At 35.3% G+C, this 57,671-nt stretch carries 48 protein-coding genes, 1 tRNA gene and 1 pseudogene (2 of these 50 cut by a window edge); 33 read left to right on the top strand and 17 right to left on the bottom strand.

The window, feature by feature from the left end; translation table 11 throughout:
- The 7 genes from idi to E0I61_RS12960 form a co-directional block, all read left to right on the top strand.
- Positions 1 to 223, top strand: partial view of an isopentenyl-diphosphate Delta-isomerase gene (gene idi / locus E0I61_RS12990; RefSeq protein WP_131993397.1) — the 3' end only. 305 nt of this gene lie to the left of the window's left edge; only the last 223 of its 528 coding nucleotides appear in the window; its start codon lies beyond the left edge, outside the window; its stop codon occupies positions 221 to 223.
- A gap of 90 nt (positions 224 to 313) precedes the next feature.
- A complete protein-coding gene (locus tag E0I61_RS12985; RefSeq protein WP_131993394.1) occupies positions 314 to 724 on the top strand; it encodes a 6-pyruvoyl trahydropterin synthase family protein in 411 nt (136 codons plus the stop codon).
- On the top strand, positions 724 to 1,182 hold the full coding sequence (locus tag E0I61_RS12980) for a peroxiredoxin (protein WP_132071905.1): 459 nt from the start codon (positions 724 to 726) through the stop codon (positions 1,180 to 1,182). The genes E0I61_RS12985 and E0I61_RS12980 overlap by 1 nt, the downstream gene beginning before the upstream one ends.
- A 153-nt stretch (positions 1,183 to 1,335) precedes the next feature.
- Entirely contained in the window at positions 1,336 to 2,298 is a 963-nt protein-coding gene (locus E0I61_RS12975) for a type I phosphomannose isomerase catalytic subunit (RefSeq protein WP_132071903.1), read from the top strand.
- A gap of 68 nt (positions 2,299 to 2,366) precedes the next feature.
- Positions 2,367 to 2,633 carry a hypothetical protein gene (locus E0I61_RS12970; RefSeq protein ID WP_099713324.1) on the top strand — a complete coding sequence of 89 codons (267 nt, stop codon included), beginning with the start codon at positions 2,367 to 2,369 and terminating at the stop codon, positions 2,631 to 2,633.
- A 78-nt stretch (positions 2,634 to 2,711) separates the two neighbouring features.
- Positions 2,712 to 2,785 (top strand) — tRNA-Thr (locus E0I61_RS12965).
- 128 nt (positions 2,786 to 2,913) lie between these two features.
- The gene (locus E0I61_RS12960) at positions 2,914 to 3,378 is read left to right on the top strand and encodes a DUF5362 family protein (RefSeq protein WP_131993385.1); all 465 of its coding nucleotides are present in this window, start codon (positions 2,914 to 2,916) and stop codon (positions 3,376 to 3,378) included.
- A 150-nt stretch (positions 3,379 to 3,528) separates the two neighbouring features.
- On the opposite strand, the gene E0I61_RS12955 is transcribed toward E0I61_RS12960, so the two are convergent.
- From E0I61_RS12955 to E0I61_RS12910, 10 genes are all read right to left on the bottom strand, one after another.
- Complete coding sequence (locus tag E0I61_RS12955) at positions 3,529 to 4,239, bottom strand: DUF4369 domain-containing protein (protein ID WP_131993382.1); 711 nt, start codon at positions 4,237 to 4,239, stop codon at positions 3,529 to 3,531.
- Positions 4,240 to 4,457: 218 nt separating this feature from the next.
- Positions 4,458 to 6,326 carry a M61 family metallopeptidase gene (locus tag E0I61_RS12950; protein WP_132071901.1) on the bottom strand — a complete coding sequence of 623 codons (1,869 nt, stop codon included), beginning with the start codon at positions 6,324 to 6,326 and terminating at the stop codon, positions 4,458 to 4,460.
- Between the two features lie 55 nt (positions 6,327 to 6,381).
- The gene (locus E0I61_RS12945) at positions 6,382 to 7,329 is read right to left on the bottom strand and encodes an alpha/beta hydrolase (protein WP_132071899.1); all 948 of its coding nucleotides are present in this window, start codon (positions 7,327 to 7,329) and stop codon (positions 6,382 to 6,384) included.
- A gap of 1 nt (position 7,330) precedes the next feature.
- Positions 7,331 to 7,675 carry a hypothetical protein gene (locus E0I61_RS12940; RefSeq protein ID WP_132071897.1) on the bottom strand — a complete coding sequence of 115 codons (345 nt, stop codon included), beginning with the start codon at positions 7,673 to 7,675 and terminating at the stop codon, positions 7,331 to 7,333.
- Between the two features lie 64 nt (positions 7,676 to 7,739).
- Positions 7,740 to 8,018: a DUF2805 domain-containing protein gene (locus E0I61_RS12935; protein WP_066081282.1), complete on the bottom strand. Its 279-nt coding sequence runs from the start codon at positions 8,016 to 8,018 to the stop codon at positions 7,740 to 7,742.
- A 119-nt stretch (positions 8,019 to 8,137) separates the two neighbouring features.
- Entirely contained in the window at positions 8,138 to 8,965 is an 828-nt protein-coding gene (locus E0I61_RS12930; RefSeq protein ID WP_132071895.1) for a sterol desaturase family protein, read from the bottom strand.
- A gap of 45 nt (positions 8,966 to 9,010) precedes the next feature.
- The gene (locus E0I61_RS12925) at positions 9,011 to 9,619 is read right to left on the bottom strand and encodes an alpha-ketoglutarate-dependent dioxygenase AlkB family protein (protein ID WP_132071893.1); all 609 of its coding nucleotides are present in this window, start codon (positions 9,617 to 9,619) and stop codon (positions 9,011 to 9,013) included.
- A gap of 4 nt (positions 9,620 to 9,623) precedes the next feature.
- On the bottom strand, positions 9,624 to 9,977 hold the full coding sequence (locus E0I61_RS12920; RefSeq protein ID WP_131993364.1) for a DoxX family protein: 354 nt from the start codon (positions 9,975 to 9,977) through the stop codon (positions 9,624 to 9,626).
- A 68-nt stretch (positions 9,978 to 10,045) separates the two neighbouring features.
- Entirely contained in the window at positions 10,046 to 10,942 is an 897-nt protein-coding gene (locus tag E0I61_RS12915; RefSeq protein WP_132071891.1) for an EamA family transporter, read from the bottom strand.
- Positions 10,943 to 11,025: 83 nt separating this feature from the next.
- Positions 11,026 to 11,427: a DUF2721 domain-containing protein gene (locus E0I61_RS12910; protein ID WP_132071889.1), complete on the bottom strand. Its 402-nt coding sequence runs from the start codon at positions 11,425 to 11,427 to the stop codon at positions 11,026 to 11,028.
- 262 nt (positions 11,428 to 11,689) lie between these two features.
- On the opposite strand from E0I61_RS12910, the gene E0I61_RS12905 reads away from it, so the two are divergent.
- Positions 11,690 to 12,157 carry a hypothetical protein gene (locus E0I61_RS12905; RefSeq protein ID WP_132071887.1) on the top strand — a complete coding sequence of 156 codons (468 nt, stop codon included), beginning with the start codon at positions 11,690 to 11,692 and terminating at the stop codon, positions 12,155 to 12,157.
- A 154-nt stretch (positions 12,158 to 12,311) separates the two neighbouring features.
- On the opposite strand, the gene E0I61_RS12900 is transcribed toward E0I61_RS12905, so the two are convergent.
- From E0I61_RS12900 to E0I61_RS12885, 4 genes and pseudogenes are all read right to left on the bottom strand, one after another.
- The gene (locus tag E0I61_RS12900; RefSeq protein ID WP_131993353.1) at positions 12,312 to 12,824 is read right to left on the bottom strand and encodes a TlpA family protein disulfide reductase; all 513 of its coding nucleotides are present in this window, start codon (positions 12,822 to 12,824) and stop codon (positions 12,312 to 12,314) included.
- Between the two features lie 109 nt (positions 12,825 to 12,933).
- Positions 12,934 to 13,449, bottom strand: coding sequence for a YybH family protein (locus tag E0I61_RS12895; protein ID WP_131993350.1), 516 nt, complete (start codon positions 13,447 to 13,449; stop codon positions 12,934 to 12,936).
- Between the two features lie 241 nt (positions 13,450 to 13,690).
- Positions 13,691 to 13,981, bottom strand: a pseudogene (locus E0I61_RS12890) (molecular chaperone HtpG); the annotation flags it as partial.
- Positions 13,980 to 14,897, bottom strand: coding sequence for a LysR family transcriptional regulator (locus E0I61_RS12885; RefSeq protein ID WP_132071885.1), 918 nt, complete (start codon positions 14,895 to 14,897; stop codon positions 13,980 to 13,982). The pseudogene E0I61_RS12890 and the gene E0I61_RS12885, both read right to left, overlap by 2 nt.
- Before the next feature lie 274 nt (positions 14,898 to 15,171).
- Between E0I61_RS12885 and E0I61_RS12875 the strand changes: the two genes are divergently transcribed.
- From E0I61_RS12875 to E0I61_RS12855, 5 genes are read left to right on the top strand one after another with little or no spacing between them, the layout of a single operon-like run.
- Positions 15,172 to 15,474 carry a hypothetical protein gene (locus E0I61_RS12875; protein WP_132071881.1) on the top strand — a complete coding sequence of 101 codons (303 nt, stop codon included), beginning with the start codon at positions 15,172 to 15,174 and terminating at the stop codon, positions 15,472 to 15,474.
- Positions 15,467 to 16,303, top strand: coding sequence for a DUF6671 family protein (locus E0I61_RS12870; RefSeq protein ID WP_132071879.1), 837 nt, complete (start codon positions 15,467 to 15,469; stop codon positions 16,301 to 16,303). The genes E0I61_RS12875 and E0I61_RS12870 overlap by 8 nt, the downstream gene beginning before the upstream one ends.
- A gap of 3 nt (positions 16,304 to 16,306) precedes the next feature.
- Positions 16,307 to 17,266 (top strand): L-threonylcarbamoyladenylate synthase, encoded by a 960-nt coding sequence (locus E0I61_RS12865; protein ID WP_132071877.1) that lies wholly within the window; start codon positions 16,307 to 16,309, stop codon positions 17,264 to 17,266.
- 3 nt (positions 17,267 to 17,269) lie between these two features.
- Positions 17,270 to 18,622: a dihydroorotase gene (locus tag E0I61_RS12860; protein WP_132071875.1), complete on the top strand. Its 1,353-nt coding sequence runs from the start codon at positions 17,270 to 17,272 to the stop codon at positions 18,620 to 18,622.
- Between the two features lie 36 nt (positions 18,623 to 18,658).
- The gene (locus E0I61_RS12855) at positions 18,659 to 19,624 is read left to right on the top strand and encodes a sodium-dependent bicarbonate transport family permease (protein ID WP_132071873.1); all 966 of its coding nucleotides are present in this window, start codon (positions 18,659 to 18,661) and stop codon (positions 19,622 to 19,624) included.
- Between the two features lie 173 nt (positions 19,625 to 19,797).
- Here the strand turns inward: E0I61_RS12855 and htpG are convergent, their stop codons facing one another.
- A complete protein-coding gene (gene htpG / locus E0I61_RS12850; RefSeq protein ID WP_132071871.1) occupies positions 19,798 to 21,699 on the bottom strand; it encodes a molecular chaperone HtpG in 1,902 nt (633 codons plus the stop codon).
- Between the two features lie 179 nt (positions 21,700 to 21,878).
- Between htpG and E0I61_RS12845 the strand changes: the two genes are divergently transcribed.
- From E0I61_RS12845 to E0I61_RS12835, 3 genes are all read left to right on the top strand, one after another.
- A complete protein-coding gene (locus E0I61_RS12845; RefSeq protein WP_131993326.1) occupies positions 21,879 to 22,355 on the top strand; it encodes a lipocalin family protein in 477 nt (158 codons plus the stop codon).
- Between the two features lie 18 nt (positions 22,356 to 22,373).
- The gene (locus E0I61_RS12840) at positions 22,374 to 23,069 is read left to right on the top strand and encodes an OmpA family protein (RefSeq protein ID WP_131993322.1); all 696 of its coding nucleotides are present in this window, start codon (positions 22,374 to 22,376) and stop codon (positions 23,067 to 23,069) included.
- A 103-nt stretch (positions 23,070 to 23,172) separates the two neighbouring features.
- Entirely contained in the window at positions 23,173 to 24,120 is a 948-nt protein-coding gene (locus tag E0I61_RS12835; RefSeq protein ID WP_132071869.1) for an ABC transporter ATP-binding protein, read from the top strand.
- A 61-nt stretch (positions 24,121 to 24,181) separates the two neighbouring features.
- Here the strand turns inward: E0I61_RS12835 and E0I61_RS12830 are convergent, their stop codons facing one another.
- Positions 24,182 to 26,593, bottom strand: coding sequence for a S9 family peptidase (locus tag E0I61_RS12830; RefSeq protein WP_131993316.1), 2,412 nt, complete (start codon positions 26,591 to 26,593; stop codon positions 24,182 to 24,184).
- Between the two features lie 296 nt (positions 26,594 to 26,889).
- Here E0I61_RS12830 and E0I61_RS12825 point away from each other — a divergent pair, with 296 nt between their 5' ends.
- From E0I61_RS12825 to E0I61_RS12760, 14 genes are all read left to right on the top strand, one after another.
- Positions 26,890 to 27,897 carry a 3-oxoacyl-ACP synthase III family protein gene (locus E0I61_RS12825; protein WP_131993313.1) on the top strand — a complete coding sequence of 336 codons (1,008 nt, stop codon included), beginning with the start codon at positions 26,890 to 26,892 and terminating at the stop codon, positions 27,895 to 27,897.
- 413 nt (positions 27,898 to 28,310) lie between these two features.
- The gene (locus E0I61_RS12820; RefSeq protein WP_132071867.1) at positions 28,311 to 29,321 is read left to right on the top strand and encodes a LacI family DNA-binding transcriptional regulator; all 1,011 of its coding nucleotides are present in this window, start codon (positions 28,311 to 28,313) and stop codon (positions 29,319 to 29,321) included.
- Between the two features lie 606 nt (positions 29,322 to 29,927).
- Complete coding sequence (locus E0I61_RS12815) at positions 29,928 to 33,044, top strand: SusC/RagA family TonB-linked outer membrane protein (RefSeq protein WP_235832123.1); 3,117 nt, start codon at positions 29,928 to 29,930, stop codon at positions 33,042 to 33,044.
- A gap of 20 nt (positions 33,045 to 33,064) precedes the next feature.
- Positions 33,065 to 34,969 (top strand): SusD/RagB family nutrient-binding outer membrane lipoprotein, encoded by a 1,905-nt coding sequence (locus tag E0I61_RS12810; protein WP_132071863.1) that lies wholly within the window; start codon positions 33,065 to 33,067, stop codon positions 34,967 to 34,969.
- Positions 34,970 to 35,402: 433 nt separating this feature from the next.
- The gene (locus E0I61_RS12805) at positions 35,403 to 37,400 is read left to right on the top strand and encodes a beta-mannosidase (RefSeq protein WP_132071861.1); all 1,998 of its coding nucleotides are present in this window, start codon (positions 35,403 to 35,405) and stop codon (positions 37,398 to 37,400) included.
- Positions 37,401 to 37,685: 285 nt separating this feature from the next.
- A complete protein-coding gene (locus E0I61_RS12800) occupies positions 37,686 to 39,962 on the top strand; it encodes a GH92 family glycosyl hydrolase (RefSeq protein WP_132071859.1) in 2,277 nt (758 codons plus the stop codon).
- A 116-nt stretch (positions 39,963 to 40,078) separates the two neighbouring features.
- Positions 40,079 to 42,364 (top strand): GH92 family glycosyl hydrolase, encoded by a 2,286-nt coding sequence (locus E0I61_RS12795; RefSeq protein ID WP_132071857.1) that lies wholly within the window; start codon positions 40,079 to 40,081, stop codon positions 42,362 to 42,364.
- A gap of 4 nt (positions 42,365 to 42,368) precedes the next feature.
- On the top strand, positions 42,369 to 43,829 hold the full coding sequence (locus tag E0I61_RS12790; RefSeq protein ID WP_132071855.1) for a glycoside hydrolase family 125 protein: 1,461 nt from the start codon (positions 42,369 to 42,371) through the stop codon (positions 43,827 to 43,829).
- A 42-nt stretch (positions 43,830 to 43,871) separates the two neighbouring features.
- Positions 43,872 to 44,960, top strand: a complete 1,089-nt coding sequence (locus tag E0I61_RS12785; RefSeq protein WP_132071853.1) for a glycoside hydrolase family 18 protein — start codon at positions 43,872 to 43,874, stop codon at positions 44,958 to 44,960.
- A gap of 119 nt (positions 44,961 to 45,079) precedes the next feature.
- Positions 45,080 to 46,162, top strand: a complete 1,083-nt coding sequence (locus E0I61_RS12780) for a phosphoglyceromutase (protein WP_132071851.1) — start codon at positions 45,080 to 45,082, stop codon at positions 46,160 to 46,162.
- Positions 46,163 to 46,230: 68 nt separating this feature from the next.
- Positions 46,231 to 48,552 carry a glycoside hydrolase family 20 protein gene (locus tag E0I61_RS12775; RefSeq protein ID WP_205728758.1) on the top strand — a complete coding sequence of 774 codons (2,322 nt, stop codon included), beginning with the start codon at positions 46,231 to 46,233 and terminating at the stop codon, positions 48,550 to 48,552.
- A 68-nt stretch (positions 48,553 to 48,620) separates the two neighbouring features.
- The gene (locus E0I61_RS12770; protein WP_132071849.1) at positions 48,621 to 49,523 is read left to right on the top strand and encodes an ROK family protein; all 903 of its coding nucleotides are present in this window, start codon (positions 48,621 to 48,623) and stop codon (positions 49,521 to 49,523) included.
- A 78-nt stretch (positions 49,524 to 49,601) separates the two neighbouring features.
- Positions 49,602 to 50,597 (top strand): isoaspartyl peptidase/L-asparaginase family protein, encoded by a 996-nt coding sequence (locus E0I61_RS12765; RefSeq protein ID WP_131993280.1) that lies wholly within the window; start codon positions 49,602 to 49,604, stop codon positions 50,595 to 50,597.
- Positions 50,598 to 50,683: 86 nt separating this feature from the next.
- Entirely contained in the window at positions 50,684 to 51,361 is a 678-nt protein-coding gene (locus E0I61_RS12760) for a copper homeostasis protein CutC (RefSeq protein ID WP_132071847.1), read from the top strand.
- 85 nt (positions 51,362 to 51,446) lie between these two features.
- Here the strand turns inward: E0I61_RS12760 and E0I61_RS12755 are convergent, their stop codons facing one another.
- On the bottom strand, positions 51,447 to 53,858 hold the full coding sequence (locus E0I61_RS12755; RefSeq protein WP_132071845.1) for a TonB-dependent receptor domain-containing protein: 2,412 nt from the start codon (positions 53,856 to 53,858) through the stop codon (positions 51,447 to 51,449).
- Between the two features lie 292 nt (positions 53,859 to 54,150).
- On the opposite strand from E0I61_RS12755, the gene argS reads away from it, so the two are divergent.
- From argS to ffh, 3 genes are all read left to right on the top strand, one after another.
- A complete protein-coding gene (argS, locus tag E0I61_RS12750) occupies positions 54,151 to 55,929 on the top strand; it encodes an arginine--tRNA ligase (RefSeq protein WP_132071992.1) in 1,779 nt (592 codons plus the stop codon).
- 71 nt (positions 55,930 to 56,000) lie between these two features.
- A complete protein-coding gene (locus tag E0I61_RS12745) occupies positions 56,001 to 56,471 on the top strand; it encodes a hypothetical protein (protein WP_132071843.1) in 471 nt (156 codons plus the stop codon).
- Positions 56,472 to 56,599: 128 nt separating this feature from the next.
- Positions 56,600 to 57,671 carry the 5' portion of a signal recognition particle protein gene (gene ffh, locus E0I61_RS12740; protein WP_131993265.1) on the top strand. The gene runs 278 nt beyond the window's last position, so 1,072 of the gene's 1,350 nt are visible here — the first part of the coding sequence; it begins with the start codon at positions 56,600 to 56,602; the stop codon falls past the right edge of the window.

The raw sequence follows: 57,671 nt of genomic DNA, 5'->3' as shown, positions 1-57,671 counted from the left end.
AGCTCCTTTTGATAATGGTTTGACGGAGCACGAACTCGATCATGTCATGATTGGTTATTATGATGAAGCGCCTGAAATAAACACTGAGGAAGTAGAGGACTGGAAGTGGATGAAAATTGAGGATGTGAAAAATGATATGGAAGTTCATCCTGAGCTGTATACCGTTTGGTTCAAAATTATCTTCGATGAGTTTTATCATTTCCTTGAGGAACATAAAATATAAGATTGCAAATAGCAGTTCAAAAATGTATTAACATAAAAAAGATTTTAGATTTCACAACTTTGAGAAATCTGAAATCTGAAATCTGAAATTATGAAAGTTACTATTTCACGAAAAGCCCATTTTAATGCGGCACACAGATTATACCGGAAAGATTGGACTTTCGAACAAAACGATGCTATTTTCGGGAAGTGTAACAATCCTAATTTTCACGGGCATAACTATGAATTGACAGTGAGTGTAACCGGTGAAATTGACCCGGAAACAGGTTATGTAATGGATGTGAAATTCCTGAGTGATATCATTAAAGAGGATGTTGAGGATCAGTTTGATCATAAAAATTTGAATATTGACGTGCCTGAATTTCAGGATTTGAATCCAACAGCCGAAAATATTGTTGTGGTCATTTGGAATAAAATCAGAAAAAGAATCAAACCTGAATTTGAATTAGAAGTTGTTCTTTACGAAACACCACGAAATTTTGTAACCTACAAAGGCGAGTAATGAAACTAAAAGTAGGCGATATCATCCCCGATTTTAAAGCGAAAGATGCGAACGGCAATGATTTTGACAGTCAAAAGATTGTGGGACACAAGCCTCTCGTTATTTATTTTTATCCAAAAGACAATACTCCGGGTTGTACCACTGAGGCATGCAGTTTTAGAGATCAATATGAAGACTTTACGGCCTTAGGCGCTGAAGTAATAGGGATCAGCAGTGATAGCGTCAGTTCACATCAACAGTTCAGTAAACAGTTTAAATTGCCTTTTATTCTTTTGTCAGATAATGACAATAAAATTAGAAAACTTTTTGGGGTTCCCTCCGGATTGTTTGGATTACTTCCTGGACGAGTAACGTATGTTACGGATAAAAATGGAGTCATTCAAATGATATTTGATAGTATGCGGGCTGCCAAACACATTCCTAAAGCACTTCAAGCCATCATAAAATTAGTATCATAGATTTAAAATTGTATTGTACATTTGTTTTCTCTTAATTTGCATTCAGTTGCTATTTACTGCCAGAAATCTTCTCAAAGGTTTAAACAGTATAGTAGTTTGGCAAAAAAAGAATATTGATTTTATACATTTGCAATCCGAAAAAAACATACTTAAATGAAACTTTATCCATTACAATTTGAGCCCATTTTAAAAGAAAGAATTTGGGGAGGTGAAAAACTAAAAACACTACTTAATAAACCAATTACATCTACAATTACAGGAGAAAGTTGGGAGTTGTCTACCGTCGAAGGTGATGTAAGTGTTGTTGCAAACGGAGAATGGAAAGGGAAATCATTAACAGCTATTATTAATGATTCTCCGGATGAAATATTAGGCACGGAAGTTCATGCCAGATTCGGAAAACAATTTCCGTTGCTTTTCAAATATTTAGATGCTAGCGAAGACTTGTCCATACAAGTGCATCCAAATGATGAGTTGGCTAAAAAACGACATAATTCTTTTGGAAAAACCGAAATGTGGTACATCATGCAAGCTGATGATGAAGCCAGAATTATTGTGGGTTTCAAAGAAAAATCGAATGCTAACGAATATTTAGAAAATCTAAAAAACAAGACTTTACTTTCTATTCTTGATACTGTAAAAGTAAAATCAGGTGATGTTTTCTTTTTAGAAACTGGAACGGTTCATGCGATTGGTGCTGGATTAGTGGTTGCCGAGATTCAACAAACTTCGGATATTACCTACCGTCTCTATGATTTTGATAGAGTAGATGCTAATGGGAACACAAGAGAATTACATGTTGATTTGGCTTTGGATGCCATTAATTATAATAAGGTAGAAACTAAGAAAGCGTATACTAAGAACATAAACGATTCAAACAAAATTGTTGACTGTCCTTATTTTACAACGAATTTTATTCCGTTAGAAGGAGAAATTTCAGTTTCTAAATCTGGAAAAACCTTTACGGTATATATGTGTACAGAAGGAACATTTGAACTGGAATACAACAATTCAAAATTACAATATAAAAAAGGAGATACTGTTTTGATTCCTGCGGCAATGAATGCATTCATTCTCAATGGAAAAGCTTCAATTTTAGAAATTTACATTTCATAGTCGGTAATAGAAAGATTATGTGTACTTTTGCAGACGCAAATTAAAATTCAAATTTTAAAAAAATAAAAATGGCAAACGTTAAGAATTTAAAAAAAGACATCAACTACGTTTTAGGAGATATTATTGAAGCAGTTTACTTGTTCGAAATTTCTACAACAGGAAAACCAACAACTGAAACTAATGATTTAATTGATGAAGCTATTGCTGCTTTTGACGCTTTAATCACTAAAGTGAATGCAAAAAAAGTAGAAAATAAAAAAGCACACTTCAAACAAATCAATGTTGAATTGGAACAAACTGCAAATCAATTGATTGCTAAAATCAACGAATTGTAGTCAAAAAAAAAGCGAAAAAAGTTTGAATTTGTTTTGGAAAATAGAAATTCAGACTTATATTTGCACCCGTAATGAGTCGCCAGCGTAGCTCAGTTGGCTAGAGCAGCTGATTTGTAATCAGCAGGTCGTGGGTTCGAGTCCCTCCGCCGGCTCTTTAATAAAACCACTTAACTTTTGTTAAGTGGTTTTTTGTTTTTGGTAAAAATCAGAATTGAATTCCGTTTTAATTGAATGTCATAATTTTTTTGTTAAATTTGGTATCTAACCTAAAAATTAAATTATGGAAGAGCATTCAGTTATTGAGAATTTTGAAATGAAACTAAATGAGTCTGCGAAAGACTTTTTGAAAGAAACAGCAAAGTGGGCCTATTTTTTATCAATTCTGGGTTACATAGGAATTGGTTTTATTGTTTTTGCAGCTTTATTTGCCGGTACATTATTCTCAGCGATGGGGAAAATGAATCCAGCAATGGGAATGATGGGTTCCTCTTTTGGAATAGTGATGGCTGTTGTTTATTTGCTTATTGCGGCACTTTATTTCTTTCCGGTATATTACTTGAACAAATTTGCATCTAATGCCAAAGCAGCGTTTAATAACAACGATCCCGAAACACTGACTACTTCTTTTAGATATCTAAAATCACATTACAAATTTATTGGAATTATGACTCTGGTTATTTTCTCTCTGTACCTTTTAATGTTTGTAGGGATGATCGTTGGCGGAATGGCTTTTAATAACGCTTAGACAGTTTTTATATATAGTTACGATGAGGTTTTGTTCAGTCAGGCTTCAGCGTTACTATACTTCTTCATAAAACAAAAAAATCATCTTGTTATAAAGCAAGATGATTTTTTTTATTCTAATTATGGAATAGAATGTAGCTTTTAGAACTGTTTACTTTTGGTTCTTGATGCTGGTAATATATTCCGTTAATTTTTTACCATAAAGCGATTGCGCTACTTTAGGTGACATTGATTTTTGAATTGTATCTAAATATTTGATATTGATATCATAGATTTCAGATAATGCTATATAAGGTGCAACTTCGAATTTTCTGTTGTTAAGTGCAAAATTAGTGGCAAATAAGTATTTTCTTTTTATGTTTGAATCTTGTTTTGCGCTTAAACTATCTGCTTTTTGTATGTTTTGACTTTTGATAGCATTAAACTTTTGTTCAATCAAAGTAAGATTCTCATCTGTAAAACGGGTGTTAATCTTTTTATACTCTTCAAATATTTCCTGATTTTTTGATCCTTTAATTTTGGCGTCAGACAAATAGTGATCTAAACTTGTTTCAATAGTTATGTTTCCTGGTTCAGCAAAGAATGATAAATTATTGTCTAAGGAATTGCTCACGCCTCTGTCTAAAAATAAATAAAGCATTTCAGGCGATTTTAGGTCCAGATTGCTTTCAAATGAGGAACTTCCATCGATGTTTATAGTGTCAATGGCTACCAGCGTGGTATCGACAATTCGCTGGATATACAAAGTTCCTTTTTTTAATCCTTTAATATTTCCAGTAATATGTAAATTAGTTTTTGATTCATTCTTGTTACAAGATGCTAATAGGATAAGCGTAACGAATGCAATAATAGATTTTTTCATGTGAAGTTAAAATTTGTTTTTTTGAAACATAGTATCGCCATTCTTTATCCTGATTTGTCTCGAGACTTCGGGATTGAATCAAGGCGATTTGATTGGTGTTTATATTTTGGCGCAAAATAAAGAAAATTGTTGGAATGATTTTACTAACGCATTCAAATTTCACAAAAAAAATCCCAATCTATATTTCTAAATTGGGATTTTCTGAATTATTTTTGGGATTATGATTTTAACCAAGCTTCTTTCAAAGTTGTTTTGGTTGCATCTGTAGCCTTAAGACCTCCTTTTTCTTCATAAGGAAATTTTACCTTTCCTTTGATTACTTGTTCCTTACCGTCACGTTTTATTTTTACGGTAATGGCGTCATTTTCTTTCCAGTTTTGACTCTCCGTAATCATATCATAAATGTTGTCTAATGAATACGGTTTTTCATTAATAGACACCAAAATGTCTCCTCCTTTAAGCCCTAAATTTGTATAAAAAACGTTCAATTCCATGTTTGGAATCACGATGATTTCTTTAGTTTGTTGGTTCACGGTAATATATGGCGATTGTCCTTTTAAGAACACATTTCCGGGTACTTTTTCCATGGATTTAGTAACGCCAACTTTAGCCAAATAAGTCTCATAAGGAATTGGAGTTGGACCAGAAACATAAGTAGTCAAAAAAGCTCCTACTTCAGGATAGGTAAATGAAGTTATTTTGGCAAAAAGCTCATTATCATTAAATGGTTTTGAAACTCCATATTCATTAGATAATTTTTGCATTAAATCAAGAATTCCTCTTTCGCCATTACTTTTTTCTCTAATGATGATATCCAAACACATTCCAATAAGAGCTCCTTTTTCATATACGTTCAAGTATTGGGCTTTGTAAGGTTCTGCCAATACATTGGCACTCATCATAGTGAAAGGCATCGTGTCATTCATAGCATTTGCATGCTCAATTTTTTCTGCCATACGCGTATAAAACTCCTCTTCAGTAATTAACCCTTGGTTGATCTGAAAAAGATTCGCAAAATATTCTGTCACCCCTTCATACATCCATAAATGTTCTGACATTTTAGGCGTGTTGTAATCAAAATAATGAATCTCTTTAGAATGAATCGTTAAGGGTGTTACAATATGAAAAAATTCATGCGAAACCACATCTTTCATCGATTTAACCAATTCTTCCTTTGGCATCATTTCAGGTAAAACAACGGTGGTTGCAGTAGGGTGTTCTAATGCTCCGAATCCTTTAGCATCAGTAGGTGTCATACTTGATAAATACAACAATACGCTGTATTTTTTTGTAGCATTGATTTTTCCTAAAAATGTTTTTTGAGCAGTCATCATCGTTTTCATCTCAGGAGTGATGCTTTCTGCAGTCACTTTTCCAGTAGGAGAATAAACGCCAATCAGTATTTCCATGCCGTCTACCGTAAAAGTAGTATAGTCCGGTTTTGCATACATAATAGGATTTTCAACTAATTCAGCATATCGAGGTGTTGTAAACACATCGTTAGTTGCGCTTGCATCTTGATCTGTCATTGAGGTTGCTCCCCAAAGCATTTCTGGGTGCGAAATACTTACAGTGTACGGAAGGTCTTTTTTGTCTTGAAAATAACCTGCAAAACCGTGCATGTTCAGCATAAAGTTTTTTCCTGCATCAATGTTTGTCCCGGCTGGTGAAAAAATATCATTTTGACCAAAACCGCCACCTTTTTCAGTATCAAATGTGTCGTTTACCAAATAAGTTATTTTAACTAACGTTTTTGCATTTTTAATATTCCAGGTGTTGTCATCTGTTTTAGTAACGGGCAATACACTTCCTTTGCTGTCAAATGCTTTAAAATCCTCGATGTATTTTCCGTAATCATCTACAGAATAGGTTCCGGGAACAATTTTAGGAATGCTGTAGGTTACTTCATCCGTGCTAATTTTTGGGGAAGTAATGGTGACAAGTACTTTGTCATCCTTTATGTCATTCAAATTAACAGCGACTTTTACTACATCAATAATAGATTTCGAGTCATTAGCTGAAGTACTGGCAGTTTTACAGCTCCAAAGAACAGAAGCAAATGCTAGTGCAAAAAATATTCTTTTCATTTTCGTTGATTTTTATTTTAAATATTAGTCTCTATAGTTGCACAATTGTTACATCTTAAAGTGATTTTACAAACGTTGTTATTGTGCTTGTTAATTTTGAAGTTATTGGTAAATCAGGATTGGTATAGGATTTCATGTTTTCTGAGTTATCCCCTTTGATTTCTTTAAAAACATGATTCATATTTTCAATCAAAACGAGTTCAGCCCCTGGTTTTGCTTTTTTTAGTAGTTCTGCTTCTTGAACTGACACTTGTAAATCCTTGGTTCCGTTTACAATCAATACAGGCATTTGTAATTTAGTGATTTCAATTTGTGGATTGTATTTTATCCATGAAATCATATACGGCTGAACGCTTTCTCTAAAAATGGATGCCAACATGGGATTTTTTAATTCGAAAGTTTTCCCGGTTTTAAGAATGCCAAAATTCTTTTCCACTTCCTCTTTTAAAGAAGGGGCTTGTTTTGTTATCTGTTCTACAATAACGTCATCAATAGTTCTTCCGGCTCCAGCTAATGAAATGAAAGCATCTGCTTTGTCACTTGCGGCTATCATTCCTATTAATGAACCTTCGCTGTGTCCGGCAATTATTATTTTGTTGTATTTTTTTTGATTTTTAAAAAATGATAAAACTGATTTTGCATCGGTAATGAAATCATCAAAAGTTAGCGTTGCCTCATTTACAGTTCCAGTCTTCATTTGAGCAATGATTCTTTTATCATAGCTAAAAACGGCAATGTCATTTTTAGTTAATTCTTCTGATAGGTATTTTAAGGAATTATTGGTTAAACCTTTTTGATTTCCATCTCTATCTGTAGGTCCTGAACCTGCAATGAGAATAACAAGATTTGTCTTTTTGGTTTGTTTTAAAGGAGAATACAACGAACCATTTATCAATGGATTTATAGAAATTTCTTCTTTGTTAAAAGATTTAATTGCTGTTTCTGCTTGAGAATAACAAAGTGTTGAAAACAGTGTAAGAAATACAAGTAGTAGTTTTTTCATTTTATTTAGTGTTTAATAAGCTCATTGTCTCTTCCGGATTTTCAACTTCGATAATTAGTTTATTATAATAGGAATCTTTGAGTTCGACAATAACTGCATTTTTTTTATTGCAAACATCCCAAAAATTGCGTTTTCCCTTTTTTATATAAGCTCCAGCAGTAATAACCCATGGTAATTGGGTGCCTGGCATTTTCCAACCAATCCAAAAGGTAAATTCATCGTTGCTTTGATACGCTTGGATTATTTTATCTTTCGGTACTCTAATCTTATTTTCGAAAGCCCAAAATTTATGACTTCTGAGAATGTCAAAAATAAATTCGTTTTCGTTTGATGTTACTGAAACCATTATTGAGTTTGTAAAAGTGACATGGTATAAAAACAAAAACTCCTGAATATCAGGAGTTTTATTTTTAGTCTAATTTGTTTTTTATATAATATTTTCCATCCAAATCTTCATCAAAATCATCAATTTTAACGGGTTTTGGTTTTGGTTTATTTGCTGTCGCTTTCTTTTTCCACATTTCAAATTTCTCTGCTGGCATCTTCTTTTTCATGATTTCAAGAATCTCTTTTTCTGCCAGACCAAATTCTTTTTTTATGATTTCAAAAGGATTTTTTTCTTCTAAAGCCATTGTAACAAGTTTTTCTGTTTGCTCCCAGTTCAATTCTTTTCGGTTACTCTTTTTCATCACGTGAAAATTAATTCAAATAAGTTGTTAATGATTAATAAATTACATTTCTAATTTGATACCAATATTAAGAAAAAAAATAATTAGATTTTCTCAAAAGATCATTTTTTTTATACTTTTCACTTATTTTCTTTTATTGGCGGTTTTTGAAAGGGTATTTTCAATAAGTTTTTTAATTCATTGTGTTCTTCAGGCCTCGGATGTGTGTCGATTCCGTAAATGATTTCTTCTTTTGGAAGCGTCATAAAGGTTCCAAAAAGCCGGTCCCAAATAGAAAATATATTGCCGTAATTACTATCCGTATACGGTAAAACATAGTGATGGTGCACTTTATGCATATCCGGAGAAACGATAAAGTAACTCAGAATAATATCTACTTTTTTTGGAAGAGAAATGTTAGCATGATTGAATTGTGTTGCCACAACGGATAACGTTTGGTAAAGGAAAACCATCCACATGGGACTTCCAATAATTAAAACTCCCATAGCCGTAAATGTAAAACGGATTACACTTTCTCCGGGATGATGTCTGTTAGCAGTTGTAGTGTCAATCCACGTATCGGTGTGATGAATCAAATGGAAACGCCATAAAAATTTAGTTTTATGTTCTACTAAATGTACCAGATACGCGCCAATTAAATCCAGTAAAAGCAATCCGATAAGCGCGTAAAGCCATAATGGCATTTCAGGCAGCCATTGTAAAATTCCAAAATTATTGGCAATTGTCCAATCGGCTGATTTTAGCAATATAAACGCCAAACAAAAATTGATCACAATAGTAGTAAAAGTCATAAAGATATTAATACCTGCATGATGCCATTTTTTGTACGTGAAGTTAAAAAGCGGAAAAGCATTTTCTATCAACCAAAAAAAAGTGATTCCCCCAACAAGAATTAAGCTTCGGTGTGAAGATGGAATGGTAGAAAAATAAGCAATAATATCATTCATAATTGGAGTATTTATTCCAAATTTAATGATTTTTATTGAAAATAATTATTTGATTACTCGAAAGGTACCATTTATTCTGGGGCCAATGGGTTTTGCGGTTTTTGGAATCTGGTGTTTCCAGTAATGCTGCGTTGTTCCTTTCATCAGTAATAAACTGCCGTGTTCCAAAACGATACTTTTTTTCTGGTCTTTGTAGAGCTTATGTTTCAGTTGAAACGTACGTTCCGCACCAAAACTTACAGAAGCAATTATTGGGTTTATTCCTAATTCTTTTTCGTTATCGGCGTGCCAGCCGTTACTGTCTTTTCCGTCGCGATAGTAGTTGAGTAAAACGGTTGTGAAATTGGCATCGGAGACATTTTCGATTTCTGTTTTTAACTTTTGCAAAAGCAAATTCCAAGGATGCGGTTGCATTTTTATATTCGAATAAGAGTAGGGTTTTCCTTCGTTTCCAAACAAAGCCGTCAAACGAGGTTGCGGATGAGTTTTTCCATACACCTGAATTTCATCTTGTTGCCAAGGGATTTCTTGTATCAATTCGGCAAAAATAATATCAGCTGCCGGCTTGTCAAAAAACTGAGGATAATAGATAATCTCAGCATCGGGCAGGTCAAGGAATAAGGGGGTTGATGAGGATTCGAAGAGTGATTTCAATGGATTATGTGTATTGGTAGGCCCAGTAAATTAATAGTAATTGAAAAGGCATTCGAAGCAGTAAAACCCAATTTGGCAAACCCATTCTTGCTTTTTTATCAAAATACATATAGAGATGCACAGGGAAAATAGCAATCAATAAGGCAATAACTCCCCAAGCAGCATAGTTTGAAAGTAGCGGAATACAGAGTGCAATACCCAAAAATATTTCAGATAGACCGCTGATGTAGTTTAATAATTTTGGATTCGGAAAATAAGTAGGAATGATTTTTAGGTACAGTCTCGGGTTTCTGAAATGGTTTAATCCTGCTAAAAAGTAAACAAAAGCCATCACATATAAATGCCAAGGTAGATTCATAATAAAGTTATTTATCACGAATTTATAAAAATTTTAATGAAATCAGCTTAAATGTTTTTAAATTGAAATTAAGTAGTTTTCTTAAAGTTTACATTCATAATCACAATCGCTAAGATGATTAAAACGATTCCAATCCATTGGATTAAACTCACTTTTTCACTCAAAAGAAAATACGCCATTAGTACTGATACGGGAAGTTCCAGTGCAGAAACGATGCTTCCTAACCCAATTCCTGTGAGCGGAAAACCGGCATTAAACAATAAAGGCGGAATTATAGTTCCAAATAGCGCCAGTATTATTCCCCATTTCATGAAAATCTCAAAATTAAAAGGAGTTGTTTGTGTTGCAATTGCAAATCCGGTTACAATAACAGCACCACCAAGAAGCATAAACAGACTGCGTTGCGCTGAGGAAATATGTGTTGCCACACGATTAGCAGTAAACATGGTTGTGGTAAAGGAAGCTGCCGCCAAAAGCCCTAAAACAATTCCGCGCCAGTCTAATTCTACTTTACTTTCAATAAGATTAGTAGCAAGTGCGGTTCCAATTAATACAATAACTACGGAAACTATTTTTTGAGTTGAAGGTCTTTTCTTTTCTAAAATCATTTCGAATAAAACGCCCATCCAAACCGTTTGCATCAATAAAACGATAGCAATGGAAACAGGAATGTATTTTACCGCCAAATAATAAAAAATACTCGTCATTCCCAAAGAAGTTCCTGCAAGCATTAATTGACCAATGTTTTTCTTGGAAGCTTTTACAACGTCATTTCTCTTTTTAGCTTTTTGAAACAGATTAATAAGCAACATTCCCGTAATTCCATATACAAATTGAGCAATGGTAACTTCAGGTGTGGTGAAACCTTCGCCGTAGGCTATTTTTACAAAAGTAGCCAGCATTCCGTAACTCGTTGCACCAAGACCTACTAAGAAAACTCCTTTTAATACATTATTCTTTATCATTTTTTTTAATTTTAAAAAGCGGGCAAAGGTAGGGTTTAGATATTAGTTATGAGTTAGAGTTAAGAATGTAAATTCTATTTCTTTTAATTCACCTCTTTATCCGCCAAATCACTCAAATGCAATCGTAAGGCATTCACGGAAATGCTGATTTCCCAAAACGATACTCCCAATGAAATAAGTAAACTGAGTAAACTCAATCCGAAAATATAAATGCCGAATAATTGTTGTTCTATAAATAATAGCATCATGGCTAAAACCGATAGAAACAAACTCATCACGCCAAACATTTGCATATAGCGAATAAGTGTTAAGCGTAAGTTGAGATTTTTTATTTCGAGTAAAATACTTTTGTTTTCTTTTTCGTCATAGTTTTTCTTTAAGCTTCTGACGATCTGTGCAATGGTAAGAAATCGATTGGTATAGGCCAATAAAATCAATGAGGTTGCAGAAAAAAGCAGGGCTGGAGTTTCTATATTTAAAGCCATGATTGTGGTTGTATTTTATAATAAAAAATCTAAAGTACGCAATTCGATTCTTTTTTAAATAAAAAAATGGCAAGAGTGAATTTGCAGCTTAATGTATTTTTCGTTGTTAGGGTTTTTGGATGCGAAGTTGGATGAATTGCCAATTTGCAGTTTCTCGGTACGTTTTTAAAATAATACAACTCTTAGTAGGGTAAAGTGCTTTACAGTTGTCTTACTATTGAAGTTAGTCAAACGATAGTAACTGTAATTAAAATTTATAATCATGAAAACAATTAAAATCCTACTTGTCCTATTTCTTTTGGGAGCAATAGCGACAGTAAATGCACAAGAAGCCAGTTTAGAAAGTGAAACAAGCATAAATACCAATGCAGATAAAATTACTTATTATCAACAAAGGGGTAGTGAAGATGCCAATTATGAGTTAACATTTAAGGCTAAAACTAAAGCCGAAGAGAAAGCTTTTTGGAAGGAGCAAAAAGAGTACGAAAAGGGGTTAAAGAAAAAGAATAGAAAAGCGTATCAGGCATATATTGCCAGCAAGCAAGATGTGTATACAATGCATCATTCTCATTGTGATGCCCATTGTCATCACAGCGATTCCTTTTATGGACACGCAGGATTTTATTATTATGAATATGATCAAAGAAATTATCAAAGAAGGCCAAGCAATACTTCGGTAAATACACAAATAGGCGTGCGCACCCCCAGCGTACGACTAGGTATTTTTTAATATATTGAAGTTTGCAAAAAGCCGTTTTTTCTTGTTTAGAAAAAACGGCTTTATTTATTTTTATAGCAGTAATCAGATCGATTATTAAATGAATTACAAAAAATGTTTTTTTGTTTGTGGGTATGAGTGAGACGCTTGCGCTAGCTGATGGCTTTTACTTAATTATTTCGTTGATTTTTTCTTTCATTTTTTCAAATTCTTCGGGAGAGTATCCAATAGAACTATATACAATAATTCCGTTTTTATCAATAAGATAATTCCTCGGGATATATTGTGTAGCAAATAGATTATAAACGGATTTGTCTTTATCGGCATAAATAGGAAAATCAAATTTCTTTTTATCTCGAAATAGGTTTACCTCCTCCGCTGAATGTCCTCTTCCGAAACTCATTAAAACAAAATTTTTATTTTCTTTATATTTCGCCCAAACTTCCTGTTGCAAAATTGGCATTTCAACCATACAAGGACCGCACCAAGTTGCGAAAAAATTTAGTAAAACGACTTTTCCTTTTAAGCTAGAGAGATTAATTGTTTTTCCTTTTTCTAATTTTATGGTAAAGTTTGGTGCTTGCTGCCCTTCTAATACTACATTGCTTTTTTGATAATCTTGCCCATAAGTATTGGATAAACTTATAAATAAACAAACTAAAATAATTCTTTTTTTCATGTTTTTTAATTTTCATTGTAGCTAATCTACAAAAAAACCTGCAACTGTATGCTTGCAGGTTGTTTGTAACCGATCCGATTCATAGCTAATAATCCAAATATCGAAGTATCTATTTGGATGGAGGAGGAGCCATACAAGGCAAATCAGAATTAAAAATGTCACGGAAAAGTTTCCATTTTCCATCCTCCATTTTCCACAATTCCAGTGCTTTTCCACGGTCTACCTCTTTTCCGTCTTTATCGGTCATAGACCATTCTTCTTCCACGGTCAGCATATTTTCATCACCCCAAACTTCTACAGGTTTTATACTTAAACCACCTGCTCCGGCTTTAATGAATCCAGCTAATGTGGATTGAATATCTTTTCTTCCCGAAGCTGCTTTCTGATTGGGAGGCATAAATTTGGCATCAGCGGCATAACCGTTGACAGCATTTATAGTGTCGCCTTTGTTGAATGCGTCAGTAAAAATCTTGTTTTCTTTTTCTATCGCTTGCATGGCTGCGACTTTGTCAAATGTTGCTTCTTTCTCTTTTTTGGAAGAATTACAACTAACCAATACCAATAATAGCGTTGTTGCTGTGACAGACACAATTGTGGATTTAATAAAATTTAGACTTTTTCTCATGGTTACATTTTTTTAGATTAAAAATTAATATTTCATAAAAAGCACCATAAAGATATTGATTATTTTAACATATTTAACATGAGTATATTTATAATTATTTGAATAGCAATTCGTTAGGTTTTAAATTAACAATGTTTAATCTTACGTTATAAAAAAATTTCAATTTTGAAAAACAAAAAACCTGCAAACTTTCGCTTGCAGGTTTAGTCTAATAATCTAACGATCTAAAAGTCTAATAATCTTATTTGATCATCTCAAAACTTCTTTTTACGAACGCCGTTAAAGCTTCGCCTTTTAATAGGTTTTGTGATAATTTTGCTAAGTCAAGCGCTTGTTTTACTAAACTTTCCTGAGCTGATTTGTCTTTGTTGTTTAGAATGCTTGTCGCCAATTCAGAATTAGTATTTACCACTAGATTGTACATTTCCGGCATATTTCCCATTCTAAACATTCCACCACCGCCAGACTGACTCATTTCTTTCATTCTACGCATGAATTCCGGTTGCGTGATGATAAATGGTGATGCATTACTATTTAATCCAGTTAAATTTTTGTTCGATAATTCTGGTTTTTTCTTCTTGAATGAATTTCAAATAAGCACTGGCTACTGGTGAAAATTTCTTGCCTTTTAACCAGATTAAATTCCAGTTGGATTGAATTGGCAGACCTTGTACAGCAATGATTTGCAAGTCACCGTTATTGAGCTCGTTTTTTATACCGATTAATGGCATAATGGAACATCCAAGTCCAGCGAGTACAGCTTGTTTTACGGCTTCATTGCTAGTGAGTACCATTTTTTTCAGAACCGTTAGTTGATTGTTTTCTATAAATTTTTCCATTATATATCTCGTTCCTGATCCTTGTTCGCGATAAATCATCGGTAAGATTTCTATAATTTTTTTATCTTGAATACCGTTTTCTATTTTTTGATCAATGTTAGCGACAAGGAAAAGTGCATTAGGCATAAGCTCCACCTTTTCAATTTGCAGGGTTTCTGGCAGCACGGAAACCAAGGAAAAATCAACTTCGTTCCTTTCTAGACTTTTCAACACTTTAGTCTTATTGGTCACATCCAGAATTAATTCGACACCTTGATTTTGTTTCAAAAAATCAGATAAAAAATAGGGAATGACATATTTCCCTGTGGAGACTACGGAGATCTTTAATCTTCCCGCTAGCTGGCCTTTGAATGCCATTGTTTTATAGTTAATAGCATGCACTTCATTTAAAATTTTCTCGGCAGCTAGAGAAATTTCTTTACCAAAATCGGTTACATATAGTTTTCTGCCAATAACTTCTGTTAGAGGAACATCAAATTGGTCCTGAAAATTTTTTAATTGAATGGATACTGCTGGTTGAGTAAGATGCAGTTCCATCGCCGCCTTTGTGATGCTGTTATTTTGAGTGATTTTTAAAAATACGTGCAGCTGGTGGAGTGTGTAATTCATAAATATTTTTTATGTAAATCATTACAAATATAAATAAAAACATATGAATATGCAGTTTTACCTTTGTGAAAACTAAATCAGTTGTCATGAAAAAAGAAAATAAGAACAAAAATATCAGTTTATTGTTTGCCATGGTTTGGCTAATTTGTGGGATACTATTGTCATTAATGGATCATAAAAACATGTTTTTTACAATTTTATTAGGTACAGGGATCTTTTTTAGTACCTACACGCTCCTGAAAAATAAAAAATCAAATCTATTATAAAAAGCGTCATGAAAAAAGAATATCAATTTAAGTTAATTGAAGGTCAATTTGCACCATCTGAAGCCGGGAAAGTTCTCTTTTCTCTAATAAATAGTAAAATCAACTTTCATAATTTGGAAGCATTTAGCAGCCGGATACGATATAATGAAGAGGATTCTCACTCAAAAAATAGACTTGAATCTCTTTTAGATGCTTCTGAATACATCAAACAACTCATTGATGAAGCTTCGTCAAAGGGAATGGGGCTGAGAATTGACAGTGTCATTCAAATTGTTCTAACTTCCAAAGTGAAAACAGAGCTGGATGTTTGAAGGTAGAAAATTACTCATTGCAACAAAGCATCATAAAGAAAAAGTGATTGCGCCAATACTTGAAAAAGGTTTGGGTGTTCACTGTTTTGTGCCTCAAAATTATGATTCAGATGTTTTTGGAACTTTTTCAGGAGAAGTGGAACGTGTGGCTAACGCTGTGGAAACCGTAAGAGCTAAATGTTTGTTGGCGATGGAGCAATTTGACTGTGACTTGGGTATTGCCAGTGAAGGTTCGTTTGGTTCGCTTCCCACCCTTTTTTTTGCTCAGGCAGACGATGAATTTTTACTTTTTATAGATAAAAAAAATGATTTGGAAATCATTGTCAGAGAACTCAGTCTGGATACTAATTTTTACGGAGCAGCAATCAGTACTAAAGAAATGCTCCTTGATTTTGCGGATAGGATTAAATTCCCGTCTCATGCAATAATTTTGAGAACCAAGCCAGATGATCTCACTCAAATAATTAAAGGCATTACCACTAGGAGTCAGTTAGAGGAGTCTTTTGAACATTTAAGAAGTGTTTTTGGGAGTGTTTATGCCGAAACCGATATGCGAGCCCTGTATAATCCCACCCGGATGGGAGTGATAAAAATAGCAGCAGAAAAATTATTGGAAACTATTAAAATGGAATGTCCGAGTTGTATGACGCCTGGTTTTAGTATTACAGAAGTAAAGACTGGCTTGCCTTGTTCTTGGTGTTCGGCACCCACTCGTTCTACGTTGAGTTTTATTTACACCTGCCAGAAGTGCGCTTTTAATTCCGAAAAAATGCATCCTCATCAAAAAACAACTGAAGAACCCGGATATTGTGATGCCTGTAATCCTTAAATTATGACTTTAATAAGTAATTCGATTCACAATGCTATAACGATTTTAAATAAGGAGCAAGTTATAGGTATTCCTACCGAAACGGTTTATGGTTTAGCCGGAAATATTTACAGCCAAAAAGCCATTCAAAGTATTTTTACAATAAAGCAAAGGCCTACTTTTAATCCCTTAATTGTTCATATTAAGTCGATTCAGGATTTGTCGCAAATCGCAAGAGATATTCCTGAAAAAGCATTGGAACTGGCAGCTGCGTTTTGGCCTGGACCTTTAACTTTAGTATTAAAAAAACAAAGTTCCATCCCTGATTTAGTCACTGGAGGTAAAGATACTGTAGCCGTGAGGGTTCCGAATCACCCGTTGACTTTAGCTCTTTTAGAGCAATTAGCGTATCCTTTGGCCGCACCCAGTGCCAATCCCTTCGGTTCCATTAGCCCGACAAAGGCAGAACATGTTACCGCTTATTTCCACGATACTGTACCAATGGTTTTAGATGGCGGTGCATGCGAAAGGGGAATTGAATCCACAATCATAGGTTTTGAAAACGGGGAGCCTGTTGTATACCGTTTGGGATCTCTTGCAATTGAAGATATAGTAGCAATTGTGGGCACAGTTAAAATGATGACTCGTGACGATACTACACCTATAGCACCCGGGATGCTTTCCAGACATTATGCGCCATTGACTTCGACCCTTTTAACAGCAAATGTCTTTGAGTTGCTTGAAACCTTTTCAATGCAAAAAATAGGTGTGCTAGTATTCCAAAATGAGATTTACAATCAAAAAATTACAGCACAGGAAATTCTATCTCCCACGGGTGATTTAACAGAAGCCGCTTCGCAATTGTATGCCGCTTTGCACCGATTGGATAAACTAAACCTCGACCTAATTATTGCAGAACGATTTCCAGATGTTGGTGTAGGAAAAACGATAAACGATCGATTACAAAGAGCCACTAAAAAATAATATATGGATACTGTCATTAGAAATGCAAGTGTAGTTAACGAAGGTCAAATACTTATTTTAGATGTGTTGCTATCAGGGGAAAGGATTGAAAAGATAGCCCCTACTATTGTATTAAACCCAGCTAAAAAAAGCATCGAAATTGATGCTACAGGACTATATCTGCTTCCAGGAATAATTGATGATCAGGTTCATTTTAGAGAGCCCGGGCTTACCCATAAAGGTACTGTTTTTTCAGAATCAGTCGCTGCTGTGGCGGGAGGAATCACCTCCTTTATGGATATGCCCAACACGATTCCCAACACGCTAACTCAAGTCTTATTAGAAGAAAAGTACACCATGGCAACTGAGAAATCAATTGCTAATTATTCTTTTTTTATGGGAATTTCGAAGAATAACTTAGAAGAAGCTTTAAAAACAGACACCGAAAATGTATGTGGGATAACTGATGACGGGCTTTATTTTAACAATGACGAAGGTATTTTGGCTAATTATCCGGACTTTTTAGAGCAATTTTTTTCGAGAACGAATACCCTTATTGCCTTGCACAGCGAGGATGACGCAATTATAAAAAAGAATACCCAAAAATTCCGACTCCAATATGGAGACGATATTCCTTTTTTTTGCCATTCCCTGATCCGTGATGAACTCGCTTGTGTAAAAGCTACAAACAGAGTGCTGTCTATTGCTAAAAAACACAATACTCGCTTGCATCTGTTTCATATTTCAACTTTGGTGGAAGCTGAATTATTTGATAATACGGTACCCATTCGAGATAAACGAATCACCGCCGAAGCTTGTATACACCATCTTTGGTTTTCGGATGCTGATTACGGAAGATTGGGTTCAAAGATTAAATGGAATCCCTCTATTAAAACGGATCAGGATCGGAAAGGTTTAATGCAGTCACTGCTAAACAATAGGATAGATATAATTGCTACGGATCATGCTCCCCATACTATTGCGGAAAAGGCAGGGAATTATTTTCAGGCACATTCAGGCGGACCTTTAGTGCAACACGCGCTTTTGGCAATGTTAGAATTATTTCATCTTGGTGAAATTTCCCTAGTGAAGGTAGTGGAAAAAATGAGCCATAATGTGGCCGAAATATATAGAATCAAAGCAAGAGGCTATATACGAGAGGGCTATTTTGCCGATTTAGTTTTAGTCGATTTAAATAAACAACAGGAAGTAACCACAAATTCTATTTTATATAAATGCAAGTGGTCTCCTTTTTTAGGACAGGTTTTTAAAAGCAGCATCAATTCTACTTTTGTAAATGGAAATGTAGTGTATGAAAAAGGACTTGTCAAGACGGATATAAAGGGAAAAAGATTAAAATTTGAAAAGATAAGATAATCAAAATGTATAATATAATTTTAAAATAATTAAAATATGAATCTTAGTTTATTATTGGATAATTTGACTAATCCGGCTTTATTGTTTTTTGTATTGGGAATTATAGCGGTATATGTAAAAAGTGATTTAGAAATTCCGGAGAACACCTCTAAATTTATATCGCTATACCTTCTTTTTTCAATTGGTTTTAAAGGCGGGCAGGAATTGGCTCACAGTCATTTTACCATGGACATACTTTGGTCCATTGTCTTTGGGGTATTAATCGCAGTATTAATTCCACTCTACACTTTTTTTATTTTAAAGAAAAAGTATAGTATTGAGAATTCTGGTGCTATTGCTGCCGCATATGGATCGGTGAGTGCAGTGACTTTTGTAACGGCAGTTTCTTTTTTAGAAATTCAAAAGTATAGTTTTAGCGGTCACATGGTGGCTGTAATGGCGCTAATGGAGGCTCCGGCGATTATTATTGGCGTAATCTTAATCCGGCTGTTTAGTAAAGAACACGTTCAAAAAACCAAAATGAGTACAATTATCAAACACTCTTTTACGAACGGAAGCGTACTCTTGATTCTTGGAAGTTTGGTTATTGGGTTTTTGGCCAGTGAGCAACAGGCTTTAGGAATTAAACCGTTTACCACTGATATTTTCAAAGGTTTTTTAGCCTTGTTTTTATTGGATATGGGGATTGTAAGTGGACGAAAATTAAACGATTTTTTCAAAAGTGGCTGGTTTAGCGTCTTTTTTGCTATTGTTTTTCCATTGATCAACGGATGTATTGTTGCTTTCTTAAGTCAATTCGTTAGCGAAGATGTTGGGAATCGCTTTATTTTTGCTGTCCTGGCGGCGAGCGCTTCTTACATTGCCGTTCCGGCCGCAATGAAAATAGCAGTGCCAAAGGCGAATCCAGGGATCTTTTTACCAATGGCATTAGCGGTAACGTTTCCTTTTAACATTACTTTTGGGATGCCGATTTATTTTTCAATTGTATTGTGCCACTTTTAATTAGGGGCTTAATTTGAGGTAGTAATGCTTATTAATGAACCTGAAAAAGGTGTTGTAAACCAATGTTGATGTCATGAATTAGAACGAATGATAAATTGTAAAAACAAAAAAACCTGCAAACTTTCGCTTGCAGGTTTAGTCTAATAATCTTACGATCTAAAAGTCTAATAATCTTATTTAATCATCTCAAAACTTCTTTTTACGAACGCCGTTAACGCTTCGCCTTTTAATAGGTTTTGTGATAATTTTGCTAAGTCAAGCGCTTGTTTTACCAAGCTTTCCTGAGCTGATTTGTCTTTGTTGTTTAGAATGCTTGTTGCCAATTCAGAATTAGTATTTACCACTAGATTGTACATTTCCGGCATATTTCCCATTCCGAACATTCCGCCACCGCCAGACTGACTCATTTCTTTCATTCTACGCATAAATTCTGGTTGCGTGATGATAAATGGTGATGCATTACTATCTAAAGCTTCCAGTTGTACAGAATAGGTTTGTTTAGGAACGATAGCTTCTAAAACTGTTTTCAAGTTCGTTTGTTCTTCCTCAGATAATTTAGAAATAGTAGTTTCCTCTTTCTTGATTAAATTATCAATATGGTCTGAATCGACACGTACAAAAGTCATGTTGCTATTATCGCCTTCAATTTTTTGAATTAAATGCGAGATAATCGGTGAATCAAGTAATAAAACTTCATATCCTTTGTCTTTTGCAATTTCGATATAAGAGTGTTGCGCTTCTTTATTTCCAGCGTATAAAACAACTAATTTTCCGTCTTTATCCGTTTGATTAGCGGCTAAGTTTTCTTTTAATTCTTCCAGTGTGTAAAATTTACTATCAACTGTTGGATACAAAACAAAAGCACCTGCTTTTTCGTAGAATTTATCTTCAGAAAGCATTCCGTACTCCAAAACGATTTTGATATCGTTCCATTTTTGTTCAAAATCTTCACGGTTTTCAGTGAACAAAGATTTTAATTTATCAGCTACTTTACGAGTGATATAATTTGAGATTTTCTTCACCGCAGCATCAGCCTGTAATCCAGAACGAGAGACGTTCAATGGAATGTCCGGTGAATCAACAACACCTTTTAACATCATTAAAAATTCAGGAACAATTCCTTCTACATTATCCGTTACATACACTTGATTTTGGTACAATTGGATTTTGTCTTTCTGAATTTGTAAATCCGAACCTAATTTTGGGAAATACAAAATACCGGTTAAGTTGAACGGATAATCTACATTTAAATGAATGTGGAATAACGGTTCTTCAAATTGCATCGGATACAGTTCATGGTAGAAATTCTTGTAATCCTCAGCAGATAATTCAGTTGGTTGTTTTGTCCAAGCCGGATTTGGATTGTTGATGATGTTATCCACTTCAACTTCTGTAAAGGTTTCTTCTTTGTTTTCGGATTCAACAAACTCTCCCTTTTTTTGCTCTATTTTTTCTTTTTTGGTTCCAAATTTAATTGGAATCGGCATGAACTTATTGTACTTATTCAACAGCTCTTTGATTTTGTATTCTTCCAAGAATTCCAAAGAATCTTCGGCAATATGCAAAATGATTTCTGTTCCACGAGAAGTTTTGTCAGCAGGTTCTAATGTAAATTCCGGGCTTCCATCGCAAGTCCAGTGTGCAGCAGGTTCATCTTTGAAAGATTTAGTGATGATTTCCACTTTTTCGGCAACCATAAAAGCAGAATAGAAACCAAGGCCAAAATGGCCGATAATCCCAGAATCTTTAGCAGAATCTTTGTATTTATCCAAAAATTCTTCTGCACCAGAAAATGCCACTTGGTTGATGTACTTTTCTACTTCATCCGCAGTCATTCCTAAACCTTGATCGATGATGTGTAATTTTTTACCTTCCTTATCGATTTTCACTTCGATAATTGGGTTTCCGTATTCTACTTTGGCTTCGCCAATGCTTGTTAAATGTTTTAATTTTAAAGTAGCATCAGTACCATTAGAAATCAATTCACGCAAGAAAATTTCGTGATCACTGTATAAGAATTTCTTGATTAAGGGAAAGATGTTCTCTACCGAAACATTAATTTTACCTGTTGTCATATTTTGAATTTTTAAGTTTATTTTAATGGATATGATTCTTTCAAATAGAATACCAATTACAATTGGGGTGACAAATTGTCGTAAGCGTTAATTTTGATATAAATTAATTTAATTTTGAAACAATTTTTTTTCATTGCATTGTATCTTTGTGTAAGTATTAATTCATTAAATTTAAGAAAATGAAAAAAGTAATTTTAGTGTGCGCGTTAGCTGTTTTGATGTTTGCATGTAAGTCAACATCAGTGACAAGTACGAATACAGATAGAAAAGCTCAAGTTGATATGAAAGGAAATTGGGTAATCAGTTCTGTAACGTATCCAGGTTCGCAATATATCAAAGTGAATAGTTTTCAACTTGCGGATTCAGAATGTTTTGTAGGGAGTACATGGAAATTTGTTTCCAACAACAATAAAGGAAACATGGCTTTGACAAAAGCAAATTGTGTGTCATTTAGCTCACCAATTACTTGGTTTGTAAATAATGATGGTCAGTTTGTACTAAAAGTACTTGATGCAGGTGAAAAAGCAAGAAAAGTTAGAGATGGATATATTTTATATCTAGCCAATCAAACAGAGTCTTCTTTTCAATTGATTGATAAAATCAATGTTGGAGGAAAAATGACTGATGTAGTGTACCAATTTCAAAAAGTTAATTAATTAATAAAAAATATAGATATGAAAAAGATTTCAATAGTTGCAATGGCAACAATAATGATTATAGGTTCAATATTCACCAGTTGTGAAGCTGTAAAAAACACAAATAAAACACAAAGAGGTGCCGGAATAGGTGCTGTTGCCGGAGCTGTATTAGGAGGCGTTTTAGGAAACAATCTTGGTAAAGGTGGTAAAGGTGCAATGGGAGCTGTATTAGGTGGTGTTATTGGTGGAGTTGCCGGTGGAGTTATCGGTAACAAAATGGACAAGCAAGCAAGAGAAATCGATGCAGTGCTTCCCGGAGCTGAAGTAGTTCGCGTAGGAGAAGGAATCAAATTAGTTTTGAATGAAAATGCAGTGCGTTTTGATACTAATAAATCTTCTTTGACTGCTGGCGCTAAAGCAAATTTGGATAAATTGGTTCCTGTTTTTGCAGAATATCCAGATACTAATATTACTATTTATGGATACACAGACAGTACTGGTCCAGCTGATTATAACTTAAAACTTTCAGGAGAAAGAGCAGCGTCAGTTAGAAATTATTTAACTAGCAAAGGAGTATCTTCCAGTAGATTTCAAGTAACTGGTTTAGGAATTGCTGATCCAATAGCATCAAACGAAACAGTTGAGGGCAGAACTCAAAACCGTCGTGTTGAATTTGCTATTACTGCAAATGAAAAAATGATTAAAGATGCCGAAGCTGAAGTGAAAAACTAAGCAAAAATACTATATAAACAAAGGCTGTTTCGTCAAGAAGCAGCCTTTTTTTGTGCCTAAATTTGAATTAAACATTGTAAATTTGCACTCTTAAATACAGATGATGCTCGAGATAAAAGATATTTCCTTCACTTACATTGATACCCCCGTTATTGAAAATGTTAGTTTTACTATTGCCAAAGGTCAAAACACCGCTATTATTGGCGAAAGTGGTTGCGGTAAAAGTACTTTGCTAAAACTCATATACGGATTATATGATTTGGATAACGGAGAAATAACCTATAATGAAAAACCCATTTTGGGTCCCAAATACAATCTTGTTCCAGGAGAAGATTACATTAAATATTTAGCACAGGATTTCGATTTGATGCCTTACATAACTGTTGAAGAAAATGTGGGCAAGTTCTTGTCGAATATGTATCCTGATGAGAAGAAAGCCCGTGTTCAAGAATTATTAGATATGGTCGAAATGACCGCTTTTGCAAAAGTAAAAGCGAAATTCCTAAGTGGCGGACAGCAACAACGAGTGGCCTTGGCAAGAGTTTTGGCTTTGGAGCCGGAAATTATTTTGCTCGACGAACCTTTCAGCCAAATTGATTCTTTTAGAAAGAATTCTTTGCGTCGCAATTTATTCCGCTACTTAAAAGACAAAGGCGTTACCTGTATTATTGCCACGCATGACAGTACCGATGCTTTGTCTTTCTCAGATGAAACAATTGTGGTTCAAAACGGAAAAGTAGTGGCAAAAGGAGACTCAAAAACCTTGTATGAAAACCCCGCTAATAAATACATTGCATCTCTTTTTGGGGAAGTAAATGAGTTAAAATTGTCTCAATTAATAGCTCTTGAGGATGACGAAGACGCAGTACTTTTGTTGTATCCGCATCAATTAAAAGTGGTGGACAACGCAATTATGAAAGCAGTTGTGAAACAATGTTATTTTAAAGGGAGCCATTATTTGGTTAAAGCAGCTTTTGAAAGAAGAGCTATTTTCTTTGAACATGATTCCCCATTAGAATTCAATCAGGAAGTATACTTGATGTTATCTTAAGAATACAAAAACCCCGAAATCATATTGATTTCGGGGTTTTGTTTTTTATGTGAAGTTTGAATTAATTCTTCAAATATTTTTCTAAGAACTGATCTTGTTCCCAAAGCAAATGCAAAATATTCTCTTTGGCTGCATAACCATGACTTTCTTTTGGAAGGATCACCATTCTTGCCGGAGCTCCTAAACCTTTCAAAGCCTGAAAATAACGTTCGGTTTGCAAGGTGAACGTCCCCGGATTATTATCGGCTTCACCGTGTACTAAAAGCATTGGTGTTTTCATTTTGTCAGCATTCATGAATGGCGACATCGTGTTATAAACCTCAGGAGTTTCCCAGTAGTTGCGTTGCTCACTTTGGAAACCAAAAGGAGTTAACGTTCTGTTGTACGCACCACTTCGGGCGATTCCACATGCAAAAAGATTAGAATGGGTCAATAAATTAGCCGTCATAAAAGCGCCGTATGAATGTCCTCCAACCGCTACTTTTTTTCTGTTGATGTATCCCAAAGCATCTACCGCATTAATCGCCGCTTCTGCATTGTCTACTAATTGCGTCATGAAATTATCATTTGGTTCCGTTTTTCCTTCCCCTATTATAGGAAAAGCAGCATCATCAAGAACTACATACCCTTTGGTTACCCAATATACGAAGGATCCATAATTAGGAAATGTAAATTCGTTCGGGTTTTGTGTGCTTTGCCCCGCTGAATTTTTGTCTTTGTATTCTGCTGGATAAGCCCAAATCAATAATGGCATTTTCTCTTTTTTTACCTTATCATACCCTACCGGTAAATATAACGTTCCAGATAATTCAACACCATCTTTACGTTTGTATTTAATCACTTCTTTGCTCACGTTTTTGATGCTTTCAAAAGGATTTTTGAATGCTGTGATTGGTGTCAGTTTGTTTTTTTGTTTGATGTTTCTAAGGTAATAATTTGGATACTCATTTTTAGACTGGATTTGTACTAACACAGTTCCTTTCTTGAAGTCTTCAATCTCCAATAAATCCTCTTTTTTATCCGTGTAAGCTGAGGTATACAGACGATTTGATTGTAATGTTTTCAAATTATACTCCGCAATAAAAGGAAATTGCCCGTTTTTAGTAAATCCGTCCCCAATAAGAAATGCATTGTCATTTTCGATAGCCAAAACATATCTGTTGTATTGGTTTTTTCTGGTTTCAAAATTCCCTGGATCCGAATAAACATCTTGAGAGTTTCTGTCGAAAATTACTTTTGGAGCCTGACTTGGATTTGATGGATTGATTAAATAGGTTTTGGTATTACGCGTGTCATACCATTCATCTGAAACAACGGCAACGTTTTCATTCCCCCAAATCATTCGGCTGTAGCGTTGCGGCGTTTTTACCAATGGAGTGGCTGCTGCGTCAAATGGTGCGTTCCAAAGAAAAACTTCGTCTCTGAATTCCACTTTATTTGCCGGGTCTCCAGCGTCTAAAGCTTCAGCGTAAACTAATGTTGCCGGTTTGTCCGCTCTCCAGCTCATGTTTCTTTTTCCTTTACGAACCGCCATGAAGCCTTTAGGAATAATTTCGGTTAGCGGTACTTCATTCACAACTTTTACTTCGTTTCCAGCTTTGTCGTACACTACTGATTTTGACGGAAAACGGTTCAACGGAACGATGTATGAAAATGGTTTTTGAATGGTAGTCAGCATGATATAATTTCCATCAGGAGAGAAACTTTCTCCGGCATACATACCTGCATTTTTGAATAAAGTTGCCGTTCCGTTCAGGTTTATTTTATACAATTCAGACGTGATAATGTTCTCAAAATTGATTTCATCATTCTTGTTTTTCAACATGTCCGGATAGGTTCTGTTTTGAGATTTAGCACCATCGGCATTTGAAATTATCGGGCCGGTTGGTAAATCTTTTTTGGCATCCAAAAGTGCTGCTCTGTTTTTTGGCAACATTTTCACCAAAATAGTCTCGTTGTCATTCATCCAACTGAATGGATTACCAAGATTAGCGTTTACAGTAGCCTCTGTTAATCTGGTGGCTTTTGCCGAAGCTACATCGATAAACCAAAGTTCAACCCCAGAAGCAGTAGTATGTGAAAACAAGATTTTTGTATCATTTGGTGACCAAGAGATATTACTGACACGAGGATTTGTTGGTAAACCTGCAACCTGTACCTCCTCTTTTTCTTTTATTTTACGTAATTTAAGATTGTTAATGTACGTAACAGTACTCGAAATATTAGTGATTGGATTAATTCTCAATCCTCCTAAACGCAATTCGTCTTGGTTTAAATCGTCCAGTGATTTATACGTATTTCTATACGTAAGTAGCATGTATTCTTTTTTGGTATCCATTGATACTGAAGGTGCTCTTTCATAATCAGCCAAATCAGCGATCGATTTGGAAGGTTTTTGATAGGTTAAATTTTCTTGGGCAAAAGTGGTTAAACTCAAGCCCAGAAACAGGAAAAACGGAATCTTTAATTTCATAGTTTGAATGATTTTAAATTATTTAGTATTCTGAATTATTGGTCTAAAATAATTCAATGTTGTTACATTTGGAAGCAAATATTTCTTTTTAACGTTTATGCCTAGCCCAGATAAAAGTGAAAATCCTTTTCTTGTATCGTTTTTTAACGATACAAGAGAAGATTGTAGCGGATAGCTGGAAAAAGCTCCTAAAAAACAGATATAAATGATAAGTTGCCAAAAAAAGAGTAATTTGTGGACTCATATTTTTAAGTATGTTTAAATTTGCAACTTTATTTTAATAAAATAACATTAATATGTATCATTCAAAAATAGCAGGATTGGGTTATTATGTTCCCGAAAACGTAGTCACTAATGACGATTTATCAAAAATCATTGACACCAATGACGAATGGATTCAGGAGCGAACAGGAATTCAGGAAAGACGACACATCATAAGAGGGGAAGATACAACGACTTCTATGGGCGTGAAAGCTGCAAAAATTGCGATAGAACGTTCTGGAGTTGCAAAAGAGGATATTGATTTTGTGGTTTTTGCCACATTGAGTCCGGATTATTATTTTCCTGGCCCAGGAGTTTTAGTACAACGAGATTTGGGTTTAAGAACCGTTGGCGCATTAGATGTAAGAAATCAATGTTCCGGATTTATTTACGCGTTGTCGGTTGCGGATCAATATATCAAGACCGGAATGTATAAAAACATATTGGTTATTGGATCTGAGGTACATTCTACAGGATTGGATATGACCACTCGTGGACGTAGCGTTTCGGTAATTTTTGGAGATGGGGCAGGCGCGGCTGTTTTGAGCAGAGAAGAAGATTTGACCAAAGGTATTTTATCCACACATTTACACTCCGAAGGGCAACATGCGGAGGAATTAATTGTAAAAGCTCCAGGAATGGGAGGCCGTTGGGTAACTGATATTTTGGCAGACAATAATCCGGATGACGAAAGTTATTTCCCGTATATGAATGGACAATTTGTATTTAAAAATGCCGTGGTTCGTTTCAGTGAGGTAATTAATGAAGGACTACAAGCGAATAATTTGCAGGTTTCGGATATTGATATGTTGATACCACATCAGGCTAATTTGAGAATCTCTCAGTTTATTCAAAAGAAATTCAATTTGACGGATGACCAGGTCTATAATAATATTCAAAAATACGGAAATACAACTGCAGCCTCTATTCCGATTGCTTTAACCGAAGCATGGGAAAAAGGAAAAATAAAATCAGGAGACACTGTTGTATTAGCAGCATTTGGTAGTGGATTCACTTGGGGAAGCGCTATTATTAAATGGTAATTATACTTGTTTAGGCAGCCGATTTGTCTACCGTTTTATATAAGAAACCCTGGAGTTGAATTACTCCGGGGTTTTGTTTTTGTTGTCTAATTCTTAATGAAATAAAAGGATACTTAAATGGATTTACTTTTGAAAGAATACTAAAATTTTAAATCTAATTTCTTTGAATTATTTGTTTTAAATTAGAGCGTTATGTAACCTTTTTAGGCGTTATTGATGCTATTTTTGTCGAATTTGGACTTTTTTATGATTAGGAATATCTTTGATTAGATCCTGTAATTGTGTGGTTTTATCTATTTATTAGCATAAAAAAAATGATTCATTTAAAAAAATATTTACTAAAACGATTTTGTAATTATTTTTATATATATTTGTCAAGTAAACATTAAATTTTTCTTAAAGTTAGTTTTCTGATGAAAAAAATCACCATTAAAGACATTGCTATAGAGTCCGGAGTTTCAATCTCTACGGTATCTTTTGTCCTTAATGGGAAAGGTGAGAAAATGGGAATCAGCAAGGCAGTTATTAAAAAAGTGCAAGATATAGCTGAGAAGTTGCATTACAAACCTAATATGATTGCGAGCAGTCTTCGAACAGGAAAAACCAGATCTATTGGGCTTATTGTTGAAGACATTTCGAATCAGTTCTTTTCTGATCTAGCCAGAGTAATAGAGGATGAAGCTAAGAAGTTAGGATATAGAGTTTTTTATTGTAGTACAGGTGATGATAATGAAAGATCAGCTGAATTAATTCAAAGTTTGCTTCAGGCAAATGTGGATGGTTTTATCATAACTCCAACAGAAAAATTAGAAAAAAGTATTGATCATCTTATGAATTTAAAAAAGCCTGTGGTATTAATTGACAGGTATTTTCCAAATCAAAATGTTAGTCATGTTGTTATGGATAATTATAATGGAGCTTATGTCGCAACAGAATTTTTCATAAAAAAAGGATGTAAAAATATTGCTGTGGTTAATACTACTTCAGAAATGATTCAGATGAAATTGCGAGAGAAAGGATACTCTGATGCCATTAAAGAGGCGGGTCTATATGATGAATCCCTTACTCTTCATTTGGATTATCGCAGTGATGAAGAAAGTAAAATTGACGCTATTATTGACTTTTTCAAAAAGAAACCGGGTATAGATGCAGTACTCTTTTTAGCGAATTATATGGGATTAGCCGGATTACAAGCTTTTAAGAGAATGGGTTTAAGGATTCCTGAGGATATTTCTATCATTAGTTATGACGACCATTATAGTTTTAAATTGCATTCTCCCTCTATTTCAGTTATTGAACAACCAATTGACGGTATTGCAGTAAAAGCAGTTCAATTACTGATGGATCAAATGACAAATGAAAATGATTTTGCGGTAGAAAAAGTACTTGAAAAAGGAAAACTGATTATTAGAGAATCGGTTTAATATAAAATAGGATTAATCATTTTAAAAAATTATAAAATGAAGAATCTGTTTTTTTTATTAATTTACTAAATCGATTTAGGCAATCTAGCCGCTGTTAATTGATAATTAAGAATTAAACAAAGATAATATTGAATTAATAAGTATGTTTTAGTCATTATATCTTTCGGTCTTTGTAAAAGCTAAAAAATTAACAAAATTATCGATTAGATTTAACTCTTCAGTCGAATGTGTAAAATAGAATTATTTCTAAAAGAGTAAAATTTGCTTTGGACCTAGACTCTGAAATAGTTTATAATATTAGGATGAGCAGCTGCTAAATTAATGCTTTTATTAATTCCTGAATCGATGTCCTTAATGGACGAAGATTTATAGCTGGAAAAAGGAAAACTGATTATTAGAGAATCGGTATAATATAAAATAGGATTAATCATTTTAAAAATTATAAAATGAAGAATCTGTTTTTTTTAATAATTTACTAAATCGATTTAGTAAATTACTTTAATTAGAAATTGTGTGATGCTTTTTTGATCATACATTGAAATTGAGTTCTTATTTTTTTATTAATATTTTAAATCAAAACCAAAACCAAAAAACAAACAAATGCTTATGAAACAAATTTTAGCAGTGTTAGGATTGGTAATGCTCAGCTGCTTTGGCGCTGTTGCACAAAACCGATCAATAACAGGCGTAGTCGCAGATGCAGAAAACAAGGGTATTGTTTCTGCTACCGTAAAGGTAAAAGGGAAAACCATCAGTACAATAACAGATTCCGAAGGAAACTTTGCGGTCATGGTTCCTTCAGGTAAAGTAACACTGACAGTATCATCTATCGGGTTTACTTCAAAATCAGTAGATGTTGCTGAAAGTGAAAATAATGTTACTGTTGTGTTAGCCGAAAATACACAAGAGTTAGGGGAAGTTGTTGTAACAGCCTTAGGGATTAAAAAACAAAAAAAATCATTAGGTTATGCCGTTCAGGAAATAAAAGGAAGTAGTCTGGTAGAAGCCAGAGAACCCAATTTAGCAAATGCGCTTACCGGAAAAGTAGCAGGTTTGCAAGTGGTACGTTCCAGTGCCGGTCCTGGGGGATCTTCAAAACTGGTTTTGAGAGGTTTTAACTCTTTAACTGGGGATAATCAGCCGCTTATTGTTGTGGATGGAGTGCCTATGGACAATTTTACAGGTGCCTCTAATAATGATTATTGGAATCCAAGTATTGATATGGGTAATGGTATTTCGGATTTAAATTCGGAAGATATTGAAAGCCTTTCGGTATTAAAAGGGCCTTCGGCAGCAGCTCTTTATGGGTCAAGAGCGGGTAATGGAGTGATTTTGATTACTACCAAAACCGGTAAAAAGCAAAAAGGATTGGGAATTACTTTTACTTCTTCTGTTGGGTTTGAAAGTATTTTTACCAGACCTAAACAGCAAAATGACTTTGGTCAAGGTTTGGATAATGTTTCCGATGCACGTTCTAATTCAAGTTGGGGGCCTAAAATTGCAGGACAAAATTTGGTAAATTGGAATGGGATAAGTGAGCCTTTGGCTGCTTATGATAACGTGGGCAATTATTTTAGTGCAAGTGGTATTACTAAAAATAACAGTGTTTCGTTTCAGCAATCCATTCAAAAAACATCCATTTATACCTCTGTCAACCGTATGGAAGATCTTAGTATGATTCCTGGTGCTAAATTGGGCAGAACCAACTTATTGGCTAGAGCGGTAGCTAAATTTGGTGAGGGTGACCGTTGGACTGCAGATACTAAAGTTCAATACACCAATGCAAAAGCAAACAATAGAACTGTAGGTGGGCCTAATGGTACCAATCCCTTTTATTTGTTGAACCTTTTTCCAAGATCAGTTGATATTACTCAATTTAAGGAAGGGGCTGATGCCAACGGTAATATGATTTGGTTTGGTGGCGGAAGCGGAATCAATCCGTATTGGGCTAATAAATATAACCTAAATGAAGATGTGAGAGATCGCTTTTTGATGAATGCTTCGTTAAAATATGATATTACAAGTTGGTTGAATGCCGAAATTAAAGCAGGAGCTGATATGTATACCAATAATTCTAATGCAAGAACATACAGTGGTAGCCCTATGACTCCTACAGGTAGATACAGTTTAGGAAAAAGCACCTTTACCGAAACGAATTACCAAGCTTTATTGATTGCCAAAAAGGATGACCTTTTTGGGAAATTTGGAGGTATGGCTACCCTTGGTGGTAACTTGATGGATCGTGAGTCGTCTTCGATAGGTGCCAGTGCAGGTCAATTGGTAGTGCCTAACTTATTTGCAATAAATAATGCTGAAGGAAATCCAGGTGTTAGTGAAGGATTTAGCAAAAAATCAATCAATTCTGTTTTCGGATCAGCTCAGGTTAGTTATGATGGCTATTTGTACTTGGATGCCACTTTTAGAAATGACTGGTCTTCTGCACTGAGCAAGAAAAACCGTTCTTTCTTTTATCCGTCACTAAGTCTCTCGTATGTGTTTACAGATATGTTTGCAGCGATGAATACAGATTTGCCGAATTGGTTTAGCTATGGTAAATTAAGAGCCAGTTACGCGTCAGTAGGTAATGACCTTGATCCGTATCAATTGGAAAATGTTTATGGAATAGGGAAGGATCCAAATGGAAATACGACCGCTACAAGAGGGCGCGTTTTGTATGATGAAAATGTAGTAAGCGAGTTGATTAAATCAACTGAGTTTGGAGCTGAGTTGCGTTTCTTTAACAGTAGATTTGGTATTGATGTGTCGGTATACAAATCCAATGCGACCAATCAGTTGATAAACCTTCCGATGGATCCATTAAGTGGGTATAGCTCAAAGAAAATTAATGCAGGTAACATTCAAAACAAAGGAGTAGAATTAGTAGTTGATGGGAAAATATTGACTAATCCAAATTCATTATTGTGGAATGTTTCCGCGAATTTCTCTACCAACCAAAGCAAGATTTTAGAACTTTCAGAAGGAGTAACACGCTACGGTTTAGGAGGGTTTGATAACATTCAAGTTTTAGCCGAGGTTGGTAAATCTTATGGAGAAATCTACGGTAGTAAATTTTTAAGAGTTACTGATGCAACGAGTCCTTCATTCGGACAATTAGTAATCGGTGCCGACGGATTGCCACAAGCAGTTACTGGCCCAGCAGAAAGTTTAGGGAATCAACAAGCGAAGGCCATGCTTGGGTTTACCAACACCTTTGCCTATAAAGGATTCTCTTTGGCATTCTTGATTGATGCGAGATTTGGCGGTAAAATGTTCTCAGGAACTCTAGCCGACATGCAACAAAGCGGGACGGCTTCTCAAACAGTTGTAAATGGATTAAGAGATGATATTGTGGCAGATGGAGTTGTCGTGAACGGTACAGGTTATGTACAAAACACAAAAGCAGTTAGCCCTCAATTGTATTGGAGCAGAGTAGCCGGTTCCGGAAACTTAGGGATTACCGAGGCAAATATATATGATGCAAGCAACATTCGTCTTAGAAACGTTCAATTTAATTATGATTTTCCTGCTAAATTCCTAGCTAAAACAGCGATACAAAAAGCAAAAATTGGAGTTTCCTGCAATAACGTTTGGATGATTAAAAGTCACATGAATGGGCTTGATCCAGAATCGGTATTTGCGACGGGTACTAATGCGGTAGGTTTTGAAAACGGTGCAGCGCCAACGACTCGTACCTTTTTGATAAACCTTGCATTGAGCTTTTAATCAATTATAAAATTTATATCATGAAAAATATAGTAAAAAAATCAAGTTTAGCTCTGGCAATGATGACAATGCTAGGGTCTTGTGACAATTTCGACGAAATTAACACAAATCCTATTGCTGCAAATGCAGACCAGGTGCAAGTGGAATATTTCATAAATAGCTCTATAATTGGAGCGCAAATGAATCCGGATGTGGCCGAAAGATCTTTTGTGCTTTATTGGAAAACGGCAGGACATCAAATGTTAAGTACCGGTATATCGGGAGGTACTGATAATGATGGATGGTCAAGTGCTTATTACAATAGCTCTGCGGGTTGGTTAAACTCCATAAATACCGCCATTCAAGTTGCTGACGAACAAGAAGCCAAAGGACTTGTAAAGCCTTATTCCTCTAATCTAAAACAAGTAGCGCGTATTTGGAGAGCTTATTTGATGAGTGAACTTGCCGATAACTTTGGACCCATAGCCATTGAAGCATTTCAGGGTAAAAATCCTGAATTTGTGGATTTAAAAAGCGTTTACTATTTCTTGTTGGCAGAACTAAAAGATGCTTCTGAGAAATTAGATGTTGCAGTTGTGAATCCTGATATTTTAAAGAAAGAAGATCCTGCTTTTCAATACAATTACGTAAAGTGGAGAAAGTATGCTAATTCGATGCGTCTTCGTTTGGCAATGCGTTTGTCTGAAGTAGATCCGGCTAAAGCCAAATCTGAATTTGAAGCTGCTGCAAGCGGTAATTTATTGACAGATGCCTCAGATAATTTTCAAGTACAAGAAAAACCAGGTTGGGATGATTTGACTGGGGTGATGAGTCGTGAATGGAATGCACAGATCATTTCTGTAACATTAAATAATCTTTACATCGGTTTGGGTGGAGTGAAATCAACGGATCAGTTGGCTACCTCTTTTCATGCCAGTGTTAAACCGGCAGATTATATAGGATTGAAATTTGCGAATCATTTTACAATGAAAACGAACGAACCAGCAGCGGGTTATTGGCTGGATGGCTTGCCAAATATGATAGATCCTCGTGCTTATAAAACATTTAGTATTCCAGGGGACTTTAATAATCCTAATTTTTCTACATACCCTTCATGGGATAATAGCGCAAAGACTACATCGAGAAATTTAAAAAATACAAGTGGTGGGGTGGTCAAAACAATTGATGCAACAAATACCTGGAATGCTTTTGCTGTGGGTAATTGGGGTGCTATGGCGAGTACAAATGAAGTAAGATCTTTTAATGGTACTATGCCAGGTTTGTCTCAAGCATTTAGAGCATCTAAGAGCCAACGTATCTTTTTTGCTTCATGGGAAACATACTTTTTATTAGCTGAAGCAGCTGTTAAAGGTTGGACAGTTCCAATGAGCGGTAAAGCAGCTTATGAAGAGGGTGTCAAAGCGAATTTTGCTTATTGGGGAGTTTCTTCTCATTTAAATGCTTATTTGACTTCTGAAGAGTATAATAGAGCAGGTACTTCTGTAAGTTGGAGTCATACTGCGGAACCAGCTGCTAGCCATGCTATGGCTTATGTAGACGGTTATACGAACGTACCTGGGGTGGCTACGATTTTATATCCTAAAAATGATTTGTATAAAAATGGTGCAGTGAAAAATGATTTACTGACAAAAATCATAACCCAAAAATTCATTGCGCAAACTCCTTGGTTGCCATTGGAAGGATGGAATGATCATAGAAGATTAGGTTTGCCTTTCTTTGAGAACCCGGCAGTAGAACAGCCTTTAGTTAATTTACCTGCTTTAACAAGTGCTAATTTTATGAGCAATCAGGTTGGTTTCTTTCCGCAACGATTGAGATATACTTCAGGTTTAAGAAATTCAAATCCAAAAGGATATGAGCAAGCGGTAGGGTTTTTAGGTGGTGCTGATGGTGTATTTACTCCGCTTTGGTGGGCTAAACACTAATCATTTATATTAAAATGTTTAAACCGAGTTGGGTAGGTTTTCCTCCTGACTCGGTTTTATTATTTTATCAGTTTGATATTTCTAATAAAAAAAGGAAGCGTAAAAATTTGATGTTATTTAGGGATTTAGTTTCTTGTCTTTATCACCTTTTTTTTCGCAACAGACAAAGTATTTTACTTTGCTGTCTGCTGAAAAAAATGGAGTTACTTCCAATAATCTCTTAAATGATCTACCGAATAGAATTATTTGCGAATTTTTTCACAATAGGAACAAAACTGCTTTAGGTAATTTTAATAATGATAAATTATATATTTTTATACTTTTGAAATACTTAACTCAATAAATGGTATATAATAAAGGTGTTGCCAAAGGATAAAACACTTTTGTCCAATAGAAATTTACACATTAATAATGATTTTAATACTTCTTCACAATGAAATGTAAAAAAGCCTTTTTTTGGTTTGTAACCCTTTGTTTTGCGAACCTGTTCTTTGTGGCGAATGCTCAAAATAGTTCAGTAGTTTTAAAAAACGGCTGGGAATTTCGTCAGGAGAAAACTGCAAAATGGAATGCCACTACAGTTCCCGGAGAAGTACATACCGATTTGCTGAACAACAAATTAATATTAGATCCGTACTATCGTGACAATGAGAAAAAACTGCAATGGATAGAGAGAAAAAACTGGGAGTATAAAACTTCTTTCCTGGTAACTCCAGCAATGTTAAAGAAAAAAAATACGGAGCTTGTTTTTGATGGGCTCGATACCTATGCAACCGTTTATTTAAATGGAAAATTAGTATTAAAAGCTAATAACATGTTTCGTCAATGGCGTGTTGATGTGAAAAAGTATTTGCATCCCGGTACGAATAAATTAGTGGTTGTCTTTCTATCGGCGCAAAATGTTGTGGATTTACTCGCCAAGAAAGATTTGCCTTTTGTAATTCCGGATAATCCCCGCGTGTATGTGCGTAAAGCCCAATATCATTTTGGTTGGGACTGGGGACCTAAATTTACCACTTGTGGAATTTGGAAAGAAGTACGATTAGAATCCTATGATGAAAAAGAGGCAGAGAAACCTTTTGTTCCAAGCCGAAAGATAGAATTAGTACAACAACCGGACAGCCTTGGAAAATCATTTTATTTTAAAATTGATGACAAAGCGGTCTATATGAAAGGGGCTAATTATATTCCTTCGGATGCTTTCCTTTCGAGAGTGACCAAAAAAGAATATGAAAAGATTATTTTGTCGGCTAAAGATGCCAATATGAACATGCTTCGTGTTTGGGGTGGAGGGATTTATGAAGACGATTATTTTTATGATTTATGTGATAAATACGGAATCAATGTATGGCAGGATTTTATGTTTGCCGGAACAATGGTGCCTGGAGATAAAGCCTTTTTTGACAATGTCAGAGAGGAGGTGAAATATCAGGTAAAGCGTTTGCGTCATCACAAAAGCATTGTTTTATGGTGCGGAAATAACGAAAGCGACGAAGCCTTTAAAAACTGGGGATGGCAAAAATCCATGAATATGTCTAAACAAGACTCGACTCGTTTATGGAAAGATTACGTTCGTTTGTTTCAGGACAGTATTCCAAAATGGGTGAAAGAAGTTGATCCAAGCCGACCATATATCAGCAGCTCTCCATTATTTGGTTGGGGAAGAGAGAAAAGTTATACAGAAGGCGACAGCCACTACTGGGGAACTTGGTGGGGACTAGCAGATATTGAAAACGTGCAAAACAAAACAGGTCGTTTTGTGAGTGAATACGGGATGCAAGCCATGCCTAATTATTCATCTATAGAAAAATTTACTTTGCCTGAAGACCGTCATTTATTTTCAGATGTATTAAAAGCGCATCAGAAAGCCGGGAATGGTTTTATGAAGTTGAATTCGTATTTGGATCGTTATTTTATCGATTCGACCAAAGTGAAAAAGATGAATGTAGAAGATTATACTTATCTCACCCAGTGTTTGCAATATTATTCGTTAAAAAACATTGTTGGGATTCATCGTTCAAAGGCTCCTTATAATATGGGGACTTTGGTTTGGCAGCTTAATGATTGCTGGCCAACAGCCAGCTGGAGTATCACCGATTACAACAATCGTCAACCCAAAGCAGCTTGGTACGCCATAAGAGAAGCGTATCGTGATGATAAAGTTGCCGAGATTGACCTCAAGCGTCCTAAAGATTTACCTTTAGAAGATCCGCAGATCAGTTGGAAAATAATAGGGAATGAAATAATCATCAAAGCCACGAAACCTGCGAAATATGTATATGTTGACATTAAAGATTATACAGGAAAATTGAGTGATAATTACATGGATTTAGAAGCCGGAAAAGAAATGCGAATTTCGTTTGAAGGTAAAATAATAAAGCCTGTTATAAAAGTTACTTCCTTGTATGACGTGCTTAACAGATACAAATAAAAGGAATGAAATTTTTGGTAACTAATTATTTTTAGTCGCCATTTAAATGTTGTTTAGTCTAGACAAACCTACAAGGTTTTATAAACCTTGCAGGACAGCTAATCCTGCAAGGTATTCAAGAGCTTACAGGTATAAATAAGGTCAAGACAAACCTACAAGGTTTTGTAAACCTTGTAAGACAGCCAATCCTGCAAGGTCTCTAAGACCTTGTAGGTATAAATATGGTGACGAAAATTATTGGTTGCTAATTAGTTAGTTTTAATTTAATTTTAAAAATAAAGAATAATGTTTGCAAAATATAGTAAAATAGCGGTTTCAGGAATTGCCGTATTGAGTTTATTATTTGCTCAGCCGGCAGTATCGCAAGTAAAAGCAAAAAAACAAGTTCCTTTAAATTACAGTCAATATGTAAATCCATTTATCGGTTCTGCCGGGCATGGTCATGTATTTGTTGGTGCCAATGTTCCTTTTGGAGCAGTTCAATTGGGGCCGTCCAATGTTTTTGAAGGTTGGGATTGGTGTAGCGGCTACAATTATGCCAGTAATACCATTCTGGGTTTTACCCATACACATTTAAGCGGTACGGGAATTGGTGATTTGAATGATATTCTTTTATTGCCAGTAACCGGAAAAGTGCCGCTCACAAAAGGAACAAAAGAAGACATGCAAAATGGTTACGGTTCTTATTTTTTACATGAAAATGAAATCAGCAAACCGGGTTATTACAGCGTTTTATTGGATAAATACAAAATAAAAGCAGAGTTAACGGCTTCGGAAAGAGTTGGTTTTCATAAATATTCTTTTAATTCTGCTGATGATTCTCATGTTTTATTGGACTTGGCCGATGGTTTAGGATGGGACAAACCTGTGAAAACATACATCAAAAAAATAAGCGGGAATACAATCATTGGTTATCGTCATTCAAAAGGATGGGCTGATGATCAACGCCTGTTTTTTGCCATTGAATTTTCTCAGCCTATTTCGGCTATTTCCTTATATGACAGCATTTCAGCATTAAAAGGAAGCGAAGCAGAAGGAACAAGATTAAAAGCGGTTATCGATTTTGCAAGTTTAAAAAACAAACAGGTTTTAGTCAAAGTGGGACTTTCTCCGGTGAGTTATGAAAATGCTTTGGCAAATATAAAAGCCGAAATTCCGCATTGGGATTTTGCAAAATCAGTAAAACAAGCTGATTCAAAATGGAATGCAGAACTGGGAAAAATTAAGATCAGTGCGGATGATGAAACTAAAAAGGTTTTTTACACCGCCTTGTACCACACCATGTTTGCGCCCTCTATTTTTAATGATGCCAATGGCGATTATAGAGGAACTGATAAAAAAGTATACGAAAAAGCAGGGTTTACTAATTACACTACTTTTTCACTTTGGGATACGTACCGCGCTTTGCACCCATTGTACTCCATTACTCAACCAAACAAAATCAATGATATTGTAAAATCATTTTTGGCAATCTATCAGCAACAAGGACGACTACCAGTTTGGCATTTGATGGGTAACGAAACCAATACCATGAACGGGAATCATTCAATTGCAGTTATTGTAGATGCTTATTTGAAAGGATATAGAGGATATGATGTTGAACTTGCCTACGAAGCCATTAAAAAGACATCGATGCAAACCCGTGCCGGGATGGATTATGTTCAAAAGTTAGAATACATTCCAGCTGATTCGCAGTTGGAAAGCGTTGGAAACGCTTTAGAATACGCTATTGATGACTGGTGCGTTGCCCAGATGGCAAAAGCAATGAACAAAGAAGATGATTATGTGTATTTCTCTAAAAGAGCCAAATTATATGAGCTTTATTTTGATTCGAAAACCGAGTTCATGAGAGGTAAATTAAAAAATGGTCAGTGGCGCGAGCCGTTCAATCCGCTTTCATCATCACATCGTGAAGACGATTATGTGGAAGGAAATGCATGGCAATACACTTGGTTAGTGCCACAAGATCCGTACGGTTTGATAAAATTATTTGGTAACGAAGAAAAATTCACAAAAAAGCTAGATTCTTTGTTTACCCAACAAGAAGGAGTGGTAGGTGAGAATGCTTCACCAGATATTAGTGGTTTTGTAGGGCAATATGCTCAAGGAAACGAACCCAATCATCATATTCCATATTTGTATGCTTATGCAGGACAGCCTTGGAAAACGGCAAAATTGATACGCGAAATTGCCGATACTTTTTATACGACCAAGCCTGATGGTTTATGCGGTAATGAAGATTTAGGGCAAATGTCAGCTTGGTACGTTTTCTCAGCTATGGGCTTTTATTCGGTTAATCCGGCGAATGGAATCTATGTTTTGGGAAGTCCTTTGGTAAATCAGGCAACGGTACAAACTAAGAATGGCGTTTCATTCAAAATGACAGCAGTAAACAACAGTGCTGCTAATATGTACATTCAAAAAGCAGAATTTAACGGAAAACCATATACAAAATCATACATCACCCACGATATGGTTACCAAAGGTGGTGAGCTGAAATTGTATATGGGCAGCATGCCTTCGACTACTTGGGGTGCGAAAAAGGAAGACAGACCTTTGTAACAAGTTTGCAGTGTTCAGTGCTCCTGTAAGGGTTTTTAAACCCTTGTAGGTTTATTTTGAGCGGCAGTTCACATTTTAACACATACATTTTGCAGTATATATTTAAGAATGAAATTATGAGAAAAAAAAATTTAATTTTTTTCGGCTTGCTTTTTTTATGCTTAGCCGCTAATGCACAAAATAAAACTTTTGATCCTGTAGAATATGTAAACCCTTTGATGGGAACGCAATCAGTACACAGTCTTTCTAATGGGAATACCTATCCTGCTATTGCGAGGCCTTGGGGAATGAATTTCTGGACACCGCAAACCGGTAAAATGGGAGACGGATGGATTTATAATTACACGGCTGAAAAAATCCGTGGGTTCAAACAAACGCATCAGCCTTCGCCATGGATGAATGATTACGGACAGTTTTCGATTATGCCGGTAACAGGAAAATTAGCTTTTACTGAGGATGAAAGAGCGAGTTGGTTCAGCCATAAAGCCGAAATCGTAAAGCCGCACTATTACAGTGTATACCTTGCCGATTTTGATGTGACCACAGAACTGACCACAACCGAAAGAGCGGCACATTTTCAATTTACTTTTCCTGAAAATGAGCAGTCTTCTATAGTTATCGACGCTTTTGATAAAGGGTCGCATATCAAAATAATCCCGTCAGAAAATAAAATCATTGGTTATACTACCAGAAATAGTGGTGGCGTTCCAACTAATTTCAAAAACTATTTTGTTTTGATATTCGACAAACCATTTGCATCGAATGATACTTGGCATGACAAGGTTTTGGAGAAAAATAAATTGGAGTTGACAGATAATCATGTTGGTGCAGTGGTTGGTTTCAAAACCAAAAAAGGAGAGAAAATCAGTGTACGAGTGGCTTCATCCTTTATCAGTATCGAACAAGCGGAGTTGAATTTAACAACTGAATTAGGGAAGGCTTCATTTGAACAAACCGTTGCAGACTCTAAAAAGGAATGGAACAAAGTTTTAGGGAAATTAACTGTTGAAGGTGGCAGTGAAGACCAGTTAAGAACCTTCTATTCTTGTTTATACCGTACGGCTTGTTTTCCACAAAAGCATTACGAAAAAGATGCTACAGGAAAAATTATTCACTATAGTCCTTATAATGGTAAAGTTTTGCCGGGTTATATGTATGCCGGAACTGGTTTTTGGGACACCTTTAGAGCCTTGTATCCGTTGTTGAATTTGGTTTATCCTTCCATCAATAAAGAAATGCAGGAAGGTTTGATCAACGATTATAAAGAAGGTGGTTTTTTACCGGAATGGTCAAGTCCAGGTTTCAGAAATGTGATGGTGGGGAACAATTCGGCATCTGTAGTTTCGGATGCTTATATGAAAGGATTACGCGATTATGACATCAATACTTTGTATAAAGCTTTGTTGCATGGAGCCAATAACGAAGGCCCAATGGATGCGGTAGGCAGAAAAGGCGCGGAGTATTACAATACTTTAGGTTATGTGCCGTATGATGTAAAAATTAATGAAAATGCAGCGCGAACTTTAGAATATGCTTACGATGATTTTGCTATTTGGAAATTGGCGAAAGCCCTAAAACGTCCGAAGAAAGAAATCAATTTGTTTGAAAAACGAATGATGAACTATAAAAACGTTTTTAATCCAACAGTCGGTCTAATGAGCGGAAGAAATAAAGATGGAAGCTTTCCTGCTAATTTCAACCCGTTCAAATGGGGAGATGCCTTTACCGAAGGAAACAGCTGGCATTACAGTTGGAGTGTTTTTCACGACATCAATGGATTGATAGATTTGATGGGCGGAGAAAAAACATTTGTATCTAAGTTGGATTCAGTGTTTACTATGCCTCCGGTTTTTGATGACAGTTATTACGGATCGGTTATTCACGAAATCAGAGAAATGCAAATTATGAATATGGGGCAATATGCACATGGCAATCAACCTATCCAGCACATGATTTACTTGTACAATTATGCAGGTCAGCCTTGGAAAACACAATACTGGTCAAGAGAAGTAATGAATCGTTTGTACAAACCAACGGCAGACGGCTATTGCGGTGATGAAGATAACGGACAAACTTCTGCTTGGTATGTTTTTTCAGCAATGGGATTTTATCCGGTTTGTCCGGGAACAGAGGAGTATGTGCTAGGAGCACCATTATTCAAGAAAGTAACTTTAGAATTAGAAAACGGGAAGAAATTGATCATAAATGCCCCTAATAATTCAGAAGACAATAAATATGTTCAGGAATTAAAATGGAATAATTCGACCCATACCAAGAACTACATCAACCATTTTGATGTGTTGAAAGGTGGCGAATTAAATTTTGACATGAGCAATACAGCCAATCAAAAAAGAGGAACATCAGCGAGTAGTTATCCATATTCTTATTCAACTTCAAAATAATACTATGCAATCACGTAGAAAATTTATAAAAAACACAGGAATTTTATCAGCAGGTTTGTTGGCACTTCAATCGGAAGTTTTTGCTTCTGAGTCTAGTATTTTTAATTTTCCAATGAAAGATTTTGTGAGTAAACGTCCGCCACTGGCTCAAAGAAAATTTACCAGCAAGGCAATCGAAGCGGCTATTGTCAGAATAAAAAAACAAATAGCAAACCCGGAACTGGCTTGGTTATTTGAAAATTGTTTTCCAAATACTTTAGACACCACGGTAGATTTTGAAATCATCGATGGAAAGCCGGATACGTATGTAATTACGGGTGATATTGATGCCATGTGGTTGCGCGACAGTACAGCCCAAATTTGGCCTTACCTTCCTTTTGTCAAGGAAGATAAAAAACTTCAAGAACTGATAAAAGGGGTAATCAACCGTCAGACAAAATGCATTATTCTGGATCCTTATGCCAATGCTTTTTATAAAGATTTCAACCAAGTGAGCGAATGGAAGAATGATATGACCAAAATGCAACCGGGAATTCATGAGCGTAAATGGGAGATCGACAGTTTGTGTTATCCTATCCGATTGGCGTATGAATATTGGAAAAATACCGGAGACATCAGTATGTTTGATGCCGATTGGAAAAAAGCCATGGAACTGGTGTTGCAAACTTTCAAAGAGCAACAGCGTATGGACGGAAAAGGGCCATATACTTTTCAGCGTAATACGGCATGGGCTACCGATGGAGTACCATTGAGCGGTTACGGTTATCCCGTGAAACCTTGTGGATTGATTGTTTCTACTTTTAGACCTAGTGATGACAGTACTTTGTTTGGCTATTTAATTCCAAGTAATATGTTTGCCATTGAAGTGCTTGGTTATTTAGTTGAAATGTTCTCTTCTGCTGGATTGAAGGACGAGTCTATTGTTTCTAATGCCAAAGAACTAAGAGAACAAGTGGAGCAAGGCTTGAAAGAGCAAGGAATTATTGAGCATCCAAAATTTGGTAGAATCATAGCTTTCGAAGTAAACGGTTACGGAAGTTTTCACATGATGGATGATGCCAATGTACCTTCTTTGTTATCATTACCTTATTTAGGAGCCATTGCCCCTGACGATCAATTGTATCTAAATACCCGTAAAGTGGTGCTTTCAGAAAATAATCCATTTTTCTATAAAGGAAAAGCGGGAGAGGGAATTGGTGGTCCGCACACCGGTGCCGATACCATCTGGCCAATGAGTATTATTCTAAGGGCGATCACCAGTGTAGATGAAAACGAAATCAGAAAGTGTATCAGCAATTTGATCAAAACACATGGTGATACCGGTTTTATGCACGAGTCTTTTCATAAAGATGACGCAATGAAATTTACCCGTAAATGGTTTGCTTGGGCTAATACATTGTTCGGGGAATTGATTGTTCATACAAGCATTCATTATCCTCAAATTTTAAGCGATAGGAATATTTAAGCAATATCAATGACAATGGAAAAAAATAATACTAATTTAAAAATGAAAAGTATAAAATTCCTTTTTTTATTATTTCTAATTTCTTGTGGTGTAAATGCTCAAGGCGGTAAAAATTTATCTGTAATTGCTTATTACACGGGTGATGATAAACTAATAAATGAGTTTGAGATAAATAAACTGACTCACATCATTTATAGTTTTTGTCATTTAAAAGATGGAAAATTAAATGTTGACACGGCTAAAGATTCCCTAGCCATTAAACATTTGGTATCATTAAAAGCTAAAAATCCTCAGTTAAAAATTATGTTGTCATTAGGCGGTTGGGGCGGTTGTGCTCCTTGTTCTGATGTTTTTTCTACTGAAAAAGGAAGAGCAGTTTTTGCAAAATCGGTGCAAGAAGTTAATGCTTATTTTAATTGTGACGGAATAGATTTAGATTGGGAATATCCCACTATAGAAGGAGTTCCTGGGCATTTGTATCAACAAGCTGACAAAAAGAATTTTACGGAACTTATCAAAATTCTTCGCCAAACCTTAGGGAATAAGAATGAACTTAGTTTTGCGGCTGGAGGTTTCCAAAAATATTTAGACGAATCTGTCGAATGGAAAAAAATAATGCCATTGGTGGATCGTGTAAATATTATGAGTTACGATTTGGTAAATGGATATTCAAAAATTACAGGTCATCATACGCCATTGTTTAGCACTAAAAAGGATGAAGAATCTACTGATAAAGCGGTAAGTTATTTATTGAAATTAGGAATACCTGCCAAAAAACTGGTTATAGGAGCAGCCTTTTACACCCGCATTTGGAAAGAAGTATCCAATATTAATAACGGTTTATATCAATCTGGTGAACCAACTGGTGGTGTAAATTTTAAAAAATATACCACTTCATTTACAACAGTTGATGGTTGGGAATATTTTTGGGATAAAAAAGCAAAGGCACCTTACTGGTATAATGAAAAATTAAAATTATTTGCTACGGGTGATGATATTGCTTCTGTTAAGGCAAAGACGAGCTATGCAATACAAAAGAAATTGGGTGGTATTATGTTTTGGGAACTGGTTTTAGACAGTTCGCGCAATGGGATGCTAGATGCGATAGATCAAATAAAAACAGCTAAATAATTCAATTTGGATATTTTAAATCGATATTAATCCAGTTAAAAAGAACAAATTAATTGGTTTTGTAAGCGTTTATAAAAAATAATGAAAAGTCTATTATCTATAACTTGATAAAAAATAAAATGAAAAAAATTGCAATACTATTGTTGGTTTTCACAAGTGTTATTTCTCATGCGCAACAAGCAGAAAATATCATCATCATAACAACAGATGGGTTAAGATGGCAGGAGCTTTTTAAAGGGATGGATTCTTCCATTGCCAATAATCGAAAATTTAACCAAGGGGACAGTACTTATATTTTTAAAAAATATTGGAGCGATGATGTTAAAGAACGCAGGGAAAAGCTGATGCCTTTTATGTGGTCAGTAGTTGCTTCAAAAGGACAATTATATGGCAACAGAAATTATAATAATAAGGTAAATAATGCCAATCCACACTGGTTTAGTTATCCGGGTTATAGCGAAATAATGACTGGTTATGCCGATCCCGCAATCAATTCAAATGAGTATAAGCCGAATCCTCATGTTACTGTATTGGAATTTTTAAACCAACAACCAAAGTTGAAAGGGAAAATTGCTGCTTTTGGAGCATGGGAAGCATTTGATAGAATCCTAAACGAAAAAAGAAGTGGTATACCTGTAGCTTCAGCCTATGATAAAATAGGAGGGAATAACCCAACTGCCCAACAAAAACTGATCAATGATATGTTGACTGATTCCTATAAGCCTTGGCATGCAGATGAGTGTTTTGATGTATTTACGCAGTATGAAGCTTTGGAGGAATTAAAAGTGAATAAACCAAAAGTATTGTATATCGCCTATGGAGAAACAGATGAATGGGCGCATGGCGCACAATATCGTTCGTATTTAGATGCTGCTCATCAAGTAGACGCATGGATTAAGCAAATATGGGATTTTGTGCAAAATGATCCACAGTATAAAAACAAAACAGCTTTAGTCTTTACAACAGATCATGGCCGAGGAGATAAGATAAAAGCAGAATGGACGAGCCACGGAAGTACTATACAAGGCGCATCCGAAATATGGTTTGCAGCTATGGGAGTGGGAATCACTGGCAAAGGAGAAATAAAGACGGAAGGACAATTCTATCAGGAACAATTTGCTCAGACGATTACTAAACTGCTGGGATATACTTTTAAGGCCAATCATCCAATTGCTAAAGAGATGGCGGAAGTATTGAAATAATAAACTAGTTAAAACATAAAGAGTTGAGAATAGCTTCTTTTTAGAGTATCAAAATAAAAATGTAACCTATGAATAGTATAATAAAACAAAGGATTATGGCACTTAGAAGTTCAGTTCTATTATTTCTTTTATTAGCTTCAGTGCTAATGAATGCACAACAACAGCCTTCTATTATTCCAAAACCTGTAGATCTTAAAATGGGAAGTGGCAATTTTACAATTGATGGAAATACGGCTATTCAATACAAGAAATCACAAAAAGAGCTAAAAGCAACTGCTGATTTTTTTGCATCCTATATTAAAAATATTTCAGGATTTTCTTTAAAATCAAATAAAGCTGCAGCGAAAAAAGTGGAGTTTGTAATTGAAAAAGACATTCAAGAAGAAGGATATCAGTTAACTGTATCTTCAACTGCTATTGTAATTAAAGCGAGCAGTCCAAAAGGTGTTTTTTACGGCATGCAATCAATCTTTCAAACCTTACCGGCGATTCGTACCAATGCAGCTTTGGAAGTGCCAATTATGGTGATAAATGATTATCCTCGTTTTAAATGGAGAGGAATGCATCTGGATGTAAGTCGTCATTTTTTTGGCCCGGAAATCGTAAAAGAATACATCGACCTGATGGCTTCTTATAAAATAAATGTGTTTCACTGGCATCTTGTGGATGATCAAGGTTGGAGAATTGAAATAAAAAAAAATCCAAAATTAACCGAAATTGGAGCTTGGAGAGTGGATCAAACCCATTTAAATTGGAGCGAAAGACCTCAGGCCAAAGAAGGAGAGCGTCCTACTTATGGTGGGTTTTATACTCAGGAACAAATCAAGGATATTGTAAAATACGCCACAGAAAGAAATATTACGGTTGTGCCTGAAATAGAAATGCCGGGCCACGTAGCTTCAGCCATTGCTTCTTATCCGCAATTGAGTTGCACCCAACAACCGCAACTTCCTATGACAGGGGGGAATTATTCGAATATGTCATCTAATTATTGTGCCGGAAATGACGAAGTTTTCTCTTTCCTAGAAGATGTACTTACGGAAGTGATGCCACTCTTTCCTTCGAGTTATATTCATATTGGTGGTGATGAGGTTGACAAAGGACCTTGGAAAAAATGTGCCCGTTGTCAGGCAAGAATGAAAAGTGAGGGTTTAAAAGATGAGCATGAATTGCAGAGTTATTTTATCAAGCGAATTGAGAAATTTGTTATCAGCAAGAAAAGAAAGATAATTGGCTGGGATGAAATATTAGAAGGAGGTCTTGCTCCCGAAGCTGCGGTAATGAGCTGGCGCGGTGAAGCTGGTGGTGTCGAAGCAGCTAAGATGAAGCACAATGTGGTGATGACGCCGGGTACTCCTTTTTATTTTGATCATTATCAGGCGGGTCCTGAAGGAGAGCCTTTGGCTATTGGAGGCTTCAATACCGTAAAAAGAGTTTATGATTATGACCCTATTCCTAAAGAATTAAATAAAGAAGACGAAGCATATATTTTAGGCGCACAGGCTAATATATGGACAGAATATATTACTACTCCTGAACATTTAGAATACATGATTTTGCCACGTATGGCTGCATTGGCAGAAGTGTTGTGGGATCCAAAAGAAAATAAAAACTGGGATAGTTTTAATGAGCGCTTGCAATATCATTTTAAAGGGTATGCTCAAAAAGCCTTGCACTTTTCTCCGGGTAATTTTACAGTGAGTATCAAGCCTTCCACTGAAAACGGACCATTAATGGTAACCCTTTTTACAGAAGCATTGAATGGAGAAATCCGGTACACTACAGATGGTTCGGAACCAACGGTGCAAAGCGATAAATATGAAAAGCCTATAGCTATTAATTCCTCTTTGGTGATAAAAGCATCGACAGTAGTGGATGGACAAATAAAAGGACTGCAGGCTGCAAAACAAAATTTTGTGATGCATAAAGCGGTTGGAAGCACTGTCAAATATACTAATCCGGTAAGTCAATATTACTTGGCCGATGGTCAAAATTCTTTAATAGACGGAGTTAGAGGGACAAGCGTAGTGGGTAAATACTGGCATGGGTTCAGCGGGAAAGACATGATCGCAACAATAGATTTAGGTCAGGCTAAGACTATTCAAAATATTTCATTGGGTTGTTTGCAAAATTATAGCGATTGGATTTTTTTACCACAATCCGTGAAATTTGAGGTTTCAGCAGACGGGAAAACTTTTACAGAAATAAAAACGGTGAACAATCCGGTTGATATCAATCAGAAATCGGCGATGCATAATTTTAGTACAACCTTTAGTCCACAAACTGTAAAATTTGTAAGAGTTACTGCTAAAAGTAATATTTGCCCTCCGGGTCATAGCGGAGAAGGAAAACCGGGGTGGGTATTTGTAGATGAAATTATAGTAGAATAGTCAGATGAAATTATACAAAAAATTGTCGTGTAACTTTTTTAACAAATAGTAAATACAAGAAAAAATAAATGAATAAAGAATATGCATTAGGGCTAGATGTTGGAGGAACTCACATTACTGTGGCAGTTATAGCTATTAATAAGATGAAAGTTCTTGATTTTTCGCTGCATAAAGAGTCTTTTGATTCTAATTTGTCAGTAGCTCAGGTGATGGATATTTGGGAAAAAGCCATTCGCATTTCATGGAAGAATTCCGGGGTAGAAAAGTTGGAAGGATTAGCAATATGTATGCCGGGTCCATTTGATTATGCAAGTGGCATTTGTTGGATAAAAGATCAAGCTAAATATGAACATTTTTATAGTTTAAATATTCGGGAATTAATTCAGGAAAGACTTAATTTGTCTAATGATATACCAATTCTTTTCGATAATGATGCCAATTGTTTTGGTAAAGGAGAATTTTTTAAAAATGCAGAAAATAGTTCAAGAAAAGTAATGGCAGTTACCCTTGGTACCGGTCTTGGGGCTTCTTTTATAGACAATGGTAAAGCAATAGATTCAGGAACTCAAGTACCGGCAGACGGCGAGTTATATAACCTTCCATTTAAAGAGGGAATTGCTGAGGATTATGTGTCAGTTCGAGGGCTCTTATCTCGTTATGAAGCAGTAAGTGGAATAAAAATCAGCAATGGTCTTGAACTTTTTAATCGTGCAAATGATGGAGATGTTTTGGCCATAAAAGTATTCGAGGAAGTAGGAGCCGATTTAGCCGAAATTGTACTTCCGTGGTTGAGAAGCTTTGAAGCAGATAGCTTTATAATCGGGGGTAAAATTGCAAATGCGAGTGTCTATTTCTTACCTGCTTTTCAGCAAAAAATAAGGGATTCCGGGAGTGAAATCATTATCTTAGTATCCACAGATAATGAAATTTCGGCTTTACTGGGTGCTACAAGTTTACTTTGTGAAGCGTAGGTGCAAATACAAGAATTAATTACATGATTATTTGGAGTTGTTTTGAAACGAAAGTTGGATTAATATAAAATAGAAAATATGAATAACCGTAGGAGTTTTATAAGAACAGCGGCGATAGCTTCTGTAGCAGTGGCGTTAAATTCATTCAAAGGGAAGCCAGAGGAAGAAAATGATTTTTCATCTAAAAAAGGAAAGAAACCCATTGTACTTTCTACATGGAATTTTGGGATACAAGCTAATGCAGCCGCTTGGGAAATATTAAAAAATAAAGGGCGGGCCTTAGATGCTGTAGAAGCAGGAGTAAAAATTCCTGAAGCCGACCCTAAAGAGCGAAGTGTGGGCTATGGCGGACGACCAGACAGAGACGGTCGGGTAACACTTGATGCTTGCATAATGGATGAAAATGCCAATATTGGTTCGGTAGCTTGTTTAGAATACATCAAACATCCTATTTCTGTAGCTCGAGGAGTGATGGAAAAAACGCCTCACGTGATGCTGGTTGGTGATGGTGCTTTGCAATTTGCGTTGTCGCAAGGTTTCAAAAAAGAAAATTTATTGACTGAGGAATCGGAAAAAGAATGGAAAGAATGGCTGAAAGACAGCAAATACAAACCCATCGCTAATATCGAAAATCATGACACGATTGGAATGATTGCTTTGGATGCTGACGGAAACCTTTCGGGTGCTTGTACCACAAGTGGAATGGCTTTTAAAATGCACGGACGTGTAGGCGACTCACCAATTATAGGTGCGGGATTGTATGTTGATAACGAAATTGGAGCTGCGACTGCCACGGGTCACGGAGAAGAAGTGATTCGGATTTCAGGTTGTCATTTGGTTGTAGAATTGATGCGTCAAGGGAAATCACCACAAAAAGCCTGTGAAGAAGCGGTTGCCCGAATTGTGAAATTGACTAAAAACAGGAAAAAAGAATTAAAAGACATTCAAGTTGGTTTCATCGCTTTGAATAAAAAAGGAGAATACGGCTCGTATTGCGTTCAAGGTGGTTTTAACTACGCCGTTAATGACGAAACCGGAAACCGATTAATTGATGCAGATTATTTTTTGAAATGAGCATAACCGGAGTTTGATGCAAAGAAGGATGATACTATGGGAATTACATATTCCAATAAAAACAATAGGTTCTACATATGAAATAAATGAGAAAAGGTAAATTAGAGATAGCGTGTTTTAATCTGGAATCAGTCATTATTGCACAAGAAAGTGGTGCCGATAGAGTAGAATTGTGTGCTAATATGAAAGAGGGTGGAACAACGCCAGATTTTGAAATGACTAAAACTGCCCGCAAAGTTCTGTCAATCGATTTGAATGTAATGATAAGGCCTCGTGGTGGAAATTTTGTTTATTCTGATTTTGAATTTGAACAAATGAAATCAGAAATCATAGCCTTCAAAAAGTTGCAAGTAGATGGCTTTGTTTTTGGAATTTTAAAAGAAGATAATAGTTTTAATGAAGAACAAAATGCGGAATTAGTTGCATTAGCAAATCCACTTCCATGTACTTTTCATCGTGCTTTTGATACAATAAAAAATAGATTTGAATCACTTGAATCCTTAATTAAATGTGGTTTTAAAACCATTTTGACTTCTGGGCTAGAAACAAATGTGATTGAAGGAATTGATGTATTGGTAACTTTAGTAGAAAAGGCAAATGATAGGATTACAATCATGCCAGGCGGCGGTTTGCGATCTACTAATGTTGCATTGTTACAAGAAAAAACAAAAGCAGTTTTTTATCATTCTTCCGCCATTGTTGATTCAGGAGAAACAGCAAGCGGTAATGAGATAAAAGGCATAAAAGCTAATTTGCAATACTAGTAAAGAGACCTTTTTTTAATCGAAAATCCCGGAGTTGGCATACTCCGGGATTTTTTTTGGCAACAAAATATTAAAACTAAAATTTTTATAAAAGCCCACCGCTTCCTTGGGTTTCATTTTTATCTCTTTGCTTTCTTTGAATGGCTTTATTTTTCCCACTTCCGAATCTATAATTGAAACCTACGTAAACGGATTGGCTTTCCCAATTAAATTGTCCGTTAGCTTTATAAGGTCTCTCTCCATTAAAAGCAAAATTCATGGTGTTGAAAATGTCGCTGAAACGGGCACTTATGGTTCCGCTTCCTTTTAATACATTGTAACTGGTTCCGATATCCATTTTCCACATAGGCTCTCTTAAGAATTGTAAGCTCACATCACGTCCTCTATACATTCCAGACAATTGAAAACGCAAGTCTTTTGTGGCTTTAAATGTATTGCTGATTCGTGCATTGAAAGTAGTGGCATTAACCGCTATAAATTCGAAATTTCCAGGTGTGTTTTCAATAGTTCCTTTTACTGTTTTCTTATAAGCATCTAAACTGATATTAGCACTCCACCATTTTTTGAAATCTAAATTTCCGGAAACTTCCACACCATACGCATCATTGTTTTCGAAGTTGTCGTAAGATAATATTTGTTTGTTCGTATCTTCAGGATTGGTAAAAATTACTCTGGTAATTTCGTCCTCAATTCTTCTGTAAAAAATACCCGAAGTGATAGATCCAATTTTAGTTTTTCGGGTGTAATTGAATTCAAATGAATTGGTAAATTGAGGGATTAAATCTGGGTTTCCTTCTGAATCGATTGTAGGGGTACTCCATTCCCTGATTGGGTTTACCTGTGAAATACTTGGTCTGTCTACACGTCTTGAAAAACTCAAGTTGAAAGAGTTGTTATCGCTTGGATTGTAAGTTATAAAAGTAGATGGATAAAGGCTTAAAATTTCATCTTCAAATTTCGAATCGGCTTCGCCATCTTTTTTAAATAGTGCCTCTACATCGTATTGTTCCAAACGTGCTCCCACTTGAAAGTTCCATTTTTTCCATTGTTTTCCTAAAGTGGCATAAGCCGAATACAACGATCTGTCATAAGTAAAAGCAGAACCGAAAGCATTGTCTTTGAATAAACTATTGTCAGTATTATCATTTCTGCTTTCCAATCCCAATTCTAATTTGGTAGTTTCGGTTAATGGATTAACATAGTCAAGATTAACGATAGTGCTTTTGCCTAAAGTTTCCACATCATTGTTGAATGAATTAATTAATGCCCCGGTGGTTTTGTTATAATTGGTATAAACAGCATCTTCTGGATCATTGTTTTTGCTGTAATTGACTTCTAATTCTAAATTGTGTCCTTCTTTTTTGAAATTCAATTTATAATCAAAATTATAGGTTTGGGAGTGGTTGTCACTTTTACTTCCAAAAAGTTGTAATTTGTCTATATTGTTGTTATTAACATAATCTACATCGGTACTTCCAAAACCATTTCCTAAGAAAAAACTTTGATTGGTATAAAACGAAAAAGTATTTTTTTCGTTGATATAGAAATCAAATCCCAATTTAGCCAAATGCGAGGTGTTTTTATTGTTAAATTCAAACTTCTGAAGGTTTTCTTTGTTTGTCTCAAAACTTTTTATAAAACCATAGTTTGCGTTTTTTCCATGATTAAAACCATAATTCCCGTAGAAATTAAACTTTCCAGATCTGTAATTTAAGTCAAGAGATGAGTTTACTTTTGGAGTTTTTCCAAAGGTTACACCATTGTTAATGCTTCCATTAAAACCAAGTTTGCTGTTTTTATTCAAAACGATATTGATAATTCCGCTCATTCCTTCGGGATTGTATTTTGCCGATGGATTGGTGATTAATTCAATTTGTTTGATGGATGCCGATGGGATTTGTTGCAATACCTGCGCTGCATCCATGGTCGTTGGTTTTCCGTCGATTAGTATGCGAACATTAGAATTGCCTCTTAAACTAATGGCATTCGTTTGTGGATCCACACTCACCGATGGAATATTATTCATAATTTCTCCAGCAGTTGCTCCGGCAGAAATTAAATCTTTACCCACGTTAATAATCTTTCTGTCGATTTTCTGTACAATAGTTGATTTTTCGCTTACTACTTCAACACCAGCCAGCTGAACCGCATCTTCTTCTAATGCAATGGTATTAAAATTGATGCTTCTGTCTTCCGTTAATTTTGCCGATTTTATAATCGTTTTATAACCCATAAATTGGATTTCAACAGTGTAATCTTTTAAGGCTAAATTTTTTATTTGAAAAGTTCCTTTATCAGATGTAATACCGCCAGTGATGACTTTGCTGTTTTCTTTTACCACAATATTTACATAGGGTAACGGTTCGTTTGTCTTTTTGTCAATAATTTTTCCTGAAATTTCTCCTGAAATTTCCAGAATTGATGATTTGACCGAAGTTTGCGCCTGCATCGAAAACAGTGTTCCAATAAAGCAGATTAAAATTAATTTAAGTTTCATGATTGTTTTGATTTAAGTGATTGATGATGCAAATGTATTATTTTATACAATACTATGTTAAACACAATACCTTTTTTAGTAATATTTAACATTTTTTAACAAATACTAAATATTAAAAGTTTCTTAATAGACTTTCAAATAAGGATTTTGTTACATCGATTTTTGAAAAAAATATGGATTTCTACCTTAAACTAGGTTAAAAGCTTCATTTTTAGATGGAAATTATCTTGTTTTCCAATTTTCAAATTACTACATTATGACTATCTTTGCCCCCATAAAACCAATACACGAAATGACATTACCACAAATTCTTACGCCCTCAATTGAAAAAGCAGTAAAAGTTTTATTTGACGTTATTATTGATAAAGTTGAATTTCAAACTACACGCAAGGAATTTGAAGGGGATATTACAATGGTTATTTTTCCATTGTTGAAAGTTGTTAAAAGTAATCCAGTTGAATTGGGAAATAAAATTGGAAACTATTTAGTTGAAAATGTAGCTGAGGTAAGTCGGTTTAATGTGGTTTCAGGATTTTTGAATATTGTTATTTCAGATGACTATTATTTAGATTTCTTCGGAGGAATAAAAGACGATGTTACCTTTGGCTTTGTTACTCCAAATCCAGAAGACAAAGCGGTAATGGTTGAGTATTCTTCACCAAATACCAATAAACCATTGCATTTGGGTCACGTACGTAATAATCTTTTGGGTTATTCGGTTGCTGAAATCATCAAAGCTTCTGGTAAAAAAGTGTATAAAACTCAAATCATTAATGATAGAGGAATCCATATTTGCAAATCGATGTTGGCTTGGCAAAAATTCGGAAACGGACAAACGCCGGAATCAACAGGTTTAAAAGGCGATAAGTTAGTTGGAAATTATTACGTGGCTTTTGATAAGGCATATAAAGAAGAAATAGCGCAATTAATGAGCGCCGGTAAAACGGAAGAAGAAGCCAAAAAACAAGCGCCAATCATTCTGGAAGCTCAGGAAATGTTGCTGAAATGGGAAGCTGGAGATGATGCCGTAATCACGCTTTGGAAAACCATGAATCAATGGGTTTATGATGGTTTTGCCATTACCTATAAAAATTTGGGAGTTAATTTCGATTGTTATTACTACGAAAGTAACACGTATTTATTAGGGAAAGATGTGGTTCAGATTGGTTTGGACAGAGGCGTTTTCGAAAAAGATCCTGACGGTTCAGTTTGGATTGATTTAACGGATGAAGGTTTAGACCGTAAAATAGTATTGCGTTCAGACGGTACTGCGGTTTACATGACGCAAGATATTGGAACTGCAATTCAGCGTGTGAAGGATTATCCAGATGTGGGCGGAATGGTTTATACGGTAGGAAATGAACAGGATTATCACTTCAAAGTGTTGTTTCTTATCTTGAAAAAATTAGGTTTTGACTGGTCTAAAAATCTATTTCATTTGTCTTACGGAATGGTAGATTTGCCTTCAGGAAAAATGAAAAGCCGCGAAGGAACTGTTGTCGATGCCGATGATTTGATGCAGGAAATGACGGATACAGCTCAAAAAATTGCCGAAGATTTAGGGAAATTAGATTCCTATTCTCCCGAAGAAAAAGCAAAATTATACAGCACAATTGGTTTAGGCGCTTTGAAATATTATATTTTGAAAGTAGATCCTAAAAAACGAATCCTTTTTAATCCGGAAGAATCGGTAGATTTCGCCGGAAATACTGGGCCGTTTATTCAATATACATATGCCAGAATTCAATCGATTATTCGTAAAGCCAATTTTGACTTTTCGAATAAATCAAAAATGGTAGTGCTTCATGAAAAAGAGAAAGAACTGGTAAAACAATTAGAGCTGTTTCCTGAAGTAATTCAAAATGCAGCACAGCATCACAGTCCTGCTTTGCTCGCAAATTTCACCTATGATTTAGTTCGTGAATACAATTCATTTTATCAGGCTGTCCCTATTCTTGGCGAAGAGGATTTAGAAAAGAAAATTTTCAGAGTTCAATTATCTAAAAAAGTAGCGGATACTATTGCTGCCTCATTTAGTTTGTTGGGAATAAATGTTCCGGAGAGAATGTAATTTTTTTTAACTTCTTTATTGTGAAAATAATATTTTATTGGTACATTTAATGTCAAATAAATAGTTTAATCATGAGAAAGATAGCTTTTTACCCGCTTTTGATTGTTTTGTTTTTACTGAATGTAGCTGGAACATGTTGTGCTGATGATCCCGAAGTGGTGTCTATTGTAAAAAATAATCTGACACAGGTAAATAGCATACTAAGTCAAGGTACTTGGAAAGTGAGCTATTTTCTTGATAAAAATAGTAATATGACAAGTGAATATTCAGGATATAATTTCACTTTTGGAATGAATGAAATTTTGACTTCTAACAATGTTGCCAATACGTTCACTGGAAATTGGTCCATTGTAAAATCGAATGGTATTGATGATAACCCGGACAATGATTTGGATTTTGCCATTTCATTTTCAAGTCCTGATACATTAATGGAGTTGACAGCGCATTGGGAAGTTGCTGAAATTACGGAAACTAAGGTTCGGTTGAAAAGTAAATCTGGCAATGTTGATGGAATCAATTATTTGACTTTCGAAAAAAAATAAATTTATATCGTTTAACGATTTAGTAAAACTTTAGAAACAGTCTCAAAAAAGGCTGTTTTTTTTATAATATTATGAATACAACTTCAAAATCAAATGCTTAAATTTGCACTTCAAAATAAATCAATACTATGTTCGATAATTTAAGCGATAAACTAGATAAAGCCTTTCATATACTTAAAGGTCACGGAAAAATCACCGAAGTAAATGTAGCCGAAACGCTGAAAGAAGTTCGTAGAGCCTTACTTGACGCGGATGTTAACTTTAAAATTGCGAAAGATTTTACCACCAAAGTAAAAGAAAAAGCAATTGGTCAGGATGTATTGACGACACTTCAACCAGGACAATTATTGGTGAAGTTAGTGAAAGATGAATTGACAGAATTAATGGGTGGTGATGTTGCCGGAATCAATCTTTCGGGAAATCCATCGATTATTTTGATGTCAGGTTTGCAAGGTTCAGGAAAAACTACTTTCTCAGGAAAACTAGCCAATTATCTTTTAACAAAGAAAAATAAAAAACCATTATTAGTTGCTTGTGATATTTACCGTCCTGCGGCGATTCAACAATTATACGTAGTTGGAGATTCGATTGGAGTAGAGGTTTATTCAGAGCCAGAAAATAAAAATCCAGTAGAGATTGCTCAAAATGCAATCAAACATGCGAAAGCAAATGGGTTCAATGTAGTGATTGTCGATACTGCCGGTCGTTTAGCAGTCGATGAGGAAATGATGAACGAAATAGAACGCGTTCATAAAGCGATTCAGCCTAATGAAACGTTGTTTGTTGTTGATGCAATGACGGGTCAAGATGCTGTAAATACTGCAAAAGCCTTCAATGAAAGATTAAATTTTGATGGGGTTATCTTAACCAAATTAGATGGTGATACGCGTGGTGGAGCTGCAATTTCGATTAAATCGGTTGTTAATAAACCAATTAAATTTGTAGGTACAGGGGAAAAGATGGATGCAATTGATGTGTTCTATCCAATTCGTATGGCCGAAAGAATTTTGGGAATGGGAGACGTTGTGTCTTTGGTAGAAAGAGCTCAAGAGCAATTTGACGAAGAAGAAGCAAGAAAAATCCAAAAAAAAATTGCCAAAAACGAATTCGGTTTTGATGATTTCCTTTCTCAAATTCAACAAGTGAAGAAAATGGGTAATATGAAAGATTTGGTAGGAATGATACCAGGTGCTTCAAAAG

The organism is Flavobacterium ranwuense, assembly GCF_004349315.1.
GTDB classification, from domain to species: Bacteria; Bacteroidota; Bacteroidia; order Flavobacteriales; family Flavobacteriaceae; genus Flavobacterium; species Flavobacterium ranwuense.
The sequence above is the reverse complement of the archived record's forward strand: the minus strand, read 5'-3'. Positions and strand labels throughout refer to the sequence as shown.

Coding starts and splice junctions, on each gene's coding strand:
- E0I61_RS12985 (WP_131993394.1), top strand. CDS start 314: ATGAAAGTTACTATTTCACGAAAAGCCCATTTTAATGCGGCACACAGA.
- E0I61_RS12980 (WP_132071905.1), top strand. CDS start 724: ATGAAACTAAAAGTAGGCGATATCATCCCCGATTTTAAAGCGAAAGAT.
- E0I61_RS12975 (WP_132071903.1), top strand. CDS start 1,336: ATGAAACTTTATCCATTACAATTTGAGCCCATTTTAAAAGAAAGAATT.
- E0I61_RS12970 (WP_099713324.1), top strand. CDS start 2,367: ATGGCAAACGTTAAGAATTTAAAAAAAGACATCAACTACGTTTTAGGA.
- E0I61_RS12960 (WP_131993385.1), top strand. CDS start 2,914: ATGGAAGAGCATTCAGTTATTGAGAATTTTGAAATGAAACTAAATGAG.
- E0I61_RS12955 (WP_131993382.1), bottom strand. CDS start 4,239: ATGAAAAAATCTATTATTGCATTCGTTACGCTTATCCTATTAGCATCT.
- E0I61_RS12950 (WP_132071901.1), bottom strand. CDS start 6,326: ATGAAAAGAATATTTTTTGCACTAGCATTTGCTTCTGTTCTTTGGAGC.
- E0I61_RS12945 (WP_132071899.1), bottom strand. CDS start 7,329: ATGAAAAAACTACTACTTGTATTTCTTACACTGTTTTCAACACTTTGT.
- E0I61_RS12940 (WP_132071897.1), bottom strand. CDS start 7,675: ATGGTTTCAGTAACATCAAACGAAAACGAATTTATTTTTGACATTCTC.
- E0I61_RS12935 (WP_066081282.1), bottom strand. CDS start 8,018: ATGAAAAAGAGTAACCGAAAAGAATTGAACTGGGAGCAAACAGAAAAA.
- E0I61_RS12930 (WP_132071895.1), bottom strand. CDS start 8,965: ATGAATGATATTATTGCTTATTTTTCTACCATTCCATCTTCACACCGA.
- E0I61_RS12920 (WP_131993364.1), bottom strand. CDS start 9,977: ATGAATCTACCTTGGCATTTATATGTGATGGCTTTTGTTTACTTTTTA.
- E0I61_RS12915 (WP_132071891.1), bottom strand. CDS start 10,942: ATGATAAAGAATAATGTATTAAAAGGAGTTTTCTTAGTAGGTCTTGGT.
- E0I61_RS12910 (WP_132071889.1), bottom strand. CDS start 11,427: ATGGCTTTAAATATAGAAACTCCAGCCCTGCTTTTTTCTGCAACCTCA.
- E0I61_RS12905 (WP_132071887.1), top strand. CDS start 11,690: ATGAAAACAATTAAAATCCTACTTGTCCTATTTCTTTTGGGAGCAATA.
- E0I61_RS12900 (WP_131993353.1), bottom strand. CDS start 12,824: ATGAAAAAAAGAATTATTTTAGTTTGTTTATTTATAAGTTTATCCAAT.
- E0I61_RS12895 (WP_131993350.1), bottom strand. CDS start 13,449: ATGAGAAAAAGTCTAAATTTTATTAAATCCACAATTGTGTCTGTCACA.
- E0I61_RS12885 (WP_132071885.1), bottom strand. CDS start 14,897: ATGAATTACACACTCCACCAGCTGCACGTATTTTTAAAAATCACTCAA.
- E0I61_RS12875 (WP_132071881.1), top strand. CDS start 15,172: ATGAAAAAAGAATATCAATTTAAGTTAATTGAAGGTCAATTTGCACCA.
- E0I61_RS12870 (WP_132071879.1), top strand. CDS start 15,467: ATGTTTGAAGGTAGAAAATTACTCATTGCAACAAAGCATCATAAAGAA.
- E0I61_RS12865 (WP_132071877.1), top strand. CDS start 16,307: ATGACTTTAATAAGTAATTCGATTCACAATGCTATAACGATTTTAAAT.
- E0I61_RS12860 (WP_132071875.1), top strand. CDS start 17,270: ATGGATACTGTCATTAGAAATGCAAGTGTAGTTAACGAAGGTCAAATA.
- E0I61_RS12855 (WP_132071873.1), top strand. CDS start 18,659: ATGAATCTTAGTTTATTATTGGATAATTTGACTAATCCGGCTTTATTG.
- htpG (WP_132071871.1), bottom strand. CDS start 21,699: ATGACAACAGGTAAAATTAATGTTTCGGTAGAGAACATCTTTCCCTTA.
- E0I61_RS12845 (WP_131993326.1), top strand. CDS start 21,879: ATGAAAAAAGTAATTTTAGTGTGCGCGTTAGCTGTTTTGATGTTTGCA.
- E0I61_RS12840 (WP_131993322.1), top strand. CDS start 22,374: ATGAAAAAGATTTCAATAGTTGCAATGGCAACAATAATGATTATAGGT.
- E0I61_RS12835 (WP_132071869.1), top strand. CDS start 23,173: ATGCTCGAGATAAAAGATATTTCCTTCACTTACATTGATACCCCCGTT.
- E0I61_RS12830 (WP_131993316.1), bottom strand. CDS start 26,593: ATGAAATTAAAGATTCCGTTTTTCCTGTTTCTGGGCTTGAGTTTAACC.
- E0I61_RS12825 (WP_131993313.1), top strand. CDS start 26,890: ATGTATCATTCAAAAATAGCAGGATTGGGTTATTATGTTCCCGAAAAC.
- E0I61_RS12820 (WP_132071867.1), top strand. CDS start 28,311: ATGAAAAAAATCACCATTAAAGACATTGCTATAGAGTCCGGAGTTTCA.
- E0I61_RS12815 (WP_235832123.1), top strand. CDS start 29,928: ATGAAACAAATTTTAGCAGTGTTAGGATTGGTAATGCTCAGCTGCTTT.
- E0I61_RS12810 (WP_132071863.1), top strand. CDS start 33,065: ATGAAAAATATAGTAAAAAAATCAAGTTTAGCTCTGGCAATGATGACA.
- E0I61_RS12805 (WP_132071861.1), top strand. CDS start 35,403: ATGAAATGTAAAAAAGCCTTTTTTTGGTTTGTAACCCTTTGTTTTGCG.
- E0I61_RS12800 (WP_132071859.1), top strand. CDS start 37,686: ATGTTTGCAAAATATAGTAAAATAGCGGTTTCAGGAATTGCCGTATTG.
- E0I61_RS12795 (WP_132071857.1), top strand. CDS start 40,079: ATGAGAAAAAAAAATTTAATTTTTTTCGGCTTGCTTTTTTTATGCTTA.
- E0I61_RS12790 (WP_132071855.1), top strand. CDS start 42,369: ATGCAATCACGTAGAAAATTTATAAAAAACACAGGAATTTTATCAGCA.
- E0I61_RS12785 (WP_132071853.1), top strand. CDS start 43,872: ATGAAAAGTATAAAATTCCTTTTTTTATTATTTCTAATTTCTTGTGGT.
- E0I61_RS12780 (WP_132071851.1), top strand. CDS start 45,080: ATGAAAAAAATTGCAATACTATTGTTGGTTTTCACAAGTGTTATTTCT.
- E0I61_RS12775 (WP_205728758.1), top strand. CDS start 46,231: ATGAATAGTATAATAAAACAAAGGATTATGGCACTTAGAAGTTCAGTT.
- E0I61_RS12770 (WP_132071849.1), top strand. CDS start 48,621: ATGAATAAAGAATATGCATTAGGGCTAGATGTTGGAGGAACTCACATT.
- E0I61_RS12765 (WP_131993280.1), top strand. CDS start 49,602: ATGAATAACCGTAGGAGTTTTATAAGAACAGCGGCGATAGCTTCTGTA.
- E0I61_RS12760 (WP_132071847.1), top strand. CDS start 50,684: ATGAGAAAAGGTAAATTAGAGATAGCGTGTTTTAATCTGGAATCAGTC.
- E0I61_RS12755 (WP_132071845.1), bottom strand. CDS start 53,858: ATGAAACTTAAATTAATTTTAATCTGCTTTATTGGAACACTGTTTTCG.
- argS (WP_132071992.1), top strand. CDS start 54,151: ATGACATTACCACAAATTCTTACGCCCTCAATTGAAAAAGCAGTAAAA.
- E0I61_RS12745 (WP_132071843.1), top strand. CDS start 56,001: ATGAGAAAGATAGCTTTTTACCCGCTTTTGATTGTTTTGTTTTTACTG.